Origin of the sequence: Desulfosporosinus sp. FKA, assembly GCF_002196785.1 — a bacterium.
Taxonomy (GTDB): domain Bacteria; phylum Bacillota; class Desulfitobacteriia; order Desulfitobacteriales; family Desulfitobacteriaceae; genus Desulfosporosinus; species Desulfosporosinus acididurans.
Map to the genome: position 1 here is coordinate 230687 of NZ_NAHZ01000034.1, position 57671 is coordinate 288357.

The 57671-nt window shown below is 42.2% G+C and carries 57 protein-coding genes, 1 tRNA gene and 1 pseudogene (1 of these 59 cut by a window edge); 8 read left to right on the forward strand and 51 right to left on the reverse strand.

Features of this window, described 5'->3' with window-relative positions:
* Positions 1-287 precede the first annotated feature (287 nt).
* Positions 288-745, forward strand: a pseudogene (locus B5771_RS22290) (spore coat protein).
* Positions 746-905: 160 nt separating this feature from the next.
* Here the strand turns inward: B5771_RS22290 and B5771_RS22295 are convergent.
* The 17 genes from B5771_RS22295 to B5771_RS22375 form a co-directional block, all read right to left on the reverse strand.
* A complete protein-coding gene (locus B5771_RS22295) occupies positions 906-1049 on the reverse strand; it encodes a LysM peptidoglycan-binding domain-containing protein (RefSeq protein ID WP_088189489.1) in 144 nt (47 codons plus the stop codon).
* A gap of 217 nt (positions 1050-1266) precedes the next feature.
* The gene (locus B5771_RS22300) at positions 1267-2682 is read right to left on the reverse strand and encodes an FMN-binding glutamate synthase family protein (protein ID WP_088189490.1); all 1416 of its coding nucleotides are present in this window, start codon (positions 2680-2682) and stop codon (positions 1267-1269) included.
* Positions 2683-2989: 307 nt separating this feature from the next.
* On the reverse strand, positions 2990-3322 hold the full coding sequence (locus B5771_RS22305) for a DUF190 domain-containing protein (RefSeq protein WP_047809333.1): 333 nt from the start codon (positions 3320-3322) through the stop codon (positions 2990-2992).
* Between the two features lie 28 nt (positions 3323-3350).
* Positions 3351-3722 carry a fluoride efflux transporter CrcB gene (crcB, locus tag B5771_RS22310; RefSeq protein ID WP_088189724.1) on the reverse strand — a complete coding sequence of 124 codons (372 nt, stop codon included), beginning with the start codon at positions 3720-3722 and terminating at the stop codon, positions 3351-3353.
* A 298-nt stretch (positions 3723-4020) separates the two neighbouring features.
* Positions 4021-4425, reverse strand: a complete 405-nt coding sequence (locus B5771_RS22315; protein WP_242966939.1) for a cobalamin-dependent protein — start codon at positions 4423-4425, stop codon at positions 4021-4023.
* A 20-nt stretch (positions 4426-4445) separates the two neighbouring features.
* Complete coding sequence (locus B5771_RS22320) at positions 4446-6206, reverse strand: acyl-CoA mutase large subunit family protein (RefSeq protein WP_088189491.1); 1761 nt, start codon at positions 6204-6206, stop codon at positions 4446-4448.
* Between the two features lie 15 nt (positions 6207-6221).
* A complete protein-coding gene (gene meaB / locus B5771_RS22325; protein WP_088189726.1) occupies positions 6222-7169 on the reverse strand; it encodes a methylmalonyl Co-A mutase-associated GTPase MeaB in 948 nt (315 codons plus the stop codon).
* A gap of 49 nt (positions 7170-7218) precedes the next feature.
* Entirely contained in the window at positions 7219-7965 is a 747-nt protein-coding gene (gene fabG, locus B5771_RS22330) for a 3-oxoacyl-ACP reductase FabG (protein ID WP_088189492.1), read from the reverse strand.
* Between the two features lie 53 nt (positions 7966-8018).
* On the reverse strand, positions 8019-9320 hold the full coding sequence (locus B5771_RS22335) for an MFS transporter (RefSeq protein ID WP_088189493.1): 1302 nt from the start codon (positions 9318-9320) through the stop codon (positions 8019-8021).
* 207 nt (positions 9321-9527) lie between these two features.
* On the reverse strand, positions 9528-11291 hold the full coding sequence (locus B5771_RS22340) for a sigma 54-interacting transcriptional regulator (protein WP_088189494.1): 1764 nt from the start codon (positions 11289-11291) through the stop codon (positions 9528-9530).
* Positions 11292-11747: 456 nt separating this feature from the next.
* On the reverse strand, positions 11748-12128 hold the full coding sequence (dsrJ, locus tag B5771_RS22345; RefSeq protein ID WP_088189495.1) for a sulfate reduction electron transfer complex DsrMKJOP subunit DsrJ: 381 nt from the start codon (positions 12126-12128) through the stop codon (positions 11748-11750).
* A gap of 60 nt (positions 12129-12188) precedes the next feature.
* Positions 12189-12995 carry a menaquinol oxidoreductase gene (locus B5771_RS22350; RefSeq protein WP_088189496.1) on the reverse strand — a complete coding sequence of 269 codons (807 nt, stop codon included), beginning with the start codon at positions 12993-12995 and terminating at the stop codon, positions 12189-12191.
* Positions 12996-13352: 357 nt separating this feature from the next.
* A complete protein-coding gene (locus B5771_RS22355; protein ID WP_172408347.1) occupies positions 13353-13982 on the reverse strand; it encodes a YetF domain-containing protein in 630 nt (209 codons plus the stop codon).
* A 774-nt stretch (positions 13983-14756) separates the two neighbouring features.
* Positions 14757-15074: a hypothetical protein gene (locus B5771_RS22360; RefSeq protein WP_088189498.1), complete on the reverse strand. Its 318-nt coding sequence runs from the start codon at positions 15072-15074 to the stop codon at positions 14757-14759.
* 650 nt (positions 15075-15724) lie between these two features.
* Positions 15725-15997: a type II toxin-antitoxin system Phd/YefM family antitoxin gene (locus tag B5771_RS22365; protein ID WP_088189499.1), complete on the reverse strand. Its 273-nt coding sequence runs from the start codon at positions 15995-15997 to the stop codon at positions 15725-15727.
* A 421-nt stretch (positions 15998-16418) separates the two neighbouring features.
* A complete protein-coding gene (locus B5771_RS22370; protein WP_088189500.1) occupies positions 16419-16967 on the reverse strand; it encodes a PIN domain-containing protein in 549 nt (182 codons plus the stop codon).
* Positions 16948-17136 carry a hypothetical protein gene (locus tag B5771_RS22375; RefSeq protein ID WP_088189501.1) on the reverse strand — a complete coding sequence of 63 codons (189 nt, stop codon included), beginning with the start codon at positions 17134-17136 and terminating at the stop codon, positions 16948-16950. The genes B5771_RS22370 and B5771_RS22375 overlap by 20 nt, the downstream gene beginning before the upstream one ends.
* Positions 17137-17935: 799 nt before the next feature.
* Here B5771_RS22375 and B5771_RS22385 point away from each other — a divergent pair.
* Both B5771_RS22385 and B5771_RS22390 read left to right on the forward strand, forming a co-directional pair.
* A complete protein-coding gene (locus tag B5771_RS22385; protein WP_088189503.1) occupies positions 17936-18067 on the forward strand; it encodes a tyrosine-type recombinase/integrase in 132 nt (43 codons plus the stop codon).
* A gap of 172 nt (positions 18068-18239) precedes the next feature.
* Entirely contained in the window at positions 18240-18719 is a 480-nt protein-coding gene (locus tag B5771_RS22390) for an NUDIX domain-containing protein (RefSeq protein WP_088189504.1), read from the forward strand.
* 230 nt (positions 18720-18949) lie between these two features.
* Here the strand turns inward: B5771_RS22390 and B5771_RS22395 are convergent.
* From B5771_RS22395 to B5771_RS22470, 16 genes are all read right to left on the reverse strand, one after another.
* Positions 18950-19026 (reverse strand) — tRNA-Pro (locus B5771_RS22395).
* A gap of 126 nt (positions 19027-19152) precedes the next feature.
* Positions 19153-19599: an ACT domain-containing protein gene (locus B5771_RS22400; protein WP_047809256.1), complete on the reverse strand. Its 447-nt coding sequence runs from the start codon at positions 19597-19599 to the stop codon at positions 19153-19155.
* A 282-nt stretch (positions 19600-19881) separates the two neighbouring features.
* Entirely contained in the window at positions 19882-21366 is a 1485-nt protein-coding gene (gene spoIVA, locus B5771_RS22405; protein WP_088189505.1) for a stage IV sporulation protein A, read from the reverse strand.
* A gap of 296 nt (positions 21367-21662) precedes the next feature.
* Positions 21663-22676 carry an NAD(P)H-dependent glycerol-3-phosphate dehydrogenase gene (locus tag B5771_RS22410; protein ID WP_047809254.1) on the reverse strand — a complete coding sequence of 338 codons (1014 nt, stop codon included), beginning with the start codon at positions 22674-22676 and terminating at the stop codon, positions 21663-21665.
* A gap of 80 nt (positions 22677-22756) precedes the next feature.
* Complete coding sequence (gene plsY / locus B5771_RS22415; protein ID WP_088189506.1) at positions 22757-23347, reverse strand: glycerol-3-phosphate 1-O-acyltransferase PlsY; 591 nt, start codon at positions 23345-23347, stop codon at positions 22757-22759.
* 3 nt (positions 23348-23350) lie between these two features.
* Positions 23351-24682 (reverse strand): ribosome biogenesis GTPase Der, encoded by a 1332-nt coding sequence (gene der / locus B5771_RS22420; protein WP_088189507.1) that lies wholly within the window; start codon positions 24680-24682, stop codon positions 23351-23353.
* Positions 24675-26006 carry a DUF512 domain-containing protein gene (locus tag B5771_RS22425; protein ID WP_172408348.1) on the reverse strand — a complete coding sequence of 444 codons (1332 nt, stop codon included), beginning with the start codon at positions 26004-26006 and terminating at the stop codon, positions 24675-24677. Before B5771_RS22425 ends, der begins: the two co-directional genes overlap by 8 nt.
* 87 nt (positions 26007-26093) lie before the next feature.
* Positions 26094-26732 (reverse strand): hypothetical protein, encoded by a 639-nt coding sequence (locus tag B5771_RS22430; RefSeq protein ID WP_088189509.1) that lies wholly within the window; start codon positions 26730-26732, stop codon positions 26094-26096.
* Between the two features lie 57 nt (positions 26733-26789).
* Complete coding sequence (gene ftsW / locus B5771_RS22435; protein WP_088189727.1) at positions 26790-27944, reverse strand: putative lipid II flippase FtsW; 1155 nt, start codon at positions 27942-27944, stop codon at positions 26790-26792.
* Between the two features lie 125 nt (positions 27945-28069).
* The gene (locus tag B5771_RS22440) at positions 28070-30061 is read right to left on the reverse strand and encodes a bifunctional 4-hydroxy-3-methylbut-2-enyl diphosphate reductase/30S ribosomal protein S1 (protein ID WP_088189510.1); all 1992 of its coding nucleotides are present in this window, start codon (positions 30059-30061) and stop codon (positions 28070-28072) included.
* A 233-nt stretch (positions 30062-30294) separates the two neighbouring features.
* The gene (locus B5771_RS22445) at positions 30295-30897 is read right to left on the reverse strand and encodes a lysophospholipid acyltransferase family protein (protein ID WP_088189511.1); all 603 of its coding nucleotides are present in this window, start codon (positions 30895-30897) and stop codon (positions 30295-30297) included.
* Positions 30898-30899: 2 nt separating this feature from the next.
* Positions 30900-31577: a (d)CMP kinase gene (cmk, locus tag B5771_RS22450; protein ID WP_083995948.1), complete on the reverse strand. Its 678-nt coding sequence runs from the start codon at positions 31575-31577 to the stop codon at positions 30900-30902.
* Between the two features lie 263 nt (positions 31578-31840).
* A complete protein-coding gene (gene cybH / locus B5771_RS22455) occupies positions 31841-32521 on the reverse strand; it encodes a Ni/Fe-hydrogenase, b-type cytochrome subunit (RefSeq protein WP_088189512.1) in 681 nt (226 codons plus the stop codon).
* Positions 32522-32535: 14 nt separating this feature from the next.
* Positions 32536-34248 carry a nickel-dependent hydrogenase large subunit gene (locus B5771_RS22460; RefSeq protein WP_088189513.1) on the reverse strand — a complete coding sequence of 571 codons (1713 nt, stop codon included), beginning with the start codon at positions 34246-34248 and terminating at the stop codon, positions 32536-32538.
* Entirely contained in the window at positions 34245-35333 is a 1089-nt protein-coding gene (locus tag B5771_RS22465) for a hydrogenase small subunit (protein WP_088189514.1), read from the reverse strand. The genes B5771_RS22460 and B5771_RS22465 overlap by 4 nt, the downstream gene beginning before the upstream one ends.
* 202 nt (positions 35334-35535) lie before the next feature.
* Positions 35536-36267 (reverse strand): type II CAAX endopeptidase family protein, encoded by a 732-nt coding sequence (locus B5771_RS22470; protein ID WP_088189515.1) that lies wholly within the window; start codon positions 36265-36267, stop codon positions 35536-35538.
* 78 nt (positions 36268-36345) lie between these two features.
* Here B5771_RS22470 and B5771_RS22475 point away from each other — a divergent pair, with 78 nt between their 5' ends.
* The gene (locus tag B5771_RS22475; RefSeq protein ID WP_088189516.1) at positions 36346-36612 is read left to right on the forward strand and encodes a hypothetical protein; all 267 of its coding nucleotides are present in this window, start codon (positions 36346-36348) and stop codon (positions 36610-36612) included.
* A 5-nt stretch (positions 36613-36617) separates the two neighbouring features.
* On the opposite strand, the gene B5771_RS22480 is transcribed toward B5771_RS22475, so the two are convergent.
* Positions 36618-37271 (reverse strand): HAD hydrolase-like protein, encoded by a 654-nt coding sequence (locus tag B5771_RS22480; protein WP_088189517.1) that lies wholly within the window; start codon positions 37269-37271, stop codon positions 36618-36620.
* Positions 37272-37358: 87 nt separating this feature from the next.
* On the opposite strand from B5771_RS22480, the gene B5771_RS22485 reads away from it, so the two are divergent.
* On the forward strand, positions 37359-37562 hold the full coding sequence (locus tag B5771_RS22485) for a hypothetical protein (RefSeq protein ID WP_047809241.1): 204 nt from the start codon (positions 37359-37361) through the stop codon (positions 37560-37562).
* A gap of 204 nt (positions 37563-37766) precedes the next feature.
* Here the strand turns inward: B5771_RS22485 and aroA are convergent, their stop codons facing one another.
* The 7 genes from aroA to B5771_RS22520 all read right to left on the reverse strand — a co-directional run bounded on the left by aroA (position 37767) and on the right by B5771_RS22520 (position 44217).
* Complete coding sequence (gene aroA, locus B5771_RS22490; RefSeq protein ID WP_088189518.1) at positions 37767-39053, reverse strand: 3-phosphoshikimate 1-carboxyvinyltransferase; 1287 nt, start codon at positions 39051-39053, stop codon at positions 37767-37769.
* A 119-nt stretch (positions 39054-39172) separates the two neighbouring features.
* On the reverse strand, positions 39173-40066 hold the full coding sequence (locus tag B5771_RS22495; RefSeq protein WP_348982969.1) for a prephenate dehydrogenase/arogenate dehydrogenase family protein: 894 nt from the start codon (positions 40064-40066) through the stop codon (positions 39173-39175).
* Positions 40060-41091 (reverse strand): 3-deoxy-7-phosphoheptulonate synthase, encoded by a 1032-nt coding sequence (aroF, locus tag B5771_RS22500; RefSeq protein WP_047809239.1) that lies wholly within the window; start codon positions 41089-41091, stop codon positions 40060-40062. Before aroF ends, B5771_RS22495 begins: the two co-directional genes overlap by 7 nt.
* A 433-nt stretch (positions 41092-41524) precedes the next feature.
* Positions 41525-41893, reverse strand: a complete 369-nt coding sequence (aroH, locus tag B5771_RS22505; protein ID WP_088189519.1) for a chorismate mutase — start codon at positions 41891-41893, stop codon at positions 41525-41527.
* Between the two features lie 13 nt (positions 41894-41906).
* A complete protein-coding gene (locus B5771_RS22510; protein ID WP_172408349.1) occupies positions 41907-42326 on the reverse strand; it encodes a HutP family protein in 420 nt (139 codons plus the stop codon).
* Positions 42327-42445: 119 nt separating this feature from the next.
* On the reverse strand, positions 42446-42916 hold the full coding sequence (locus B5771_RS22515; RefSeq protein ID WP_088189520.1) for a hypothetical protein: 471 nt from the start codon (positions 42914-42916) through the stop codon (positions 42446-42448).
* 41 nt (positions 42917-42957) lie between these two features.
* Positions 42958-44217 (reverse strand): NAD(P)/FAD-dependent oxidoreductase, encoded by a 1260-nt coding sequence (locus B5771_RS22520; protein ID WP_088189521.1) that lies wholly within the window; start codon positions 44215-44217, stop codon positions 42958-42960.
* A gap of 338 nt (positions 44218-44555) precedes the next feature.
* Here B5771_RS22520 and B5771_RS22525 point away from each other — a divergent pair, with 338 nt between their 5' ends.
* Positions 44556-44831: a hypothetical protein gene (locus B5771_RS22525; protein ID WP_088189522.1), complete on the forward strand. Its 276-nt coding sequence runs from the start codon at positions 44556-44558 to the stop codon at positions 44829-44831.
* A gap of 15 nt (positions 44832-44846) precedes the next feature.
* On the forward strand, positions 44847-45737 hold the full coding sequence (locus B5771_RS22530; protein ID WP_088189523.1) for a phosphatase PAP2 family protein: 891 nt from the start codon (positions 44847-44849) through the stop codon (positions 45735-45737).
* Here B5771_RS22530 and B5771_RS22535 read toward each other — a convergent pair.
* The 6 genes from B5771_RS22535 to B5771_RS22560 form a co-directional block, all read right to left on the reverse strand.
* Positions 45696-46760 carry a 4Fe-4S binding protein gene (locus B5771_RS22535; RefSeq protein WP_088189524.1) on the reverse strand — a complete coding sequence of 355 codons (1065 nt, stop codon included), beginning with the start codon at positions 46758-46760 and terminating at the stop codon, positions 45696-45698. The two genes, B5771_RS22530 and B5771_RS22535, sit on opposite strands and share 42 nt — an antisense overlap.
* A gap of 107 nt (positions 46761-46867) precedes the next feature.
* Positions 46868-47587, reverse strand: coding sequence for a FadR/GntR family transcriptional regulator (locus tag B5771_RS22540; protein ID WP_088189525.1), 720 nt, complete (start codon positions 47585-47587; stop codon positions 46868-46870).
* A gap of 231 nt (positions 47588-47818) precedes the next feature.
* The gene (locus B5771_RS22545) at positions 47819-49114 is read right to left on the reverse strand and encodes a (Fe-S)-binding protein (protein WP_088189526.1); all 1296 of its coding nucleotides are present in this window, start codon (positions 49112-49114) and stop codon (positions 47819-47821) included.
* Positions 49115-49116: 2 nt separating this feature from the next.
* Positions 49117-50505, reverse strand: a complete 1389-nt coding sequence (locus B5771_RS22550) for an FAD-linked oxidase C-terminal domain-containing protein (protein WP_088189527.1) — start codon at positions 50503-50505, stop codon at positions 49117-49119.
* Positions 50506-50753: 248 nt separating this feature from the next.
* Positions 50754-52403 carry a lactate permease LctP family transporter gene (locus B5771_RS22555; protein ID WP_088189528.1) on the reverse strand — a complete coding sequence of 550 codons (1650 nt, stop codon included), beginning with the start codon at positions 52401-52403 and terminating at the stop codon, positions 50754-50756.
* Positions 52404-52992: 589 nt separating this feature from the next.
* Positions 52993-53457, reverse strand: coding sequence for a hypothetical protein (locus B5771_RS22560; protein WP_088189529.1), 465 nt, complete (start codon positions 53455-53457; stop codon positions 52993-52995).
* Positions 53458-53622: 165 nt separating this feature from the next.
* Between B5771_RS22560 and B5771_RS22565 the strand changes: the two genes are divergently transcribed.
* The gene (locus B5771_RS22565; RefSeq protein WP_088189530.1) at positions 53623-54135 is read left to right on the forward strand and encodes a hypothetical protein; all 513 of its coding nucleotides are present in this window, start codon (positions 53623-53625) and stop codon (positions 54133-54135) included.
* Here B5771_RS22565 and B5771_RS22570 read toward each other — a convergent pair.
* The 4 genes from B5771_RS22570 to B5771_RS22585 all read right to left on the reverse strand — a co-directional run.
* Positions 54132-54926: a pseudouridine synthase gene (locus B5771_RS22570; RefSeq protein ID WP_088189531.1), complete on the reverse strand. Its 795-nt coding sequence runs from the start codon at positions 54924-54926 to the stop codon at positions 54132-54134. The two genes, B5771_RS22565 and B5771_RS22570, sit on opposite strands and share 4 nt — an antisense overlap.
* Before the next feature lie 72 nt (positions 54927-54998).
* Complete coding sequence (locus tag B5771_RS22575) at positions 54999-56411, reverse strand: glycosyltransferase family 39 protein (protein ID WP_088189532.1); 1413 nt, start codon at positions 56409-56411, stop codon at positions 54999-55001.
* The gene (locus B5771_RS22580) at positions 56396-57190 is read right to left on the reverse strand and encodes a glycosyltransferase (RefSeq protein WP_047809224.1); all 795 of its coding nucleotides are present in this window, start codon (positions 57188-57190) and stop codon (positions 56396-56398) included. The genes B5771_RS22575 and B5771_RS22580 overlap by 16 nt, the downstream gene beginning before the upstream one ends.
* A gap of 51 nt (positions 57191-57241) precedes the next feature.
* On the reverse strand, positions 57242-57671 hold the 3' portion of the coding sequence (locus B5771_RS22585) for a spore maturation protein (RefSeq protein WP_047809223.1). The gene runs 107 nt beyond the window's last position; the window shows 430 of its 537 coding nt (coding positions 108-537); its start codon lies beyond the right edge, outside the window; its stop codon occupies positions 57242-57244.

Sequence of the window (57671 nt, forward strand, 5' to 3'; positions counted from 1 at the left end):
ACAAGGCCTCCCCATATTGCCAGATCACAAAAAAGGAGTGGGGCTAATCCAGGAGAGCACCATAAAATACTCTTCTCCCTAAATGCTTGCCCGCTAGCTCATAATTATGCATCATCAATACATCAATAACGATCCAAATACTTTATATATTAAATTGCACCAAATTAATCCAGATTATGTTATAAAATTCAAACGTTGTAGGATGGGGAATTAGAATAAAAGTCTAATACTTTTGAAACACTTAATACCATGATGAAAATAAAACGATTGCGCGAGGGGGTTAACAAATGCAATTAGCAGCCCATGAGGCCCATGACCTACATGAATTAACACTCAGCTGTGTAAACTCAATTACGAATATGGCTTTTTTTCTTAGTCAACCCTCCAGGTTCCTCCCTTAAACAATACCCTGCCAAATTATACTCAATCCCAAGCAGACGACCAATCCGTTACTCCAAGGACTCAGGTGAGTTCGCTAAATGACAGGGAGATTGCGACGTCTTATATGTTAACGTTAAAAAGAGCTGGCCGTGAATATGCTTGGTCTGCAATGGAAGCAAGTAATCCGGGGGTACGTGCCTTTTTAGAGGATGCATTTAAAATGTCATCCCATCATGCCTATGACGTTTGGCAATGGATGGTCAAAAAAGGATATTATCCTTTGGAGGCTGCCGATCAAACCGTAATGCATACCCTTGGGCAAATGTATAATGTTGTCCAAGGTCCGGCTGCAACTTTACAGTGAACTCGTTCAGCTAAAGCTGAACATTTTGGATAAAACAAAAACATGAATAAGCACTCTCATTTGAGAGTGCTTAAAGTTTACTACCATCTTTTGGATCTTCGAACTATATCTCTTTTTGCTAGGCAATGCGCCTTGTCCTGATTCTTGTCCCTTTTGTTAATTAGCGAACTCTAATTTTTTCGCCAGGGTAGATCCGGTTAGGATTACAAATTTGAGGATTTAATACTATCAATCGATGAACGTGTGTTCCATAGTTCTTAGCAATTATATGAAGCGTTTCGCCTCTGCGTACATAATGATACATTTTAAATTCCCTCCTCATGATGATTACACTCCATAATATTCCATCAGCAACTTGTTCGGTGTTTGACCAATGAAGTATTTCTTACTTAGTAGTCGTATGCTCATGGCTATAAGAGCATATTAATGGACAAAAAAAAGCTGTGCATGGACACAGCTTGCAATTATTAACGTACCATCATAATATCAATTTTATCAACCGGCACTATTATAAATTTAGACTAGTACGCTTTCTTGATTCCTGTTAATTGACTGGAAAAGTCGTCAAGGGCGACTAAATCTTTAGGGCTCAGGTCATGAAGAGATGTTTTGCCCAAGCTGCGCAAAACTTGTTCCATTTCTACAACCATCGAACGCAAAACATTAGCAACCCTCTCTGCACTTACCCCTATATCCAACTTATGGTTATATTTTGACACATAACTTACAAGAGTTGTCGGGGGTTCCCAGGGTAAAACCTTCTTATGTTGTTTATTGACCATAGCGTATAAAGGAAGGGTCCCAAGATAAATAGCATCAGCGCCCAGTGCGATGGCTTTAAGACAACTTCCTGGATTGAAATATCCGCCTGCTACAATCAGGCTAACTTGATTTCTTACTCTTTGATCGTTCAAATATCTAACTGCCCGAACTAAGGCATGCAGGCTTGGAATTCCAAAGTCATCCTGAATCGTCGGATTTGAGGTTAATGCACCACCCTGCGCACCGTCAATTGCAATAACATCAACCCCGTATTCCAAAGCCATTGCCAACTCTTCTTCTATTTTTTCAGTTGCCATCATTTTAATTCCAATTGGGATACCCTGAGCTCTTTGACGAATCTTACTAAAAAATGTTGGCCAATCATTTTTACTCCGTATGCCAGGAGGTGCAGGCATTCGACTTATACCTTCATTCCGAGATAACCCCATGAGTCTTCGAGCCTTTCCTTTGATTTCCTCCGGAGCAACATAATAGGCTCCCATTTGTGCCCCTTGTCCAACTTGTATTTCTAACATGTCTGCAGCCAAAATTTCCTCGTCTTTTCGTAACCCCCATGGCCAATTGGAAATTTGCAGAATATATTTACCTGCTTCCCGCCGCTCTTCTTCTAAGTACGGACCTTCACCGGAACAGATTGCAGTACCGGCCGTTTTTGCTCCTCTGGCCAGGGCCCTTTTGGCTTTTTCACTTAAAGCTATACCGTATGCCATCCCAGAAATAATCAATGGAATTGGCAATATTAACGGTTTACTGGCCTTCTTACCAATCACAACCTCCATATCGATCTTTGTATTACCGGGCTTAGAAAGATCAGTAAGCTGTGGTGGTATGAACATTATATTATCATAACCATCAAACTTTTTAGGCGTTCCTATTGGTCTTGTAATAGCAGTCCCTTGAGTCGCTCTAAGGTTGATTTCCATGATGTTATGGATATCTGCACGCTTAATAGCTGTCCACAACTCCATAATATTTTGGTTATATTCATCTGTTGTTATTGTAGTAACCGCATCCGCAATATTTTTCTGAATCCGCTTACGTAAAAGAGGCTGCACAGATAAAGCCGCTAGTGGTAATGCAGCTAACATTATTCTCCGATTTCTAGTTTTTGTTTTTCTTGTTGAACCCAAAACCTTAAGTCTATTAGCTTTCATTTTTAGTACCTCCTTGAAAATAAAAATTCAGCGAGCCAAATATTAAAACACCAAAGCGGCTTTACTATTTCTTATGATCGCAGCACTCTCTTAGCCAGCAATAGTTTTATTTTGCATTTGACTAAACCAGCCATTAAATTGAACGATTACTGTTAGAGTTTGCCCCCAATCAGTTGTCCTATTCGTCTTAGTTTCTTTCCAGGCAACAGAAACGGCGATATGATTTTAATCATATCGCCGCTAACCTGGAACAGTTCCCTTCGTTGTTCGGGTTCTGTTTGATAATCGAAGGAGCATGCTAATCGCCTTATTCTTGTTTACTTCCATATTTATGAACCTGGATATCTAAAGAAAAAACTAAACCTTTCGGAACGATTGAACATATTTGAGGAATTAGAGGATCAATTTTCTCAGCTAAGTCAACAATTTCCAAGATAATGGGCAGATCAGAAGACAATTCCAAGAGGCGTGCAGTATGAAGTACCTTATCCTGTCCATAACCTTCGATTCCTCGACTGACCGTGACACCTCCAACCCCTTTTTCTTTGAGCCAAAGGACTAAATACTGATAGAGAGGTTTGTTCTTATATCGTTCACTTTCTCCCAAATATACTTTCAGCAATTTCGCTTTCCCCAACATATTTAGAGTCCCTCCTATTGTATGAAATTTATAGAATCCGAGCTAAGCCAACTCCTAAGGCGGCCGCAGCGAAGCCAACAGTTACAGTTAAAAGAGTATAAAGCCCTGCTGTGAGTAAACTACCTCCTTCCAGTAACATAATCGCTTCATAACTAAATGTTGAAAACGTCGTGTAGGCACCAAGAAAACCAACGCCAATACCAAGGCGCAATAATGGACTTAGGGTTAATCTTTCAATGAATAAAATATTCAAGAATCCCAATAAAAACGCACCAGTTACGTTGATAATAAACGTACCTAATGGAAAACCATGACTCCACTTAGTGGATACCCATAAGCCGAGACTGTAGCGCGACAATGCCCCTAGAGCGCCTCCTAAAGCTATGACAAAAATATTCAACAGTTTTGCTCCTTCCTTAAAAACCAAAAAGACTCCTACTGAAAAAGTTTCAGTAGGAGCCATCAGCGTAATGCAATAGCGAGCCCCATCGCAAGTAGGGTTAATCAAACCCAACTCATTGTCTATGATAACCGAAAATGCCCATTTAAGCAAGTGAAGATATTTCCGCCAAGCAAGCCAGAACAAAAGGCCGGCTAAATGCTGCCATATCCCTTTGACAAAACGTATCTCCTCGTTATTTGTCATCATACTATTGTAAGCTTGCTCCAACATGTTCTTATCTTAAAGTCAGTAAACCTTACCCGACAGTATTAGCGGCATTTTTCACGACGGTTACTAATTCGTCCCTTTTCGTGCCGCTAACGCAAACATCATAAAAGCCCATGTCCTTAAGAATTTTAACATCATTTGGCGGAATGACTCCCCCAATGACAAAGGCAATACTTTTATCAATGCCTTTTTGTTTCGCTAATTCCAAGAGGTGTTTTCCTGTACGCAAATGAGCGCCCGATAGTGAGCTGACACCAATAATTTGTACATCTTCTTCCATCGCTGCTTTGAGTGCATTTTCTGCAGTGGTGTTACCCATATAGACAACTTCCATACCTTCTTCTTTTAAAATGGTACTCACGACGATGATTCCGCGATTATGTGTCTCGGGTCCGAGGCAACACATTAAAACTTTAATTTTCCTATCTTCCACCGATTGTCCACCCCTTTCACTTAAAATACACTGGGTCGTTTCCAAAGGCCAAAAACTTCTTTAAATATCTTCCATTGTTCACCAACCGTACAACCTGCTCGAGCACAATTCACAGTATATTCCATGACGTTCTTACCCTCTCTGCAAGCGATCCTTAATTCATTAAGAGCCTTTTCAACCTCATCACTATTTCTATTCTTTCTGTGATCCTCAAGGCGTTGTAATTGTCTGGCCTCACATTCCTCAGGATAATGGAAGGCTTCAAAATCTTCTCCTTCACCACTTTTTTGGTAATTATGACCGACAATTTTAATTTCACCTTTTTCAATTCGCATTTGCTCTTTATACATATAATTGTATATTTTCCGGCTGAGATAGCCGTTGGCAATAGCTTCCACATAGCCCCCTTGGTTCTCAATCTCTGTGATCTCGGCTAAGATTTTCTCTTCCATCTGATTGGTCAAAGCCTCTACGTAATAAGAACCTCCCAATGGATCAACAACAGCGGTAACTCCTGTTTCATGTTCAATAATTTGTTGTGTCCGTAAAGAAAGCAGGGATGCTTCCTCAGAAGGAACCGAAATTGCCTCGTCATACGAATCGACATGCAAAGACTGGACTCCGCCAAGAACAGCAGCCAGCGCCTCAAAAGCCGATCGAATAGCATTGTTATAGGGTTCTTCCCTGACTAAGCTTATACCCGAAGTCTGAAGATGACACCTCATCCAGGTTGAGCGATCGTTCTTAGCATTATACTTATACTTAAGGATTCTGTACCATAGTCTCCTCATCGCCCGTAGTCTGGAAACCTCCTCGAAGATATCCATCCCTCCAGACCAGAAGAAGGCTAATCTCTCAGCTACCCAATCCACTTCGTAACCGCGGCGGATCATTTCATCCAAGATTGCCATCCCGTGAGTTACTGCAACAGCCATCTCTGTAACGCCGGATGTCCCAAATTCTCGGAAATTGTAACCATTAAGCGTAATAAAATTCCATTTTGGCACATTCTTACGGATGAATTCAATATTGTCACACTCAATCCGGAAACAATCTTTAGGTGGAATATATTCAGAAGAATTACGAACAAGTTCTTCCAGCGTCAGATCATTTTGTGAACTGCCTTTAAGTTGATCCCAAGGTACCCCTCTTATTTCGGCCATGACCAAATACATCGGAAAGAGGCAGGCAGTATTGGAAGGGTAGTGCGTAACGATGGAGGAGGTTTCTTTCGCAATATCAATCCCTTCATAAAGCAATTCCCAGTCCTGAACATGGTTGACACTGACTCCACAGGATCCAACGGAACCTTGTGCCATTGGGTCGTCACAATCATACATTTGAATCGTTGGCATATCAAAAAGAAGATTAATTCCTGTAGCTCCGTGATTCAGCAAATACCTTATTCGGGCGTTCGTGTCCTCCGGACCGCCGAAACCGACCAATTGACGTTGGGTAAAGGTGCGGCCGCGATACATATTACTGTGAATTCCCCGAGTAAACGGAGCTTCGCCTGGGTTTCCCAGTTGATCACCATAATCCGTATTGGCAATATTCAATGGAGTATAGATCATTTCCCGTGGAATTTCAGAACCCAGAACTGTAAGAGGAATATTACTCCAATTTTCAAGATCCTTAGGTTTAACCCTTTCCTTTTTCCATTGATTAAGACTTTCTTGAACTTTGGCGAGATAAGTTGGGTCATAGACTTGACAATTATCAGTTTCCTTCATAGTCTCTTTAAGTATCTCTAACGTTGTTTTCTGTTGCTTACTTTGCATAATTATTCACCCTCCTCAATGTGTATTGGCAAAAAGCAATTGCAGAATTTCATCCGCGGCATGATAAGGATTTAAATCCTCCTCTCGAACTCTTTTTAAAATAGTTTTAACTTCGTCAACTTCTAGAAAACTTTTACGCAAGTAGTTCTTCAAACCTTCTTCTATAGCACCATAGCAGGCATGTTCACGCTGCAAATGGGTCTGTTGTTTTTTTAATCCCGATTGGCATAAAAATGTTCTGTGTCTGTGAATGGCTTCATAGAGGTCTGAGATCCCCCGGTCATTGAGGGCTTCCGTCAAGACAATTTCCGGAGTCCAGTCACTTTCTTTCTTTAAATAGAGCATCATTTGCAGGTCATCGACAACATCTCGGGCACCTGGAAGATCGGCTTTATTGACGACTAACACATCGGCAATTTCTAAGATCCCTGCTTTTAAGGCCTGCATCTGATCGCCCAGTCCCGGGACAGAAACAACAATCTTTGTGTCAGCATAACGAATGATATCCGCTTCCATTTGACCCACTCCTACGGTTTCGACGATTATAATCTCTTTCCCATAGGCATCCATCAGTTTAATAATTTCACTTAACCTAGGGGCCAAACCGCCTAGAGCACCACGGGTGGCTAAACTCCGCAAGTATACACCGTCATCTTTATAAGCCCACTCCATTCGCACTCGATCCCCCAAAAAGGCTCCTCCGCTAAAAATACTGCTAGGGTCTACACAGAGCACACCAACACTATAATCTTCACTTCTAAAATTTCGGATCAATTTATCAACTAAGGTGCTTTTTCCAGCGCCGGGAGGACCAGTAACCCCGAGAACATAAGCTTTGCCGGTCAGGGGATAGATTGCTTTCATAATATCGAGCGATTTAGGGCTATCGTTCTCGACCATCGTGATTAGCTTACTAAGAGCTATGCGATCTTTTTGGATTAAGCGTTCAATAAGTTTTTCCATCTCTACATCTCCAATAACATAACTTCGCAAATAGGCGTTTGCATGATCTCTAAATAAAATACCCGCCATTGATATCGATAACTGCACCTGTCATGTAGGATGCAGAATCAGCCGCGACAAAGGCAACGACATCAGCAATTTCAGCTGGTTCCGCCAAACGGCCGGCAGGAATCTTGGCAATGAGTGCCTGAAGTTGTTCTTCAGGATATTTCATCATCATATCCGTTTTAATATAGCCAGGAGCCAGTGCATTACAGGTAATTCCTTGGGACATATTCTCAACAGCTGTAACTTTAGTTAAGCCGATTAAACCCGATTTTGTTGACGCATAATACCCTGTTCCAAAGATACCTAGTCTAGCCGTAAGAGATGAGATATTGACAATTCGGCCATAATTATTTTGTCTCATACTAGGCAATACAGCTTTAGTACAGATGAAAGGCCCGGTAAGATTTACATTCATTACTGCATTCCAATTCTGTATATTGCCTTTATGGATCAAACCATCTCGATTAATACCGGCATTGTTAACAAGGATATCGATCCGTCCGAAACGTGCTATGATTTCCCCAACCATCTCATTGACTTCACTTTCTTGAGTCACGTCCGCAAGAAAAACCTCAGCGTCTGTTCCCATTTTACGAAGTTCTAAGACAGTCTCATGGGCTTTTACCTCATTCAGGGAAATATCGTTAATTGCGAGTTTAGCCCCCTCCTTTGCTAAGGCGAAAGCAATTGCTTTTCCTAATCCCTGACCGCTGCCTGTTACTAGAGCAACTCTATCTTTAATTTTCATGGATTACCTTCCTTTCAACTATTTCAAATTACCTCGAATAATTCACGAGTCCCTTAATCCACAACTTGTTTTCCGGAAACAAAGAACGCACACACGAAGATTCCAATAATCGATAAGATGATCGCGACACTCAAGGCATAGACCCAAGATCCTGTTGCATTAACGATAAATCCTGTAACGATCGGCGCAATAATGCCGGCAATAGTCCCAAAGGTATTCATTATACCGGATATTAAGCCTGCATTTTTGGGCCCAAGATCAATAGGGAGCGCCCAGAAAGAGGAAAAGTTCATAGATAGGAAGGAGACTGCGAGGGTAATCCACAAAACAGCCATTCCGCCAGTTGCTGCCATTGCCCCAAGGTAAAGGAATAAAGCGCTCCCTCCAAAGGCTGCGTACATAATATACTTGCGAGCACGGGTTACACCGATTTTAGGTATCATGCGATCTGAAATATACCCAGCCAAGTTTGTTATTATGAAGGCTCCAAGATATGGCATCATTCCGTAAATACCCATTTTTAAGATGCTAAAATGACGGGCCATAACAAGATATCCTGGAAGCCAGGTTAAATAAAGATACCAAGAGTAGTTCTGGAAAAAGTAATTGATAGCTAAAGCCCAAACAGGGCCTGATCTCAGGACAGCACTCATGTTGTTAGAATGCTCTTTCTTAGCCCCATGTCCCGCCCCAATTAGCTCTAATTCCTCTTGATTGACTTTAGGGTGATCTGCCGGACGATCTTTGGCATACCATAACCAGAAAAAAGTCCAGATGAGGCCTAACAGACCTGCAAAATAAAAGACTGCCGGCCAGCCGAAAGTGTTAATTATCCAGGCACTAATTGGCACTGAAACGGCTAGGCTTAAAGCCATTCCTGATAAATTCCAAGCTTGCGAACGTGCTCTTTCTTTAACAGGCACCCAATTGGAAGCCATAGCCGTTTCCGCAGGAAATGTCACAGCTTCGCCAAACCCCATAAATGCTCTGACGATCCATAAGCTGTTTAGACCTCTAGCAAAGGGTGTAGCTGCAGTAAATATTGACCACCAGGCTACACCCGCTGCTAAAACTCGTTTGCCGCCAATTTTATCCGCTATCCATCCAGCAGGGATTTGCAAAACTAGATAACCTACAAAAAAAGCTGAAAGAATCGAGCCCCATTGGGCAGTATTCCAACCATGTTCCTTCATAATCGTTACAGAAGCTACGGAAAGGTTGGCTCTATCCATATAGGCAATGACAATACTTAAAAAGGTTAGGATTACAATGTTAGTACGAACTCTAGTGGGTTTTGTTCCCTTGGCTTTAGACGCAGCATCCTTCGTATATGGTTTTAATGGCAGTTCATTCAAGTAGTTTCACCCCCAAAAAATTTTCATCTTTAGAGCGCGCTCAGCTAACTCTATTGCAAAAAGCGCGCCAGTATATTCTTAATATTCAGATAATAAACAGTGCACTTATTGCTGCATTTTCCCGGCAATTGAAACTAACAAAAAAAATTAGCGATGCCTCATTGCATCGCTTTAGCTCTTTTTACAGGGAAATTCCTGATGCTCTGACTAATCAGTGATGCTTCTTGGCATCACTGAACTTTGGTTTTCATAAAATTTTAGCTTTCGAACAACGGTAGATTGATTAATACCTAACATCGAAGCAGCTTTCCTTGTACTCTTGGTCAAATGATAGGCTTGTAAGATCATTTTCTTCTCTGTTTCGGCTAAGGCATCTTTTAAAAGACTAAGCGGAGGCGAATCTAAAGCAGTTGTTTCTTTGGAACCATTAAATAAGGAAGGCTCGATCCATTCATCAGGGCTTAAAATCACCATTCGTTCAATGCTATTTTCTAGTTCCCGAATGTTTCCTGGCCAATCGTGCTCAGTAAAAGCTTGCATGAGTTCAGGAGGAATTTTACGATTAAGGTTATATTTCTTAGAAAATTTTCGAATGAAGTATTCCACTAACATAGGAATATCAGTTACACGTTCACGGAGAGGCGGAACATAAATATTTACAACATTTAAGCGATAGAAAAGATCCTGCCGAAACGTTCCCTCTTTAACCATTTGTTCTAAATTTCGGTTTGTCGCTGTGATCAGCCGTACATCAACAGGAATGCTCCGCGTCCCACCCAGGCGGGTAATCTCCTTCTCTTGGATCACTCTTAATAACTTAACTTGAAGGTCAAGAGGGAGTTCACCCACTTCATCGAGAAATAAGGTTCCATTTAAAGCAAGTTCAAAGATTCCAGGTTTCCCCTTCTTTGAGGCCCCTGTGAAGGCGCCTTCTTCATAGCCAAATAGTTCAGACTCTATCAGACTTGGTGAGAGAGCTCCACAATTGATTTTAATGAAAGGCCCAGTAGATCGTTTGCTTGCTTCACGAATCATCCGTGTTATAATTTCCTTGCCTACGCCCGATTCCCCAGTAATTAATACATTTGTATCCACTCGCGCCACGCGAATGGATAATTCCACTACTTTTCGGATTTCAGGGCTATTAAAGATAAAGCCGTCCTCAAGTGCTTTTATTTTTAAGCGGGATAGTTCAGAGCGATAGGTATCCATCTCTTGAGAAAATTTATGAAGATTTCGTCTTAAGGAATTTAGTTCAGTAAGGTCTCGTATATTGGCAATTACACGTACTACCTTGCCATTAGTATTTAAAACGGGGGTCCCTGTAAACAGAATTTCCCTACCATTAATTTCTTGAATCATAGTAGAGGAGTGAAGGGTTTGGAGTACTTTGGATGTGACAAGTTCCGATAAGTAACCATTTGTTACAAGTTCAGTTACAGATTGTCCTGTAAAATTCTCTTCAAGGGGAATGCCAAGCATTAATCGGTAGGCCTTGTTCATGCGGATTATGCAGCCTTTACCATCTGTAATTACTAAACCATCAGCCGAAGAATCGATCAAGGCGCTGAGTTCGCTATTCAGCTCTTGAACAGAATGTAATTGGTGAGAAACCAATTCTAGGTCAGTAATATCTATAAAAGAGCCTACTGCTCCGGTTATTTGTCGATTAATTATAATAGGAGTGCGATTGGTTAATACTGTTTTATCTCCAATCTGCATCTTAACTCCATATTGGGGCTTAGCACTATATAAAACATCTTTGATCTTAGACAAAGGAATAAGTTCATTAACATCACGCCCAATAATTTCGTCCCCGCATACCATAAATTTCTTGGCAGTTTCATTGATAAACGTTATTTTCCCATTTATATCAACAGCGATGATTCCACTATGGATTGAGTCAAGCATAGCTCGAAGTTCATTCATAAGAATTCTTAGATTCTTGCCCTCAGTACTTTCATAGCCCATTAAAGTTCCCCCAATCGTAACGTAAAGTATAGAATCATGTTAAGTTATATTTGTAAGCATCCAGGTTGATGATAAAGAAGCCATCTCCTTGTAACATTTACAAGGGATGGCTTTCTGTTTTTATCATCATTTTTCCTGCATTATCTCGTTATTTATTCCCGCTTTATTATCCTATAGAATTAGAATTCTTAAACCCTTATCTACCCGTTCCCAAGAATCCAAGAAAATTTATCTACATTAAGGCCCTCTCCAAGAATGGATAAGGTGAATTTGAATCTGATATCTACCTTTTCTATGTTCTAAGTGTAACTCGCTGATATGAGTATCCTATGAAAAAGTTACAAATTTAGAACTTCCCTTACCATTATATGTCTCGATCCTTGAATTTTTAATGATTCAACTTCATTTGTTCCTGACCAGATCATCCAAGTAATGCAGTATTTCTTAGTCATTGCTTCATTTCTGATGGCATTCCCAGCAGTAAAGCTTTACTCCAGCATATGTATGACATCTCTGACAAAACTGCTCTTCGTTGGAATGACACTTCAGACAGGTTTTTTCAAGGCTAATCGTATATTTCTGACCACGACTGTTAACATATATGGTGTTACCCTCTCGCACATACTCATCCCGCCATTTATACAATAATTGCATATGATAAGCTTTCATATACTCTGTCGGCTCAACGCACTGCTTAACCGCCATTGCATTAATGACTGGTGTATCCAGCGATGGGGCAGGTGGAACATTTGCCTTTCCCAAACTAGCGAGAAATGGTGAAATAAGCAAGATTATAAATATCAATATTCCTAGGTAGACTTTTTTACTATAAATCATACTCAGTACTCCCTTTCAAGAACTCGACATGTAATCTTACAGCCTATCTTTCTGGAGGTTTTAACCAATATTCGCTTCGTTTTCGGATGCACTCCACTGATAAATCGGTTTTACAGACGACATTGCTAGATAAACCAAGAGACTACTGACTAGGAATATATGAATAAATAAAATGTTGCCTAAGTTCGTTGGTATAAATGGTCTGAAAGTAACTAAGCCCATGCCTAATTCCTTCACACTCACTATATTCACTCGCCAATAATAGGCCATAATAATTCCCGACAAAACACTCCCGAGAAGCAGAAATAAAGGGACATAGCTGAAAGGCAAAGAAGTATTCTTCGCAAATGAAGTATAAATACTGCGTAATATGATAACCGTTAAAGCCACCATAAACACGATGTCCGTAATATAAATTGCATTGTGGGGGAAACCAATTGTAAGAAAACTATCAATATTCTCCAAACCTTGAATAAACAAGGGCACTGGATTTAGGAACAACCGCAAATGCCGTAATAGAATAATCAGAAAAGCCCCAAAAAAGATATAGACACCTGCCCAAAACCAGTTTGAAGGCCCTGACTCTTCTTTAGATCCTTGCTTTTTCATTTTTATGTTTCCGAAGAAAGAGCGGAAGAACAGTAATTCTAATAGTCTTCTAGCCATCAATTTTTTAGTCCCCGGCGAATTTACGGAATCATTTTGTTCAAATTTTAATAGACGATTTATAAAACCAATTGCGAATATGATTAAAGCCAAGTAGGGTATAGCGATTCCAAAGATTTCATAGAGTCTAAGAACTCCTACCCCAAACCAAGCAATAAACGTCAAAGCTAAAACAACCAATAATGAAGACAAAAATTTCATTTTAATTAACGCCTCACTTCTTTCAGAAAATTACTTAGCCCAAATTATAGACTTCCTTACCCTTTTCCTTTAAAAGAAGCAACCTTATTTTCATCTAAGAAATACATTTCAACTATCTAATTGAAAGATTACTATTAGAGTTTGCCCTCAATCAGTTGTCCTATTCGTCCTTGTTTCTAAGCCTGTAACTTTGATTTTGGAGAAGAAATCGCCACATCTGTCCATGCCTGATTCTTACTTGAGACAATGGGGTTAACTCCTTTCCTGATAGATTATAATTATCCTTTTCCAGGCAACAAAAACGGCAATATGATCTTAATCATATTGCCGCTTAACCTTAAACCATACAAAATAACATCATGGAGTTGAAATATTTCCCCTTCTATGTAAATCCGCAATGACTTCACCTTGCGAATTGACCGCTAAATATAATACATCCTCAAATGAGTTAGCGCCTATTTTTTCAATTTGTTCCTGTATCCATGCCTCATCATGCTTTGTGCTCTTTAATTTGTCATGATCTATTTCTCCATCGACGATAATTTCCACAAAGGGGCCTTGTCCTTCCGGCGAAAGATCAGGCCCCTCTACAAGATCGATTTTTGACACTGATTGATATTCCTGTTTTGGGAGAATGCTTAAATTTCCTGTTGGTTCCAAAATAGCATATTCAATATCCGAATAAGAAAAATAACCCTTTTCCCGCAATAGCATCATGAGGACATCTAGATTAACCTTTGTTTTTCTCAAGTTTTCTCGAAACATAATTCCTTTACGGATAAGCACAATCGGTTCACCATTAGCAATTCTGCGAAATAGCCGGTATTTAAGAGCAAGTATTGCTGCTAAGACAGAGACTATTGAAAAGAGAATAAGGGTATAACAAGAGAAAAACCAATCCTGAATAGTTCGGGCCGCAATCATATTAGCTGCAAGATTTCCCATAGCTGCTCCTGCTACCCAATTAAAAAAAGTCAACTGCGTCAATTGTGTGCTTCCAATAAAACGTACTAAAATTAACAACACCAAAAATGTGACTATAGTACTAATTGATAAAAGTCCCCATAATAGTATCATACTTTTTATAGGCGTCCTTCCCTGCGTAACATGTTTAACCTTATGCAGCTTTTTGCACTGAATACTCAACATTTACCGATTCCCACAGATTAGGATTGGTCAAGTAAACTTTATCTAATTTACTATGACTCTCATTAATCTAAACGTCATAGATGTGGGCAGTTTCTCCATTGACTCTAATATATTGCAATTCATTATTTCCTATTGGGTTGGACCAAGCGCGCCCATCAGGATTGTACTGGTACATTTAGTCTTAAGAAAATAGCAAGTCAGTACGTATAGAACTTAAATCTGTTAGCAAAACGCTTATACGCTTATATATTTATACATTTACATTTTTCCAATGTTAGCTTAAGATTACTATTCTCATAAGAAGAATTTATTATGCAACAAAGCTATGGCGTCCGAGTAATCCCTATTACTCTCACTTTATCTTTTTGCGAAGACTAATATAGCCGGGAAACTATGATATTTCCGGCTATATTATTTGTCCATCAACATCAGGAATATGCACAAAGGAGAAGACACAAAAAGAGAGACACGCCTAACTTCCGATTAGACGAGTCACTCTATTTTATTTCGCAATCGCAACTATTTGTTACTGAAGTAAGTGCTTAAAATGCTTGTTAATCTTTTGGTCGGCATTTGGTCGGCAGATTCCTTGGCAAGACGTTTCCCAAAGCCCTATTTTGAAGGATCGTCTTCCAGCCATTTCAAAACGCTATAGGAACCTTCTAATGAATCATGAATTCCCCAACACCCGCAGTTTTTTGTGTCTGCGATCGCTTTCAGGCGCTCTTTGTATAGATTATATAACTCAGGTGTCTTTTCTCTATTTATCCTCTGGATTATTTCCTTATAAGTGTCAGTGAAATAATCTCCCATATCCTCGAAGATATCACCATCTTCATGAATGGATTGAACGGCTGTTTCGGCAAAATTGACCATTAATTCTAGCGGCCATATTGTTCCTTTGGCAACCTTGTCAAGATCAGAAATCACTTCTCTTACTTTAGAAATAACATCCTGAAAACCCCAATAAAGCTCTTCTACCTTTTCTTCACACTGATCATGAAGTCTGTTTTCAAGCCAGCTCTTTTTTATTTCAGGATATTTCCTTGATCTGACGGATTAATATAAAAGCACCTGTTTTCTTTTGTAGCAAGTGCTAGCCATCCATAAAATCCGTGACATCTTCATCTTATTGTAACAAAAAAGAGAGAACGCATCCCTCCATAAATTCTTGCAATATCTTCTGCCTTATTAAGGCTTTGGAGCGAAGCAAATCCAATACTCTCTCCTCAGACCCCTTAGGTTCAAAAGCGTATCTCACGCCGACAGGTGTAGTAGCACAATTACAGCATATTTTGATAATTGACAGCACCGTAGAGTATTCGCATTATAACAACTTGTCTTTCAAGCTCATTTACAAGGAAAAAAACATATAATTATCAGCCACTAGCTTTCGATATCCTTTATTTCTTAGCGGTTCATCCAATGCAAAACTTCCGGAATACGGAAAATATCTTAGTTTCATTATAGTTCGTTCTATTTTCTCAAGTAAATTGTGTGCAGCACATCAGCAAATAGATTCCCGGAAATATAGCTATATTTGTTCAAGATCTTCGCTTGCTTTAGGCGTGAACTTTAAACTATAACTCTTTTCTTACATATCTTTCCTTCAATTTTGCAAAGACTTCTTCCCCATCTAACAGTGGAACACCTTGGGCAATTTGGTTCTCAGCCTCAGCAAGCTTCTTATAAACTTCAACCAGCGCAAGTTTACGTTCATAAGTTTCCATACTCATAATGACTAAATCCCCATATCCGTTTTTCGTAATAAAAATCGGCTCGTTCTGCTTGTGGCATAATTCAGAAATTTCGTTTGTATTTCGCAGATCAGTTATTGGTCTAATATGTGGCATATCCTCTCACCTCGTCATGTGTGTTGACATTATTATAGCATAATTATGTACATATATTATATGATTCTGGTTCATTAGTATCTGCAATATAATAGATGCATTAAACAGTGCTAATTTTGCCAAGATTGAAGTCAACTATCAAGCTATATAGGGCATATAAACAAGAGGTATTTACGCTAACTTGTTGGTATCCAAAAAGTAATTGGATATCTCTGATTCAGGGAATACTTATACATGCTTCGGTGCCCGCTCCCAATCATGCAAGGAGCGGGCATTAAAAAACGTCTATATGCAATATCATTTATTTGAGTAATTTGGTTCGAAAAACTATTTTACCAGTAGTGAAGAGAGCAGTCCTAAATCCTTACTCTCAAAACAATAAAAAAGAGGTTGAAAACCTCTCTTTTATTGTTTAATCAAATTAATAATCAGTATATGATGAATCCGTATAATAAATATTTCTAATATTGCTAAAAGCAGAGGATTCACTTTGAATTTTTCTAGCAAGTTTTTGATCGACAGTTAATAAACTTATTCCATATTCTTGAACAATTGAAGCAATCATAGAATCTATAGACCCAAATTTCCTTGAATATTTAATTTGTTGTAAGGTACTAGTCTTATTACTTTCTAATATCTCAAGGTAATCTTGCTCAATCATTTCGGCTAGACCTTCAATTGTTTTTTCAGCAGTTTTAATTATATCTTCTTCCGAAATACCACATTTAAAAGCTTCAATAAATTGCTTTAAAGGTTTTTCAGCAAGATGAGATATTTCATTTACCACTCCAGAATGTGTATAAAAAATAATTTCATTAGAATTGTTTAATATATGATTAGTGAACAGTTTATTCACAGTTGAATGCCATGCATCAAATTCATTTAAAAAACCCAATAATACTCCAGTATCTACAAAAATATCTTCTGAAGGTTCAAAACCATGAAACCGATTAAAATTGATTAGTCTCATTTTTACGCAAGTCTCTTATCGTACTTAAACTAGCCTTTCCTGAATATTTACCCATCATTTTCTTTAAACCTTCTTTTTTTGCTGTTGTCAGTCCCCTTTTTTTAATAGGTGCTAATGCTGGCATATTATCATCCCCCTCTTGAAGACCGTCACGTTTATCTTTATCCATATTGTACCATCCTCTGAACAATTTTTGTACCCATAATATGCCCATTTGAGGACATATATACCCAACGAAAGGGTATATGAGGAAATACGTGGGTATTTGCGGCAGGAATTTGACACCTTCAGTTTTTTAACAGCAGATTGATAATTTGGGCGTGAGAGCCAGCTATCAATTCATGCAAGGAGCGTGGCATTTTCATGTATCATACGGGTCCAGGTATTCGCGTAAATGTTTCGCCGCAATTCGCTTATTAACTCCTCATAGTCCGTGTAAGCACCAAATGCCTCCGGGTTTATTTCTCCGGTATAGCGATAACTGACGATACGGTTATCTGTCTCAATTTGCTCCGGCACACATACAACTGAAAGAGGTGTCTGGGCGTTGAGCAGCAAACGGCACACACAATACAAGCCGCACAGTTCTGCCGGATTACCGGCATAAACCCACATACGAGAGCTGCTTTTTTATTAGCTATCGGAACTGGGCTGAGGCAAGGTGAAATACTCGCCTTGAAATGAAAAAATGTTAGTTTTAGAAATTACACCATTACTGTAAAAGAAGCCATTTCAAGGACAAATGCTGAAGGATTAATTTTCAAATCTCCGAAGACAAAAAAATCCAAGCGTACTTTACCAATACCAAAGGAGGTTGCTATTGCCTTACGTTTATGGAGAATCTTGCAGCGGAAATTAAAATCAGTCCCTGGAATAGACTTTCAAGATCAAGGACTAGTTTTCACCACTTCTAACGGAACGGTTATCTATCCAAGAAACTTTACTAGACGATTTTACTCGATAAGACCATGGCAGGATTATCGACTGAAATTAATCCACATGCCCTTCGCCATACCTATGCAACAAGGTTATTAGAAACCGGGGAAAATCTTAAGACGGTTCAAGGACTTATGGGACACGCGGATATATCCACTACATGAAATACCTATGCTCATGTTATGCCGGAAATAAAAAGGAAAGCAGTTAATAATCTCAATGGGCTATTAAGAAGGAAAAACTCTATTAAAGCTATCCACTAAAACTCGTAGAATTAAAGTTTATGCTATTATTATTAAAACAAGATTCATAAAATAAAAAGAGAGGAGCCTAAAAATGTCTATCAGAAGCGCAGCAAAAGCAATTATTATCAATAAAGGCGAGGTATTATTAAATAAATGTTTCGATGAGGATAATGGAGAATATTACACATTACCTGGTGGTGGGCAACATATGTATGAAACACTGCATGAAGCAATAATTAGAGAATGTCTTGAAGAAACGGGATACAATGTTATTCCAAAGAGGTTTGCCGCATTATTTGAAGAAATATATGAAAATCCTAAAACTAGAGAGTTATATCCAGAATATAGTCATAAAATCTATCACATTTTTATTTGTGAATTAGTTGATAACATTACAAAAGGACCTACAGAAATTGATGATATGCAGGTTAGTAGCGAATGGATTAACATACAAAATTTAGATAGCATTCAACTCTTGCCCGATATACTAAATGAAAATATTAGCACAATAATTGAGAGGCAAATTCCAATTTTTCTAGGTTCTGAACATATTCAACATAATCATGGTTAAATCATGAGTGTCATTATGATTTATACGCATTTTACTTGCACTGAAGAAAAACAACCTAGCAGGAATAAATCATGCTGTGGAGGAAAAACAAATACTTTTATTAGTAATAGAAAAAAGCCCCTCAATGCCTGAAGGACTTTTCTAATTACACAACCTTTTGAAATTGCACTACCAATTGCACTACCAGATGATTTCCACTTTATCCGAAAGGCCAAAAGCCTTGATTTTACTGGTCGGAGCGACACGATTTGAACGTGCGACCTCTACCACCCCAAGGTAGCGCTCTACCAAGCTGAGCCACGCCCCGATTGTTTCTCCAAAAGAAGACTTATACAGATTAACATACTAAAGAAAAAAATGCAACCCCAAACTAAACTCATTTTATTCTTTTTTCTATTAAACGAACAATTATCAAGTAATCCGCTCTCTGCCCCTAGGTTTGACCAATTATCTCAATTTTTCGAACCCCAGTGATTTTACCAAGTCCGTTCAAGAGATCTTCAGGGATGTCATCCATTCCTGCTGTTTCCAAGGAAATTGAAACATTGGCAATGCCCTGAAGGGGAATTCCCTGATTGATGGTTAAGACATTTCCTTTTAAGGAAGCAATAAAATTCAAGACATGAGAAAGCACTCCGGCTTTGTTTTCCAAAATCAGAGAAATGGTTAAGATTTTTTCGCGGCTGGCTTCATAAAACGGAAACACGCCGTCTTTATACTTATAGTAGGCGCTTCTGCTTAAACCTACTCGTTCAACTGCTTCATTAATCGTATAGACATCTCCTTTTACCAGGAGTTCCTTTGCCTTTGCAGTCTTCAAAATGGCTTCAGGCAGTATGTCTTTACTAACTATTAAAAAATCGTTCGTCTTGCCAACCACGAAATCTCACCTATCTCTCGATCATCCTAAATACTCAGAATTATTATAAGCTAATTAGTACAAGTTTTGCAAGAACTCAAACTTATTAACGCACCGTCTAAACCTCTTGTCCCGATAGGACAAGAGGTCAATTCTCACAAAAGTCAGCCAGCCATAGAAAACAGGAACGTCAGACACAGCCTTCAGGCGCTCTAACGTTCCTGTTTTGCACTTCAGCATCAACAAATGATAACCGATAAATACCTAATGAATATCCACGTTTTTGGGGTTAGATTCTCGTGGTTAAATAATGATGCAGATCAGCCCGCCGTTGCCATCATTAACTATCCGCTGTAATGTGTCTTGCAGTTTGTGCTGGGCATTTTCCGGCATCTTGTAGAGTTTATTTTGGATTCCTTCCCTGACTAAATCATGCAGTGATTTGCCGAAGATATTAGAACCCCAAACCTTTTTAGGATCGCTTTCAAATTCATCGAGAATGTATTTTACCAGTTCCTCTGCTTGTTTTTCAGTACCAATTAAAGGGGTGATTTCGGTCGTGACATCTGCCCTGATGATATGGAGGGAAGGAGCACTCGCTTTGAGCTTGATGCCATAATGCCCTCCTTGTTTAACAAGTTCAGGTTCTTCCAAGAACATTTCTTCCAATTGGGGAGTTACAACACCATAGCCATTGACCCGAACTTCTTCGATGGCGACGGACATTTTATCCCATTCTCTCTTAGCTTTGCTGTAATCCTGAACAATACGCAGCAAGGAGTGATCTCCTTCGATTTCCAGCCCTGTAAGCTCCTGTAAGACTGATTTGAAGAGGCCCTCGACAGCAGTCATTTCGATATTGGCTACGCCTGTACCCAGATTCATTTCCTTTAAAAGAACATCTTGAGCATACTCGCATTCTGCCAAAGCATCCAAAGCTTGATCAATATCCCGCAAGCGGCGAACACCTTCGATAGCTTTGCGGACGGTATCTTCAAAAGCCGCCCGTACCGGATGGGAACTTTCAAGTTCTTCAACCCATTTCGGCAGATCAATATTAACCTCAGCCACCGGGAACTCATAAAGTACTTCTTCGAGAATCTGAGTGATATCCTCTTGGGTCATATCCAAGCAATTCACTGCGAGAACCGGAATACTGTATTTTTCTTCCAAATCGCGACATAATTCCATGGTATTGTCCGCATAGGGCCGAGTCGTATTCAAAAGTACAACAAAGGGTTTTCCAAGCTGACGAAGCTCGTAGATGACTCTCTCCTCGGCATCTAAGTAAGCTTCCCGGGGAAGATCGGTGATCGAACCATCGGTTGTAATGACAACCCCAATGGTCGCATGGTCGGTAATAACTTTGCGAGTGCCTAATTCCGCTGCCTCCTGGAAAGACATGGGTTCATCGCTCCAAGAGGTCTTCATCATACGTGGTTCTTCTCCATCTTCGGCCTCATAACCTATAGCGCCCTCAACGCCGTAGCCCACACAATCCACTAAACGTACATTCATATGGATGGAGTCTTTGACGACGATTTCCACGGATTCCGAGGGGATAAACTTCGGTTCTGTCGTCGTAATCATTCGACCTGTCCCGCTTTGAGGAAGCTCATCTTTAGCCCGTTCCCGCTCAAAGGCATCTTGAATGTTGGGTAGGACCAGGAGGTCCATGAAACGTTTGATGAAGGTGGACTTACCTGTGCGGACTGGCCCGACGACACCGAGGTAAATATCGCCCCCCGTACGTTCTGCGATATCCCTAAAAATGTCTAGTTTTTCCATTAGAAATTTCCCTCCCTTTTGAGTGCTGTCCCAAAAATTGGGGAAGGGCCTCCACCTTATCTCCCCTTCCACCTCCCTGTAACTCGTGGATACCCGATGACTGGACTAGCACATTAAGCAATATAATTATATTGGGGTTTTTCCGAAAATATGACAGTAGAAAAAAGGGGTTGCGTAAAAACTTAACTCTAAAAATCTAAATTGGGTGCAAATAACCAAAGGCGTTCTCGCTTCACTAGTATATAGTGGAGTGAGAACGCCTTTATCCAATGATCAGACAAACTAAATTGTTTCGCTTACTTAAACCAACTCATTTCTACGACTTCCTCAAGTTCATGCTTCTTCCCGCGCATCATCAAATCTGTAACAGCAATTTTTGGATCAGCGCCTTCGAACAAGACCTTGTAGGCTTGTTGGGTAATCGGCATGGAAATATTCTTTTCCAGACTAAGTTGATAGGCTACTCGAGTATTTCTAACCCCCTCAACAACCATACCTACGTCATGAAGAACAGTATCCAGAGGTTTCCCCTGTCCAAGAGCAACGCCCGCTCGCCGGTTGCGGCTATGTTGGCTCGTACACGTCACAATCAGGTCACCAACACCGGACAGCCCGGCAAAGGTAAGAGGATGCCCGCCCATGGCTACTCCCAAACGAGCAATTTCTGCCAGCCCTCGGGTCATTAAAGCAGCCTTTGTGTTATCCCCAAAACCTAACCCTTCGGCAATGCCTGTACATAAGGCAATGACGTTTTTTAAGGCTCCCCCAAGTTCCACGCCGATGACATCGGGATTGGTATATACTCTGAATTTTGGGGTCATCATTAAATCCTGAACTTTTTCAGCAATCTCAACATCGGAAGCCACCACTACGGTTGTCGGAATATCTCTGCCGACTTCCTCCGCATGACTAGGCCCTGATAAAACGGCAATAGCCTGCTCGGTCAGTTCTTGTTTCAATACTTCCGAAAGACGATTATGTGTTTCTTCTTCCAATCCTTTAGCCGTATTAACCACAATTCCGCCCGGTCTTAAGTTAGGTTTTATAAACTGAGCAGCCTCGCGAATATTGTGGGAGGGGACACTCAAAATCACGAGATCAGCGTTCAGTTCTGTGACATCTGTGGTGGGTGTGAGTCCTGAAGGCAAGACAACTCCCGGTAGATAGCGCACATTTTCACGGAGCTTGCTCATTTGTGCCATTTCATCAGCCTTCCGGCCAATCAATGAGACTTGATGACCCGCTTTGCTCAAGAGAACAGCCAAGGCACTTCCCCAGCTCCCAGCTCCATAAACCGCAACTTTCGACATTAACCTACCTCCTAATTCGATGTTAAATACTCGATATTCGAGGTTCGATTAGGTGGGTCCTGAACGAGTTCACTTCCTAATCAACTCTTCTTATTCCCAAATTTATTTTCAGTCCCGTGTAGAAGCCGTTTGATATTCGAGCGATGAAGAGCTATCACAATTGAAGCCCCAACTAAACCAAAAATCCGATAAGCCAGGGGCTCTCGAAAGAGGAACACTGATATGGCCACTGTAAGGGCCGCAACAATCGATCCCAAGGAAACGTAGCGTGTTGCCCAAACAACGAGAATAAACAACCCGACAGCCAGCAGCATAACCTTGGGCATCAAGACTGTGATAATTCCAAATCCTGCAGCTACTCCTTTACCGCTTGGCCGAAAAGCAAAAAAAGGATTCCAACTATGACCGGCCATAGCCAATAATCCTCCTGCAATGCCGCCCCAGGCACCAAAAGCCCAATAACCCAAAGCCGCCGCTGAAGCTCCTTTCATAAAATCGCCGAACAGCACAGCAATTCCCAATTTTACGCCTAAGAGGCGAAAGGCATTGGTGGTACCAACATTTCCGCTGCCATGCCGCCGGACGTCAATTCCTTTAAGGAGACCTGCGAAATAAGCAAAAGGTATTGCTCCAAGAAAATACGCTAAGATAAATATCAAGTAGCGTAACATCACTTACTCCTTCTCTTCATCTTTTTGACGAATTATAATTCGGATCGGTGTTCCTTCAAATCCGAAATGTTTCCGCATTTGATTCTCTAAATAACGTTTATAAGAAAAATGCATCAATTCCGGATCATTGACAAAGAAAACAAACGTAGGTGGTTTTACACTTGCCTGGGTAAGATAAAGCACCTTTAATCTCCGCCCTTTATCTGTTGGAGGGGGATTGAGATGAAGCCATTCGCGCACCAAAGTGTTTAAGGTCGCAGTTGTTACTCGCGTAGAATTCTGCTCGGTTACAAAATCAACGAGCTCTAATATTTTATGCACACGCTGCCCGGTTTTTGCAGAAATGAACATAGTAGGCGCATATTGCAAAAAACCCAATTCTTCGCGAATCGTCTTTTCAAATTTGTTAATCGTCTTATCGTCTTTTTCCACGAGGTCCCATTTATTGACCACGATAACGATGGCTTTACCGGCATCATGGGCATAGCCTGCTATTTTTTTATCTTGTTCTGTGACACCTTCTGTGGCATCAAGGAGCATAAGAATCACATCGGAACGATCAACGGCATGTAAGGAACGCACGACGCTGTATTGTTCAGTTAGTTCCTCGATACGGCCTTTGCGGCGCATACCGGCAGTATCAATGAGAATATAATGTTTTCCTTCATACTCAAAGGGAGTATCGATAGCATCTCGTGTCGTTCCAGGGATGTTGCTGACGATAACCCGTTCTCTCCCCAGCATATTATTGACTAAGGATGATTTTCCCACATTAGGACGTCCGATAACTGAAATCCGAATAACGTCGGGATCATAATCCTCCCCAGCATTTTCTGGCAAATTGGAAACAACCATATCCAACAGATCACCCATATTCATGCCATGAACCGCTGAAATAGGAATCGCTTCCCCAAGCCCCAAGGCCAGAAAGTCGTAGAGTTGTCCCTCAGCCTTTTCAAAGTCCTCAACTTTATTTGCCGCCAACAACACTGGTTTACCTGAACGCCGCAGAGTACGCGCAATCAAATCGTCATCAGGCGTGGGTGCCAATTGGGCATCTACAACAAAAATTACCACATCAGCCTCTTCCACAGCAATCTCTGCCTGTTTGCGCATCTGTGAAGCGATAGGCGTCCCTTCAGCTTTAAACTCGATCCCTCCGGTATCAATCAAGGCAAACTTACGCCCCAACCACTCAGCATCCCGATAGAGACGATCCCTCGTTACTCCAGGTTTATTTTCGACAATGGCTACAAGCCCTCCGGCTATACGATTAAAAAGAGTTGATTTGCCAACATTAGGACGTCCGACAATTGCTACCACTGGCTTACTCAAACTGTGCCACCCCCAAGCTATATCCAATGACCTGTTCTAAAAACGCTGTTCCATGATTTTCAACAATTTTAGCTCGGCCGTTAACCTTTTCTTCTAACCATTGAACACTGTAATCATCGAGAAAGATCGGCTCATCCGCTTTCAGCATAACCTGGGGAATAAGAAAGTCATCCCCCCCCAAATCACCCAGTTGAAGGGCAATATCTTGAGCAGTCAGTAAACCAGCTACTGTCACCGAGGTTCCGAAAAAGTCATTGCGAATAACATGAACGGTTATCGTCAAACCCCTCACGTGGTCCATTAATTTCCGGGACCATTTCTCAAAAAGCCCCTGGGCCGAAGTTCCGGTGACAAGATGCACATGTCTTTGCGAAATTGAATTTGGCAAATAGGGCCACCCTATTTCCAGTTCTGAAATAAACGTTCGAGCCATACCTACTCCGTTTTCTAATTGGGGAAAATCGTCATAAACTGAAGTTTCAGGAAACTCCCGTCCCGCTAAAACATAAAACTCATCGGCAAAATAAACCAAATGCTGTCCTGTTCGTTTATAAAAATCCTGCTGCCACAGTTCAGCCTGATCCAATATATGAGCTGCTTCTGCGGGAGTAAATCCACGCAGGGGCGTCAAACGTTCCCGATAGCGGGTCAATCCCACGGGAACTACGGCGATCGACTGTATGGACGGATAATGTTCTCCCAGCTTCATAATTGTCTCCGTCAGCACCTCTCCATCGTTGTGCTCAGGAACTAAGACTATTTGGGCATGAATAGCAATGCCCGCCTCCGTTAGACGTTGAATCTGCTGAGGAAGTTTCCCGGCCTGTGGATTCTTCATTAGCTTGACACGTACTTCCGGATTCCAAGCATGAATCGAAATATAGAGCGGGCTAAGATGAAAGTCAATAATCCTCTTGATTTCTTCGTCACTCAAATTCGAAAGAGTAATGAAACTCCCCTGAGTCATGGAAAGCCGATAATCATCATCTTTATCATAAAGTGTAGCCCGCATCCCCTTTGGCATTTGAGCTACAAAGCAAAAGGTACAATTATTACAACAGAGTTTTGTTCCTTCTGAGCTAATAGTTTCCACGTCTATACCTAAAAATTCCCCTGGAGCCTTCTCGATTTCCAATTCCCATTCTTCGCCATTACCTTTTTCGATAAGTAACGTGAATTCCTCATCAGAAATGCCATACTGGAAATCAATAACATCTCTCAATTCCTCACCATTTACAGCCAGAACTCGATCCCCGACCTGAATTTCCATTTCTTCTGCGATACTGCCTGGGCTAACCCCCGCAATCACCAGACCTTTAACCAAACGTTCCATCCTCCTAAGCAATCAGAGCAGGGAATATTATCCCAGTTCTTTACTGCCTTACAGTATACTATATTTAGATTGCACATGCTACCTGAGATCCTGCTCCTTTGAAAGGTCAAAAGTTCCTTCATCACGGGCAGATATTAGACTATCAGAAGCTGGAATTGCCCTTACTTCACGTGAATCAGCCTTCCATTTTAAACCTAAGAGCAAACCCGCCCAAACAGTCAAGAAAAGCGTACCGAAGTTCCAAATAAAAGGGTCCGGTAAATCTACGTGCCTTAGAATCCCCTCATAGACAAATCGTTCTAAGCCTTGATCCCATAGAACGCTCCCAACCAAGGCTAAAACTGTTCCCCAGTACGTTTTCGCGGTTAACCAGGCAACTGACACGAGAGCAAGGGCGAAAAGCCAAGAACTGAAAGGAAGAACTCCAGGATCATTGACAAGGAATAAGGTTTCTATACTTATGACAAAACTTGTTGCAACCAAAGGCCAAACTCTGCGCCGAGCACGTTTCCAAGCATATCCGCCCAAGAAGAGGATAACAGCCAGCCGAGCATAATGGTAATGCCAAACACTTGATGAACTGAGGATTAGCTCAAAAACCTTTCCTCCAAGCCAGATCGCCAATAATTTCAGAAAAAACCAACGTGATCGTTGCTTTTCCACAAAGGTTACAAGGGTTATACCTAAGAGAATCCATTCTCCATAAGGAAAATTCACTGGGAACTCCTCCTCTAATGGGAAAACCTATACTTATTATTCCCACTTAGAAAGAGATTACACCGGGACGTTGGATATACCTGGGTTGTTGCTTTTATTGTTGTTTTGGGATTTTTGGCAATAACGAGTGACGTTTAAAATCATGCCTAGTTCTGTCAAAGTGATAACCAAGGAGCTCCCGCCGTAAGAAATTAAGGGCAAGGTTATTCCGGTAACGGGTAAAACACCTGTTACAACAGAGAGGTTAATTGCTGTCTGAATGGCCAAAGAAGAGATAAGTCCAAAACCTAAAAGACGGCCAAAACGATCCGGACATTTCCGTATAACATAGAAGGCGCGGGCGAAGAGAGATGCAAAAAGAGCAATTAAGAAAAATGTTCCAATAAGCCCCAATTCTTCTCCAACCATAGCAAAAATCATGTCCGTATGGTTTTCAGGAAGAAAACCATATTTCTGCAGACTCCTTCCCAAGCCTACTCCAAACACGCCTCCTGAACCGAAGGATATCTCGGCATTCGTAATTTGATAACCAATGTCGCTGGCATATTTCCACGGATCAAGCCAAACTAAAATTCGCTGCCATTGGTAACCATGAATAAAATACATCAAGGGAATTCCGAGAACAGGAACTGCAGATACAAACCACAGAGTCGGGATCTCTGTCTGCAGCAGCATAACGGCGCTTGTCAAACCCAAGACCATAACCGTTCCAAGGTCCGGCTGTTTGTATACGAGAGCCAAAACCACACCGGTAAGGGGCAAAAGTATTCCTAAAGGCACACGCCAGTCTTTCCCCTTTTTAATTGGATAACGATCCAGAATATGAGCGTAAAAAACTACAAGCGTCAATTTTGTGATTTCTGAAGGCTGAATTCGCAAACCGGCAAATGAGATCCAGCGGGCTGAACCTTTAGCTGCGATCCCTGCTCCTGTAAAGAGAACAGCAACAAGCAGCAATACGCTCACGATAATTCCCAGCCCTGCAAAGCGGCGCCAGAACGTGTAAGGCAATTTGATGGCAATCGCCGCAAAGACGGCGCCAATACAAACCCATTTAAGCTGCTGCAAAACGTAATAATAGGAATTTTGATTGGTATTAAAACCAAGAACCGCTCCGGCACTCAAAACCATAATCAAGCCAAAAGCGAGAAGCACCAGGGTTAAAAATAAAATGGGAAAATCAATAGGTGAAATCGGTTGCCGTTTAACCAGTTTAATCACCTTCCTGTCCTCTTTCTGCCCATATTAGCTGCATGGGGGTTTAGAAGGAAATGACTCCCTGCATTAATGAGCAAGAAGTCATTTCGAAACTAAGATTTTTATACCAACGAACACTATTAGTCGTTATTATTTTCTGAGGAAAGCTTTTCGCCTACTGCGTCTCCAATGGTCATGGCTTTAACCTCCGGTTGTTCAGCCATAGCCTGTTGATCTTGGGCTTTGTCAGCATCTGCAGCTGCTTCACGAATACTAAGGCTGATTCGTTTTGCTTCAGGGTTAGATTCAATAACCTTAGCATTGACCATATCTCCCGCTTTAAGTACCTCTTCAACTTTATTGATATGTTTGTTGGAAATTTGGGAGATATGAATCAATCCGTCCACACCATCCTCAAGCTGTACAAAGGCACCAAAGGTCACAATACGAACAACTTTTCCCGTTACCGTCGATCCCACGGGATATTTTTGTGCAGCTTGGGCCCAAGGGCTTTCTTTAAGTTGTTTCAATCCTAACGAAATCTTACCGGATGCCTGATCAAGCTTTAACACCTGAACTTCGACCTTATCCCCAACATTCAATATCTCTGATGGATGCTTTATCCTCGAATAAGCCATATCTGAGATGTGAAGGAGTCCATCAAGCCCGCCGATATCAATAAAGACGCCAAAATCGGCCATTCTGCGAACTTCTCCCGTAACAACGTCACCTTCTTGGAGAGTCTCCAACAGGTGTTTTCGTTTTTCTGCTTTTTCTTCTTCCAAAATACTCTTTTGGGAAAGAACAACTTTTCGTTTAGCAGGTTCAAACTCCAACATTCGCAAACGCAAGGTTTGCCCTAAGAATTGATTTAAGTCTTCAACATAGCCTAATTGTATCTGGGATGCCGGAACAAAACCGCGCATTCCCACATCAACAACCAAACCACCTTTAACCACTTCAATAACTTTAGCCTGGATTTCTTCCTTACTTTCTGCTAATTTCTTGAGGTGTTCCTGAGCATTTGCTTCATCAGCTTTACGTTTTGACAGGACGGTATGCCCTTCTGAGTTCTCCACACGGATAACAACCGCCGTTATTTCATCGCCAATGGAAACCACATCTTCGGGGTTTGTTTGGCGGGTTACCTTTAGCTCTGACAAAGGGATTACACCCTCGGACTTCCAGCCAATATCCACGAAGACCTCATCATTCGTAATTTTTACAACCTTCCCCGTGACATGAGCTCCAAGATGAAGTTCCTGAAAACCCTCGTCCCAACTGGCCATGTCCATTCCGTCATCATTCATTTCCGACATTTTCTTAAAAACCTCCTCAATTATCCAATCTGGAGTCGAAGCTCCGGCGGTTAAGCCCGCACTCTTGGCTTCGGCAAACCAGTCAGGTTCTAATTCATCCGCTGTTTCGATAAGATAGGTTTTTGTGCTTTCGGCACAGATGCTTGCCAATTTTCGTGTATTGGCACTGTTACGCCCACCGACAACAACCATAATGTCTACAAGCCCCGCCAACTCACGGGCGGCCTTCTGACGTTCTGCAGTAGCATTGCAAATTGTATCATGAACGGTTAAATGCTCCGAATGGTGTTTTAATTCCTCGACAATCTTGCTAAAACTTTCCGCCAGCTGTGTCGTTTGAGCCAAAACTGCTAACCGAGAGTAAACAGGAAGCTCACGAGCCTCCTCCACTGTCTGGATTGGGATGGCTTGTTCACCTGCCCAGCCCAGAATTCCCTGTACCTCCGGATGGAGTTTGTCTCCAATGACAATGACCTGCTGTCCCTTTTGAGCCGATTCAGCCGCTAAGCGCTGAGCTTTTTGCACAAAAGGACAGGTAGCATCGACGATCTTGACACCTTTTTTCTCCGCCTCCAGATAGACACAAGGAGCTACGCCATGGGACCGAATAATTAAAGCCTGGGCGGCTTTTGTTTCTTCCAGCCCATTAATAACTCGGATTCCTCGCTCTTCTAATCGTTTCACAACCTGTTGGTTGTGAATCAATGGTCCAAGTGATACTGCCGATGATATTTCAACGGTTCGTTCTGCCATATCTAAAGCACGTTTTACGCCAAAACAAAACCCGGCTTTATCTGCCCGTTTGACTTTCAAAACAAGACCCTCCCACAAAATTATAAGAACTTGTCCCTTACTCTTTCTCTACTCTTGCTCAAAAATCCTGCTATATGAACGAGTTTTATGTAAATGACACTTTTCGATTCTGTCTAAGGTTCTTTCGAAATTAGCCTGCCCTATCTGCTAAAAAAAGATGCGACAGAATAAGCGGCGTTCCTATTCATAGCCGCTTATTCTGTTCGCATCCCCTATTAGAAGCAAATGTTTGTTTACTGGGCTTTGGGCAGCTGCAGGTCCAAGACAGCCTGCATAATGCGGTCGGCAATCCATTCTCGCCGATTGTCAATCCCTGCCGGGGCCTTAAGCAATTCAGAGGTTAAAGGCTTGCCAATAACAACAGAAATCTTTCCCCAGCCTTTTGTGAACATATGTTTCGTTCCATTGACCTTTATAGGAACGATGGAAGCCTTACTTTTTTCCATTAAAAGGACCATCCCGGGCATCCCTTTTTGTATCGTCCCGGTTTTGGAACGTTTTCCTTCGGGGAACAAGCCCAACACTTGCCCTTCCTTCAGAATTGCCAAGGATTGTCTGATGGCATTCATATCACCCTGCCCTCTTTTCACCGGGAAAGCCCCCAGAGTACGAAACAGCTTTCCTAATATAGGAAAAGAAAACAACTCCTCCTTAGCCATAAAACGAACAGGACGCGGCAGACTGGAGGCCGCCACAACAGGATCCCACATACTAACATGATTAATCGCCAAAATCACCGGGCCTTCAAGAGGCAGATTCTCAACCCCCTGAATTTTCCACCCCATTAGTTTGAATTGCAGGCGAAACATTCCTTTAGCAACGTTGTATAACGTCATTACTATCCCTCCTGTGCTAAACGAAGGATTTTTGTGACAATATCCTCCACCTTTAAGCCAGTGGTATCCAGAATTTTCGCGTCTCGGGCAGGCTTTAAGGGAGACACTTCCCGCTCCATGTCCTGACGATCACGTCGCTGCATATCTTGGAACACTTCTTCAAAGGAGACATTTCGGCCGGAATTCTGGAGCTCAATCCACCGGCGCCTAGCTCGTTCGTCAGCTGAAGCCGTTAAAAAAATTTTGAGATCCGCCTCGGGCAGTACATGAGTACCGATATCCCGACCATCCATAACTACTCCGCCTCGAGCCGCCTCCATACGTTGAAGCTCTACTAACCGTTCTCTCACCTTTGCATATGCAGCTACAGTAGCAACAGCTCGGGAAACTTCCGGATTTCTAATGGCTTGGGTTACATTTTGACCATCACACCATACGAGACGTTCATCGGAATGGTCTAACATCACCTCAGTTCTTTGAGCAATTTGACTGACTTTTTCTTCATCGTTAATAGAAATTCCGCTTGACAAGGCTTTATAAGCTATGGCCCGGTACATGGCACCAGTATCAACATAAAATAAATCCAACCCTTTGGCCACGAGTTTGGCAACCGTACTTTTCCCTGCTCCGGCAGGGCCATCAATAGCAATTTGCAGGTCACTTTGTTTTCTATGTACCACAATTATACTCCTGTCTGTTCAAAGAATATTCATAGTCTAATAAAATCAGGACGATCTTGATGTATCCTATTAAAGACCTATTTTTTAAAATACTATTAAACAGATTATAACATACGACTTTGAGGCCAAACAATCCTTCGTTTTTAATGAAGAAATGGAGTCTTTCGATTGGATAAAACGAGAAAACAGAACTGAGACCACTTTCTTTCGCGGCCTCAGTTCTGTATGCATTTTTGGGGTCTGCCCTAGATTCTCCTAAACTATCAGGGCCTGGCTTTCTTATTATTTTGGGAAGATAGTTCAAATTTATAGCCATTAATCATTGAAGAAATCGTTCCGTCGTCATCTAAAATGTCTTGACGGAAAACCATATACAAGTGTCCGATTAAGAAAACAGCGAATCCCCAGGCCAAAAAATGGTGTAAATTACGCACCTGATACTCATTACGCAAAAGAGGAACTACCCAGCCAAAAAGGGTCTGAATTGTTCCGTTCGGATCACTTCCCCCACGCATCGCCAAACCCGTCAACATTATGAGCAAACCGCCGAGCCATACAAAAAAGAAATACATTAACTGAGCAAGGGCATTATGGCCCACGTGCTCCACGTGTTCTCGAGTCATGAATGTATAATATTTAAACGTTGTAACAGCATCCCGCCAAAACTCTTTCTTCCAAAGTCTCATTTTAGAATACTCATTGCCTGCCCAAAACCAATACAAGCGAAAAAGCATATTGGCCATGAAAATAAAGGCAAATATGCCATGCCAATATCGGACTCTTCCCATAAAGAAATGTCCAACAGCTTCGCCCGGAGTATCTAATATAGGATGTCCGATGTACATTCCCGTTAAAAAAAGAATCGTGATGGCCAGAGCATTAACCCAATGAAAAAAGCGCACAGGAAATTCCCAAACATAAACCTGACTGCGAAGAATACTCATCTTAAGAATCCTCCTTAAATCACTCGAACTTTGAGAACTTCATTCCCTTGAGGATTTAACAAATGAGTGGCACAAGCTAAACATGGGTCAAAGGAGTGAATCGTTCGCAACAGTTCTAAAGGCTGATCTTGTCGGGCAAGGGGGGTATCCAATAATGAAGCTTCATAAGGCCCCTTTTGACCGGATGCATCTCGAGGAGAGGCATTCCAGGTTGTCGGTACAACCGCTTGATAACTACTAACCTTACCTTGGTTGATCTTGACCCAATGCCCTAAGGCCCCGCGAGGAGCCTCAGCAAAGCCGACGCCTTGGGCTTGAGAAGGCCACTTTTCCGGCTCCCATTTTTCACCGTTGAAGGTTTGACTATCACCGGCTTTAATATTAGCTACTAGATCGCTGTAAAAACCGGCAAGATGATTTACCAGAAATTTAGACTCTAAAGCCCTGGCCAAAGTCCTTCCCAAGGTCGAATAAAGAGCCGTAACCGGCAAATTCAAGCGATGAAGGGCATCATCAACCAAACCCTTGATTTCTTGATTACCTTTGGCATACGCTACAACAAAGCGGGCCAAGGGGCCCACTTCTACCGGGCGCCCCTTCCAGCGAGGTGTTTTTATCCAGCTATACCCTTTACTCTCGTCTAAATTGCTATATGGCGGAAGCGGCCCATTATAAGCGACTTCAGTTTTTCCTTGCCAGGGATGCAGTCCGGCTTTAGGATCATCATAACGATACCAGGAATGGGGAACAAATTCTTGAATTTGTAGAGGATCTTTGAGATTAACCTCCTCTACTTTACTTAAATTACGATCGAGAACAACTCCCCCGGGAAATAGAAAACTATCCGGTTCGCGAATATCAACCGTTGGAATACCACCATAAGCCAGATAATTTCCCACGCCTCCGCCATAAAGATCCTGTTTATAAAAGTTTGCGATGGCAAAAATGTCCGGTATAAGTACCTGGTCAACAAAAACCTGAGCTTCATCAATTTTAGTTTTTACTAAATCCAAACGTTCCATATTAATAACGTCATTATCATTCATATTAAGAGTACTGGCCATCCCTCCAACCAAGTAGTTGGGATGGGGGTTTTTTCCGCCGAAAATGGTATGAATCTTCGCTATTTCTTTTTGCCAGGACAAAGCGTCGAGATAATGGGCAACGCCAACTAAATTAGCCTCCGGAGGAAGCCGATAAGCCGGGTGCCCCCAGTAGGCATTGGCAAATATGCCGAGCTGCCCGCTTTCCACAAACGTTTTAACCTTATTCTGTACATCTCGGAAATAGCCATCTGAGGACCTTGGCCAATCAGAAATAGAACGAGCTAAAGCACTTGCTTGAGCAGGATCAGCCTTGAGAGCACTTAGGACGTCGATCCAGTCGAAACCATGCAAATGGTAAAAATGGATCACGTGATCTTGGACAAACTGGGTTGTTGTCATAATATTCCTGATTAAGTTGGCATTTTTGGGAATACGTATATCCAATGCATCTTCAACCGCCCGAATTGAAGCTAAAGCATGAATATGAGTACATACTCCGCAAATTCTTTGCACAAAGGCCCATACATCACGCGGGTCTCTGTTTTCAACAATTTTTTCGATTCCTCGAAAGACTGTACCGGCACTGATTGCATCGGTAATCCGATTACCATCAACTACTGCCTCAATTCGTAAATGTCCTTCAATTCGGGTAATTGGGTCAACGACGATTCTTGTGGTCATGGTTTGCTTCCTTCCTTAGCCTTTTTTTCGCCATGTTTCACAACTGCTGTCATTCCAGCATGAGCTACCACTGCAAGACCGGCGACACCGACCACATCCATCCCAACCTGATCGACATCCTTGCCAAGGGCATTGTTCGGTATTTTCGCCAAATGCGTATAGAAGGGAGTATTATCAAAAAAGTTGTTTTCCGAACATCCTATACAAGGATGCCCCGATTTTATGGGATAGCTTACACCATCATTCCATTCAGTGATGGCACAAGCATTATAAGTCGTGGGACCTTTGCAGCCCATTTTATAGAGACACCACCCTTGTTTTGCTCCGGCATCATCAAAGGACTCAACAAACTGACCCGCGTCAAAAAATGCTCTCCGCACACAATTGTCGTGGACGCGATGTTCGTAGAATGCCTTAGGCCGTCCTTGATTAGTCAGCTCCGGGATTTCTCCGTAAGTAAGATAGTGTACGATGGTTCCCGTGATTACTTCAGCAATGGGAGGGCAGCCGGGAACGTCAATAACCGGCTTGTTTTTTATAACTCGCCGTATCGGCACAGCTTCTGTAGGGTTAGGATGAGCCCCTTGAACGCAAGCGTTTGTAGCACAAGACCCATAGGCGATAACGGCAGCCGCTCCCTCAGCGGTTTGCTTAAGTATATCCGTTGTAGATACACCACCAATAGTGCAAAAGACTCCTCCGTTCCCTAAAGTTACGCTGCCTTCAACAACCAAAATATAACCGCCAGGATGATCCTTCATCGTTTTTAAACGTACTTCTTCAGCTTGCTTACCTGCGGCGGCCTGGAGAACTTCCATATAGTCAAGTGAAATCATATTAAAGATCAGATCAGAGACTAGTGGATGCGATGAGCGCAAAAACGATTCTCCACAACAAGTACATTCCTGCAAGTTTAGATAAATAACCGGCAAGCGAGGTTTCGACTGTAACGCCGAAACGATTTTTGGAAACTCTGTGGCCTCTAAACCCAGCATCGCTCCCATAAGAGTGCAGAATTTAAAGAAGTCTCTCCTAGATACTCCTTTGCGGCGAGCCCATTGATAATAGGTTTCAGATTTCGACAAATGTCTCCCTCCCTCAGTCTAGGCATAGTGGTCCTGGATTTATGTTCTTTAGTGTTTGCCATGAAAAGAAAATTATTCCAAAGAACTAGGAACTAGGCAATAAAATAACAAAGGCGTTCTCACACCACTAGTATGACAGTGGAGTGAGAACGCCTTTATTTAACGGATAAACTCTTATAACGGATAAACTCTTACAACCTGGTTAAACAAATTTAGCAGCAATTAAGGTTGCAATAATATTGTTTAAGGAGTGTAGTGCAACATTAGGATAAAGAGATTTGTATTTATCGTATAGATAAACTAAAGCGATCCCAAGAATAAAGCGCGGGATGAAACCGTAAGCCTGAAAATGGAGTCCCGAAAAGATTGCTGCGCTAATAACGGCAGCTGTCCATTTACCGCAATAAGTTCTAAGACTTCCAAAAATAAGTCCCCGGAACATGGTTTCTTCCACCAAAGGAGCTAAAACGCCTGCCAAAATTAGATTTAAAAACAAGGTAACTCCCGAAGATTGTCCCAGAAGTTTAGTATAGACATCTGTCGTGGGCGGAGACATTCCTTGTTTATATAAGAAAATAGCATAGGCAATATTAAAAAGCCAGCTAATCCCATAAATCCCCAAAATATTCGGCAGGGCCTTCCGCAGAAAAACCGGCCGCCGCCAGCCAAAGTCGGACCATTCCCAATGTCGTAGTTTTTTAAGCAGCCAAATCAAAAGAAAAAAGGAAAACTGAGTTAGAAAAGCATTTAAGTACATCAATACCCGTTCATTAGGCCACCACTTCATCAACCAAACCGTTCCCAAAGCCAGGATAACATAAATCACGGCAATTCCAATCATAACTGTCAGTAAGTCGACCCAGTTTAAGGTGCGTTTTCGCTCAGGAGGTTCAAAGCACTCAGAGTGTTCGTGATATTCAAGTCCTTCGTCCATATACACTCTCCCTTTTATGGTTTTGACACATAGTTTATTGGCAAATATCTCAGACTAACTCTCAAGGGAGGAATAGATATGCATTCCAATGAAACAACACTACAAGTTTACCATCGTTATTTTAAAATTCCCGTAGAACACTATTTAAATACCGTTACTGATTTTTTAGATCCCTGGGACGAACGCGCATACCAGCACTTTGTTCAGCAATACCTTAAAACAACCGATGATCACGGCATCGTAGGCATGGTTCGTCAAGATAGGGATGAAAACTATATTTATCTTGATGCAGCAGTACGGTACCCTATAATCCAGCAGGCAACCATCGAAAAGATATCGAATTAAATGCTCTAACTTAAAAGAAGCTGCTTCAAGTCTTGGACACTGGAAACAAAATAATCCGGAGCTGCAGCTTCCAACTCTTCAAGAGTCCCGTAGCCATAGCCGACAGATATAACCTTAATATTGTTTGCTCTGGCACCTTTAACATCATAGAGACGGTCACCGATCATTACCGTTTTCGACTGTGCTTGGGGAGAAACACTTTTTAAAACTTCACAGATTAAATCTTCCTTTTCCACAAAGTTTCCACTCAATTCGCTGCCCATGATTACAGAAAAACTATTGTTCAAAGAGAAATGCTGCAGAATTTTTTCGGCAAAGACCTTCGGTTTTGAAGTAGCCAAAAAGTGTTGACAACCTTTTTCCTTTAACAAGTCCAATAATTCAGGAATACCGGGGTAAACCATATTTTCATACATTCCAAGCTCTTGGAAACGCTCTCGGTAGAAGGTGACAGCCTTTGTTATTAAGTCCTCATTCTCTGACTGAAGGAGAACTTGAAAACTCGCTTTTAAAGGCGGCCCAATAACCCACTCTAACTCGTCTTCATGGGGATAGGCAAAACCGAGTTTTTGAAGCGCATACTGTACAGAGCGAGTTATTCCTGGTTTAGGGTCAGTTAACGTCCCATCAAGATCCCAGAGCAAATAATCAAAACGCACAATTGGACCTCCTCGTTTTTTCCTTATATTACCCGGATGAAATTCTTCAAAATGGCTAATCTAAAATGTAAGAAAGGAGGATAAACTATGTTCTGGCAAAGACAACACTACCATTCGCATGGATTACTCTTTATCCTTAGCCTCATTGCAGCCTTTATGTTAGGCCGCAAATCCGAACAATATGGATACACCATCGTTTCACGAGGAAGTAATTACTCAGATTCGGATGACAACGATAATGAGATGGGGATGATGAATGATTCCCAAGCAGAGACTAACTATCAAAGTTAGTTAGCAAGGGAACTAAACCTTAAGCCCGCCACATAACCTTACTATACTTAAACTATCAAGCAAGCGAATATAACCCATGACTTTTACTATACCTAACTTAACACTAATTTACCAGCCAAAATCAAAAACTCCGAGTCATTCTCGGAGTTTTCATCTTTTTTAGCAGCAGCAATGTGCCAAAGTGTCAATTCTTTCGGCACAGTATCATAGAACAACCTTCTTAATAATTTCTAAAAAATTCGGAAATGAGACATCTGCCGCAGTCATGTTTTCCACACTGACTCCTTCCTGAGAAAGCATACCGGCTACAGCCCAAGCCATGGCTAAGCGATGATCACCAAAACTGCTCACTTCTCCGCCTCGCAGCGTTCTTTGGCCGTGGATTCTCATTCCGTCGGGCAATTCCTCTATCTTGGCACCTAAAGCATTCAAGCCTTCTGCAACTCGTGCGATACGATCGGTTTCCTTGACCCTTAATTCCGATGCATCCCGTATGACTGTCTCTCCTTCCGCTAAACTTGCGGCTAAGGCTAAAATCGGAATTTCATCAATCAGACGTGGAATCAGATCTCCCCCAAGCTCAATTCCTTTTAAATGTGCCGGCCTAACTCGTAAAGTTGCTCTTGGTTCACCACATATTTCCGAACTCTTCAGAAATTCAATGTCTGCTCCCATGGCTTTTAGAACATCGATAATTCCAGTGCGTGTCGGGTTTATTCCAACTTCCGGAAGAAGAAGCTCACCTTTTTCAACCAAACTTCCTAAAACAAGAAAAAAAGCTGCAGAGGATATATCTCCCGGGACAGAAACCTCCTGACCCGTTAATCTTCCGCCGCCCTGAAGTTTCACTAAGTTACCGCTGCTGTGAACTTCCACACCAAAACCTCTGAGCATCCGTTCTGTATGATCTCGTGAACGAGAGGGCTCCTGTACACTCGTCTCACCCTTTGCTCTTAAGCCAGCTAAAAGCAGAGCGGATTTGACTTGGGCCGAAGCAACCTCGGTCTGAAATGATTGCCCCTGCAGATGACCGCCTTGCATCGTGATTGGTGCCAAATTTCCTTCTCTTCGTCCCAAAATACGGGCGCCCATTTGCTTTAGAGGCTCTGTAACACGCCGCATGGGGCGTGAACGCAGAGAATCGTCTCCTGTCAAGGTAACAGAAAAGGGACTCCCTGCCAACACGCCCAACATGAGCCTGAACGTCGTCCCAGAATTACCCGCATCTAAAATATTGGTCGGTTCTCGCCACTCGTCCATACCTTGACCATGAAGCCAAACTTCAGTTCCATGTCTTTCCCAAGCTACGCCTAGTTCTCTTAAACATTTCAGGGTGCTTAAACAATCTTGACCCAGTAAGAAATCCGTAACATGGGTTTCCCCAAAGGCCATTCCGCCTAAAAGCGCTGCCCGATGAGAGATGGATTTATCTCCGGGGACTCGTATTTCACCCTTAACGCCGGTGATCGGCTTAACAAAAACGCCTCCCATTGGAATTCCCCTTTCCACTGCAGCATATCGCAGAACTATTATTACATTAACGTTAAGAATTATAATTATATCTATCCAATCGTAAGACTTCCACTTCTACAAGGAGAGTGGTTCCCATATCAAAGAGCCGCTCGAATCGTGTGGGCAATCCGAAAGACGTCAGCTATTTTCTCCCCATCTCCTTGCTCAAGGTATTCCCGGAATTCTTGAAGCCTCTTTTCCCAAAGGGTCAGACCCTCGAGAATCGTCTCGGAATTTCTAACCATGATTTCCTTCCACATCTCAGGGGAGCTGTCTGCAACACGTGTCATATCCCGAAAACTTCGTCCTGCTAAAGATAACAACGATTCCCCGTCAGAGGAAGCATCTTTAGCCGCTAGAGACAAAGTAACTGCTAAGATATGGGGAATATGACTCACCATAGCAACTTCACGGTCATGATCCAAAGGCTCTCTGAATTCTACCCTGGCCCCAAATCCCTGAACAAGGTGAACAATTTTATCCACAACGATTTCCGGGCAATCCGCTGAGGGAGTTAAAACGTAAGGATAACCGCGGAAAAGATCTTGATTGGCCGCTTCAAAACCAGACTGTTCAGAACCCGTCATGGGGTGACCGCCAACATAATAAACCTCAGACCCGCTTAAACCTTCTTGATATTTTTGACAAACCTCAGACTTTATACTCCCGACATCTGTGACAATGGCTCCTTGAGGAAGTTTTAAGGCAAAATGATTAAAGCCTCCAACTAATTCTTTAAGCGGAAGGGCTAAAACAACAAGATCAACATCCAGATGCTCCGGTAGTTCTGCCCATCCTTCTTGGATCCAGCCTCGACGAATCGCTTCAATAATACTTGATTTTTCAGGATCAACGGCAACAACCTGCCAGCCGAGCTGGTGTAACGCACCGGCCCAGGAACCGCCGATTAGTCCTAAGCCAAAGATGCAGGCCTTCGGAATCCGAAGGCCTGACCATCCTGGTGTCAACATGACCGCTGCAGGTTTCAGCACAAACTCACATCCCCTAGGGAACGACCAAGGGCTTTACTTAATCCGATTAGATCATCCATCATCAGTTTAAACGTTTCCGGAGTTAACGACTGCTTCCCATCAGATACTGCCTTCTCCGGCTGAGGGTGAACTTCAACGATCAGGCCATCAGCACCGGCTGCCAAGGCTGCTTTAGCCATCGGATGAACTAATTGCCAGCGGCCTGTTCCATGGCTGGGGTCAACAATAACCGGTAAGTGAGACAGAGAATGCAGTGCCGGGACCATCGTCAAATCAAGAGTATTGCGAGTATACGTTTCAAAGGTGCGAATTCCGCGTTCACAGAACATGACTTGGTAATTGCCGCCATCCATAATATACTCTGCCGCCATCATCCACTCTTCTAAAGTTGCTGAAGGACCTCGTTTCAAAAGAACAGCTTTACCGCATTTAGCAACTTCTTTAAGCAGATTGAAATTTTGCATATTCCGGGCACCAATTTGCAGAATATCGGAGTAATGGGCGACCAGAGAAACGTCTCGGGCATCGATAACCTCCGTCACGACCAGAAGTCCTGTTTCTTCCCGAGCATCTGCTAAATAGCGCAGTCCTTCTTCTTCCAACCCCTGGAAGGAGTAAGGAGATGTTCGCGGCTTGAACGCTCCGCCGCGCAAAAAGGTTGCCCCTGCTGCGCGGACAGCATGAGCCGTTTCGATGATCTGCTCTCTGCTTTCCACGGCACAGGGTCCAGCCATCATGTGAACGTGATGGCCACCAATTTCATGGTCACCAATGCGGATAATACTGTCTGCGGGATGAAACTCGCGGCTGACTAATTTATAAGGCGCTAAAATGGGCACAACCTTCTCGACCCAAGGCAACGCTTCTAAGTCAAGAGCCTTAAGTCGAGTGCGATCTCCAACCGCACCCATAATTGTCTTCTCGACTCCTTCAGAAAGATGAATTTTAAAGCCCTCTTCCGTCAATCTTGTGGAGACTTCTTCGACCTGCTCAGGTGTAGCACCCTTTTTTAAAACAATAATCATTTGCGACCTACCCCTTTCAACCATACTACTTTTTTACTCGTTTATTCACTTACTACCATCCTGCTTAACTATTGTTTTCAACCTAAAATGTTCGCAAACTCTCGGAAAAGTTCTTATCCTACCTCCTTTGACACAGGCAACTGCCAAGCTGCTGCACTTATGCTTAAAAAATATATCGCATAGCATCATGGGAGGCTGATGATAGTTACAAAAAAACACCCCAAATGAAGAGGGTGCTTTTACTCCGTTTATAACTGCGCCCATCCTACTATCCTACGATCCTTTATTTATCCTTTAAGGATTCCCCATTTAATAAATACCATCCTACCTAAGCTTTGCCTAACAAAGCCAATTCATTCATCACTAGAGTAATAAATTGAAATTATCTTACCACATAAGAGGCTGTCCCTACAACCCCTTGAGAAAAATTAGATTATTCAATCGTTTCTAAAAGATCCTTGCGTAAGCTTGCAGCTTCTCTGAGAAAAATATGCCGAATTTCCTTTTGCGTACAGGATGTATTAACATGAAGCAAGACACGAATGCAGCGAGGCAGAGAACCGGGCACCGGTATTTCGGTGGCACAAAGCAAAGGAACTAACTGCCAGCCGATCTCCCTGGCGCTGGACGCGGGAAAATCCGCATTTAAGTCTGACGTCACGGTAAAAATCGCACTAACCAGATCTTCAGTGCTCAGTTTATTTTCTTTAAGGATCAACTGCAAGAGTTCCTTCGTTGCCTCTCGAATCTCTCCTGAATCGTTGTTTATAACGGTGGTTGCACCGCGTATTCCACGTACCATTTCTGTTCCTCCTTTAATCCTTGGGAGCAACGCGGTGCCCCAGCCCTACAGCTACTTCGTCCAAATGAAGAAGCCCAATACCAAAGAAGACAGCGACACTCAAATGGTCGTCTTGACGTGCAATTCCGATTTTACCACCAATATTTAAACCCATAGCTTTATTCATAATTTGGCTTAAGGCCTCACGTGTGGCACCTGCCACAGCACCTTCGTCTCCATGGGTTTCGTGAATAGCCCCTTCGCGTTTAGCCGCTACGATAGCTCGTTCTACAATCTTGCGTACTGAATTAATATACTCGCCGCCATAATCAACAGCAGCAGTTTTAACACCCTGTTTGTGATAGAGCTCCTTAAGGTGAGTTTCCTCGTCTCTGCTCTCTGTCATGGCCATTTTTAAAGCGGCAAGGGCGATTTTCTTACTTTGTGCCATCATTCCGTCCTTCCTTTCTTATCATGCTTTAATAACTCCTACCATCCTGCCCTCCTTCATCTTCAAGGCAAATTCATCGCCTAATGATTGCATTATAGTCCACCGATTGCGGATTTGCAATATTACGGGCTAACCTGGAAGGTCTGAACAGATCCTGGTAAGACAATCACTTGCGTCTGATGCGGCTCTTTTAATCCGCCATCGTCCTTAATAATCTGAACCCGTATTATCTGGGATAAGCCCGTGCCATCCAGCTGAATTTGGCCCCTTTGAGCAAGTACCTTCTGTTCTCCCTTCGTCAGAGTCCCTATTTCCTTGCCATTTTGCAAGACGCGAATGGGCGCTGCAGGAATTGACTTTAAAGTTAATTGCCATAATTTTGTCGACTTACCGGCAGCTAGAGAAGGCAAATCCAAAGGGGGAGACTCTACTTTGGAGGCGACAGATATGTAGAATTGCAGGGGATCACGAGCAACACTTAACTGCATAACAACAAGTATTACGGAGGCCAGGACTATGACCCGGATAATTCGCCGTTCTCCATTTTGAACATTGCTCCAAAGCTGTTCCATCATTGAAACTTTTCTACGCACAAACACCACCTCAGAAAAAGTTTATGCGTCAAGTATCCTTATCAGACCAGAGAACAGCCTTCTGCACCAGCTGCGCGTCCGGCGCGAAAACCCATGGCGAAAGCAGCCTGTAAATTATAACCGCCGGTTATTCCATCAACATCAACCACTTCCCCTGCCCAGTACAGCCCCTCGATTCGTTTGGAGGCCATGGTTTTAGGATTAATTTCTTTAACATCGATCCCGCCGGCCGTGACAATTGCGGTCTCAAGAGAGAGGGTATCGGTTATAGTGAGAGTTAACCCTTGCAGTAAAGCAAGCAACGTTTTTCGTTCTTCTCGATTGATTTGATGGACAACTCGTTCAGAATCAATTCCGCTTAACCGAATCATCACCGGGATCAAACTTTGGGGCAGAAGGTCTTCAAGAGCATTTTTAAATTGTTTATTACTGTACTTTTGAAAGTCCCTTTGCAGGCGCAGATCGAGTTGTTCCCTGCTCAAAGCCGGTTTTAAATTAATCCGCAGCTGAACAGTCTCCCCCTTACGTATTTCCTCGCCCGCTTGCCGGCTTAAGGTTAAGATAATGGGGCCGGATACTCCGAAATGTGTAAAGAGCATTTCCCCAAACTCAGTAATTTTTTTCTTTCCTCCGATCCACAAAGAAGCTTCAACATTCCTTAGTGACAAACCTTGCAATTCCTTGACCCAGGTCTCGGCCGTTTTGAGGGGGACTAAAGCCGGTCGCGGGGAAATCACGTGGTGTCCCAGCTTACGGGCAAAGCGAAAGCCATCACCTGTTGATCCCGTTGCCGGATAGGAAGCTCCTCCTGTACAGATAATCACACTCCGGGCTAAAAACCGCTTTTGACCCGTTCCTTGGACACCGATAACACGGTCATTCTCAACCAGAATATCCTCGATAGTAATGCCGGTAAGAATCGTAACTCCCATTTCAGTCAAATACGCTGTCAAAGCCTTGTTGACACTTTCTGCATCATCAGAAACAGGAAAAACACGCCCTCCGCGTTCAACTTTAGTCTCTACTCCATAGCGAGCAAGAAAATGTCGTAAGGCTACATTATCGAAATCCCGGAGGATTCCATGCAAAAACCGCCCGTTGCCTGGATAGTTACGAATAAAATCCGAGACATTCTCTTCATTAGTGACATTACAGCGGCCTTTACCTGAAATAGCAATTTTTCTGCCCAAGCGTTCTTTTTTCTCAAGTAAAAGAACCTTTGCACCGTTTTTCGCGGCTTGACCAGCCGCCATCATGCCGGCAGCACCTCCGCCGACAACAATTACCTGATAGTCCTTCATCCTAATTTCCTTTCATCTAGTCATGAGACTCCCACTTCAAGTGGGAGTGGCCCCGATGTTCAGCTTTAGCTGAACGAGTTCACTTATCTTTAGATTATCTGTATCTCTTGAGCCGTTTATTTAGTTTAACATATACTCTAATAAGTACGTTTTTCTTCCCTGACTTGATAAAAGGCCCAAGTTTTGCCCTTAAAACCTGACTGTGCTAAAATTATCCCTACTTAAACTATTTACATAAAAGGTCTTCTTTAATAAACAATTCGTGAAAACCTTATGCGCTTCACTAAGTAGACCATAAAAATTAAACAGAAGTAGATAAATTTTAGGAGGAATGTTTCATGAGTCTTGACAACCGCACCGCTATTTTAGCCCGAATTTCCGCGTCAGTTGCCTGTAATGCCCTTGCTTCTCTTCGTGTAGCGATTATGGAAGCTTTAGAAATGGGTATCAATAAGGCAGACATTACCGAGGCCATAAACTTAGCCTTAGAAATTCAGCAGCAACCCATAAGCCATGCAACACATCTTACAGAACAGCTTTTGCGCGAACCCATGAAAAAGCCTCACGAACACGATGCTCATTGCACTTGCGGATGCGGCGGTCACCATGTGTAAGCAGGGGCACAAGGTATGGTAAGCTTTTATCAAGCAATTCAATCCATTCATACTCCGCTGATTGATTATTTCTTTATTCTGCTCAGCTTTTTAGGCAGCGAGCCAAGTTATATTTTTCTAATTACCGTCATCTATTGGAATATTGATAAGCGTTTTGGTTTTAGACTGGCTATTTTATTTCTGACGTCTATGGGTTTAAACGGATTTTTTAAGGGTATATTTAATGCCCCTCGTCCCATTGGGCAACCTGGTATTCGCTCTCTCTATCTTTCTTCGGCAACAGGCAGTTCTTTCCCAAGCGGACACAGCCAAGGAGCAGCTACCTTTTACCCCTATGTTTGGAACCGTTGGCGGTCCCGTAAAATCTATCTGGGTATTGGTACCTTCATGATCCTTGGAATTGGCTTTTCCCGCCTTTATCTTGGCGTACACTGGCCTCAAGATGTCTTAGGGGCCTATTTGCTGGGGGCTGTGGTGGTTTTCGGGTTTCAAAAGCTTGATGAACGATTGTTAAAACTTCAAATGTCCCTAGGTTTAAAACTCTTCATATCTTTCTTAGTCCCGCTGTTGTTTCTCTTGCTGTATCATACCCATCAGGGACTGCAAATGGTCGGTTTTGTTATCGGTTTCACCTGCGGACATTTTTTAGAAAATGTTTATCTTGACTACCGTGAGCGTACCCCTCTAGTCCCCTCGATCTTCAAAACTTTCCTTGGCCTTTGCATTTTAGGACTCTGGGTCTGGATCTGGCATCCGCTTACCCGCATGTATCCTTGGATCTATCTTCCCGTCCTTTCCGTCGGCGGACTATGGACGTCCTTCGGGGCTCCCTCTCTCTTCCGGCACTTCAAATGGGAAAACCCGTTAAAGGAAGAAAGAACTTCGTCCCTTGGGATCACTCGTTGAACAAACCAGACATAACTCCGAATTGTCAAAAATACGTTTTCCACATTGTTTACAATACAATGGGCTGCCTTCATGAATCAGTACCTTACCTGTTAAAAACCGATAATTTAACATTTTAGTGGAATAGGACAAAGCTTCAATGCGGCAGACCTCGAGACAACGATTACAATGGACGCATTTCTGAGGTTCAAGGATAAGCCGCTGGGATACTATTTTATCTTCCAGCGGCGACTCCTTGGCCGCCGGATCAGGATCCCATTCCTCTGTTTTTTGCAGAGCACCCTGGGGACAAATCGAAGCGCAAACTCCGCAATTCGTACACATCTTGGAAACGGATAAAACTCTAAATGGTATCTTGTCATCTTCGCCTTTTTCCAGAACCTGCAGCAAACCTTGTCGACTCTTAGGAATTGGATAGGTCTGATCGGCCGTTAAATTCGGTAACCAATGTTCAACCTGTTTCATGCTTTTTTGGCGCCAATTATCCAAGGAAAAATTTCGTTCAAACGATTTAGAAGCTTCAATTCTCTGAGGGTCTCTGCCATCGTCCGGCCGTACTTGGATATGAACCGGAGGATGATCCGGCCAGAACGAATGCACTTGCTTAAAGGCCTGGACGCTGACAGTACAGGCAGAACGATCCTCGCAAGCCGAACATACTCCTGTTACTAGGGTTACAGGTTTTTTCTTCGCCCAGAGAATTAAGGTCACCCAGCCATCCATATCAAACATACCTAAACAAGGAATCTCAAAACCTCCGGGAAGAGCCTTGGGGCAATTCAAACGGATTTCATTGGCCTCTTCAAGATATTCGTAGAGCTTATCAATCTGAGTATCAACAAAACCATCACTTGGACAAACGGCCATACAGGCCCCACATTCGGAACATTTCTCGGTATTGAGCTGCCGGTATTCAGAAATAGCCTGGTAGGGACAAACTTCAATACATAACCGGCAGGTATTCGTATAGGCTTTTTTAGTATTAAGACAATTTCCGTTGTGATAAACAACTTGGCAAGTCATATTTAGACCTCACTGTTCTATACTTTTTCATTCCAAATAACAGTCTGTTCTAAAACGCTCTGAAGTAAAAGAGGCGGGAAACACACCCTCTAGTGTTTCCGCCTCTACTATTTGTGCTTACGAAGCAAATCTTTTGCCAGTTCATTCTCCACACCAACTAAGTGATCCAGCATTAATTTCTGAGCTTGTTCAATATCGTGCAATCGTATCGCTTCGTAGATGGCAAAATGTTCATCATACAATCTCCGCGGCTTGTTTCTATCAGATGCAAGTATATTACGGCTGGTTTTTAAAGTTATGCGCATGGTATCTGAAATCGTGTTCATAAGACGTATCAAGATCTTATTGTGGGTAGCTTTAGCGATGCAATAATGAAAATTGTGATCGGCTTCTTCTCCGGTTCGTTCTAATTGAAGATCAGTTCGCATAAGTTCCAGATGTTTGTGCATCTCGGCGATCTCATCCTCTTCTGCTCTCTCCGCCGCCAATCCGGCAGCTTGCACCTCAAGAACCTTTCGAGCTTCATAGAGTTCTAAATCCGAATCTTTTTCAATAAACAGCATCCATGCTAAAGGAGCTACTACGGAATCAACGTTAACCTGTCTGATATACATCCCTTCTCCGGAACGAACCTCGATAAGTCCCATTAATTCCAGGGCACTTACAGCTTCACGGATTGAGGATCGACTAACTTTAAACCGGTCAACTAACTCACGTTCCGATGGCAAACGATCGCCGGGTTTTAGATGACCATCGATGACAAGTTGACTAATTTGATCAACAATTTGCTCATAAATTTTTTGGGTTTTTATGGGTTTTAAAATCACCCTATTCACTCCTTGTTAACACTTTCTCCGCCAATAGCTGACAACTCACAATTTTATAATCATATTCTATCATACTTTTTAGTTTAGCATGAGTATCGGCGAAAATCCAATATCTTCTATAATAAAAGAGGAAACACTAAGTCAATTAGTGTTTCCATTTAGTTTACCGTCCTCTAAATAATATCAAACCATAATAGTTTTAGACTATAATTGTTTAGTTAGAGGTTAAAATTACTTAGATCCTTTTTTACCGGCACGATACGATTCGGCCAGAATTTGAACCGTGTGCATAACTTGTTCCTGAATACCTGCATTTTCAACACCGCTCTGCAGTTGTAAGCGACAAGCAGGGCAGCCGGTAGCTACAGTATTCGTTTGAGTTTGAGAAATATCGGCAATTTTACGATCCGAAATCTTAACCGAAAGATCCGGGTGAACCAGACTAAACGATCCAGCCATACCGCAGCAACGTCCAGGCTCTTTCATTTCAATCAATTCTACTCCGGGAATACTTTTAAGAATCTCTCGTGGTTCTTTATTAATACCTTGTCCACGATTTAAATGGCAGGGATCATGATAAGTCACTTTACGGTCAACGCGGCCTAAGCCTTCTTTCTTAAAGGGTACTTTATGGATCAGAAACTCCGAAATGTCATAGGATTTTTCCGACCACTTCTTAGCCAAAGCGCTGAATTCCGGATCATTCTCCAAAAGCTCCATAAATACATGTTTCCAAGCTGTTCCTCCTGAAGAACAAGCAACAACTAAGGCATCTGCACCCAATCGTTCAAAAGCTCGTAAGTTTCGTCGTGCAAGCGCTCGGGCTGACACAGTGTCTCCATTTACTGATGCTGGTATCCCACAACAACCTTGTCCTCGAGGAATAACAACTTCAATATTGTTTTCTGTCAAAACTTCAACGACTGCTTTACCGATATCCGTGTAAAAATAGTTAATCATACATCCTGTAAAGAAAGCGACCCTCATTTTAGGATTTTTAGCCTTGACAACTTCGGGCAGCTCAGAGCGCAAAGGACGTTTAGCGAGCATAGGGAATACTTTTTCTGTTCCTATGCCAATGTCAAAACGCATCCGGGCAAGGCGGTCACTTTTGTGAGGTAAATGTTTCAAAGCGACCCCTTGAAAAACGCTGCCTGTTTTCATGCCAAAATCAAAAAGGCGTTGCATTTTCAAGGCTGTAAAGGCGATCTTTTTCACAGGATGCAGTCCCTTTTTACGAACCGCTTCTGCTCTAGCCGCTAAAATAATTTTGTCAAAACGAACTCCACATGGACAATTTTGATTACAAGCCATGCATGTGGTACAAAGAGAAAAACGCTCAGCCATGCCTTCAGTCATTTCTGCCTCGCCTGAAAGAATAAATTCTGCCAGGCTTATTTTCCCTCGTGCAACCCCAACTTCTTGGCGCGTCTCCTTATAAATTGGACAAACGGCCTGACAGTTACCACATTTCATGCATTTATGGAGTTCCTCGTTAATCGAATCCAAAGAATCATATACGGACACGATTAATCCCTCCTTACAATTTTGCCAGGGTTCAACATATAGTTAGGATCCAAGGCTTCTTTGAGCGCCTTCAAGGCTTCTACTCCCGCTTCACCAAATTCCAAACTTAAGAAGTCCATTTTGGCAACTCCGATTCCATGCTCTCCCGAAAGGGTACCACCCAAAGCAATAGCCCCATGGAAAATTTCGTCGACGGCGAGATGAACCCGCTTCATTTCGTCCTCATCACGTACATCCGTTAAAATCGTTGGGTGCAGGTTTCCATCTCCTGCGTGCCCAAAGGTTGCTATTTGAAGATTATACTTATCAGCAATTTTACGGACTATTTTAAGCATTTCAGGAATCTTACTCCGCGGAACAGTAGCGTCCTCGAGAACAGTCGTCGGGCGTTTTTGTGCTAAAGCAGGAAGGGCACTGCGGCGTGCAAGCCAGAGAAGGTCACGTTCCTGATCGTTTTTAGCCACTTTAACTTCGACGGCGCCTTCTTCTTTTAATATTCGTTCCACTAATACGGACTCACGTTCCACAACTTCTTTGTAACCATCCACCTCACATAAGAGTACGGCTTCAGCAGTCAGAGGAAGTCCGGCATGAACGAAATGCTCTACAGTTTGAATGGTCACGTTATCCATGATTTCCAGGGTCGCTGGAATGATCTTATTGCGAATAATTGCTGCTATGGCATTGCCTGCCTTATCAAGGTTATCAAAAACACCTAAAACGCTTTTTCTTGTCTCGGGAGCAGGAATCAATTTGACGATCATTTCAGTAATAATCCCCAAAGTTCCCTCTGCACCTGTGAAAAGAGCCACTAAATCATAGCCCGTAACATTCTTGACAGTTTTTCCGCCCCAGCGAATGACCTTTCCATTGGCCAGAACAATGGTCAACCCCATGATATAATGCTTGGTAACTCCATATTTAAGGCCTCGTAATCCTCCGGAACATTCGGACACTGACCCGCCCATGGTGGCTGTAGTAACGGTTCCCGGATCAGGGGGATAAATCAGGCCATGTTTGGCTGCTTCGTCATTTAAGGTCTGTATAATAACACCCGGTTGTACGGTAGCTGTTAAATTATCCTGATCAAATTCGAGAATCTTATTCAAGTTGAGCATTGAAAGAACAATGCCCCCCTGAATGGGAACAGTTCCCCCGCTAAGGTTAGTTCCTGATCCCCGGGGGTAAATTGGAACTTGATGACGCTGAGCAATTTTCACGACCTCTGCAACTTGTTCTGTAGATATGGGCGAAACTACAACATCCGGCTTTTGATGTTTCAAAGCCGCAGTTGCATCGTAGGCATAGGTCAGTAAATCTTCCTGTTCCGTAAGAACATTTTCTCGGCCGAGCGCTTGCACAAGTTCTTCGACAACTTCACGAGCTAACATTTTTTTGTTTCCCCCTTTTTAATGTCTGATTGTCAGACCACACAAAAGCTAAAATATTAAAAAATCTTCATATCTTTGATATATATAATAATAATCTAACTGTATTGAAATTTCAATATGAGAATTTTAGATAAATAAGTTGACAAATTCATATAGTTACATGATTAGGAAACTTGCTTATTGCCGGCATTAAAAAGTGGGAAAGGGTTAGCTTTACCCCTTCCCACGTTCTGTTAAATTAATAACACTTAGTGTATGACAGGCATCATACCAGGCAAGAAGTAAGCCTGAATATAAGTCATACACATAATAATTACCAACATGAACACCGAGTGTTTAATTGTAAAGCGGAAGAGATCTGATTCTCGTCCAACCAAATCGGTAGCTGCGGCAGCAACGGCGATGGATTGCGGAGAGATCATTTTTCCTACGACACCACCAGAGCTGTTGGCAGCAACGGTAAGGATAGGATTGATTCCCACTTGAGTAGCAGTAACACGCTGCAATTGTCCGAAAAGAGCATTGGCTGATGTATCGGATCCAGTTAAGAAAACGCCGAGCCATCCTAAGATTGGAGCGAAGAACGGGAAAGCATGTCCAGTAAGAGAGAAGAATAAGCCAAGAGTGTAAGAAAGTCCGGAATAGTTAGCAATATAAGCGAAACCAAGTACCGAACCAATGGTGATAATTGGATAGATAAGGCTCTTAATAGTAGTTCCGGCAACCTTACTAGCTCGGGCAGGACTGATTTTGAGAATGATCATGGTGATGATAGAAGCGAATAAAATGACTGTTCCAGTTGCCAGGAAGAAATCCCATTTATAATTGGCACCATAAATAGTCGGCTTATTGACAATCGGTGCAGCTTTATAAACTAAGCCATCGAGACCAGGCCAATGAGGAATCATGATAAACCATTTCAGCTGCTTCGTAACAAAATCTTTGAAAGGATTAGAACCCCAGATTCCAACCATAACTGTAAGAACAATGAATGGAGACCAAGCCTTTAAAACCTGACCACCGGTGTACTTTTTGTGTTGCTCGATTTTGGCGTTCTTTTCGTTCGGGAAGCGCCAAATATTCTTAGGTTTCCAGAATTTCAGCAGGGTAGCGGTACAGATTAGCGAGAAGATTGAGGCAATAATATCAGGAAGCATAGCTCCGAGATAGTTAGAGGACCACCATTGCGCAACGGCAAAGGTAATACCGGAAACAGCAATTCCAGGGAGTACTTCTTTAGCGCCTTTCCAACCAGCCATGAGAATGATCAAATACAGAGGAACAAACACGGAGAGAAATGGTAATTGTCGCCCAATTGCGGCTGCGATGATATTTTGATCAAATCCTGAAGCAGCTTGAGCTGCAATGATAGGAGAACCGATTCCTCCGAAAGCAACCGGGGCAGTATTAGCAACTAAGCAAATGCCTGCAGCATAAACTGGTTCAAAACCCAATCCCACCAAGATGGAAGCGGTAATAGCTACTGGAGTACCAAATCCTGCAGCCCCTTCGAGGAAGGCACCAAAGGAAAATGCAATCAAAAGAGCTTGAAGACGACGGTCATCAGATAAAGAGGCGATTGAACTTTTAATAATATCGAACTGACCTGCTTCAACTGTCAAGTTATATAGAAAAACTGCGGCTACAATAATCCAGGCGATCGGGAACCATCCATTGATTACACCGAGTATACTTGCTGAAATAGCAAGGCCAACTGGCATTTTGTAAACGAGAATAACATCAATAATCGTAAATAAGAGCGTAGTAGTACCTGCAATATGCCCTTTCATTCGCTTAATAGCAAGAGCCCAAAATAAATAAAAAATAGGCAGAGAAACAGCAAGCGCAGTTAATGGAATGCTATTTCCAAGGGCAGCGTAATTCTGTGTCCATGGCATTTGTTTAATTCCACCTTTCATTTAGTTATGTCTAGAGCGTTTCCAATTAAGAATTAACTTATACTACGTCACCATCCCTTCTTTGCTAAGATTATAGCAAATGGCTGACTGTTTGACTGTCAGACCATTAACCCGCTTAATATACTACCTCTAAAAAATGAAAATTTCAATATGCTAATAAATTCTTTGTTTAACATATTGTCTAATTTTAATAGTTTTGGACCTCTATTTCGAATTTTTAGAATACATAATACAAAATATACAAGAGTTAGATTCAATAAAACTCCCTTTCATATATCTTGTATCCTTGTTTTATTATTCAAATTTACAGAGCTGAAAATTAATATTAAAAGACTGTAGTTAATACTAACCTTTTCGAAACTGTTTAATATTTAATACTCTGTTTCAATATGTACATTAAAAAAATGGTATTTCTGTGGTATTTCCCTCTCCCTTTTAGGATAATATAATATTAAAAAAATTACAATATGTTAGGATCTTTGTGAATAAATTATTTAGTTAGTTGTCTAATTATTTTTAATTTTAAATATTATTAAAATTGTGAGACAACATTTAAATTTATTGAGCTCTAGCGCAAGTATTTTTGTTCTATAGCTTTAAGTTCCTGTTGAAAAGATTGACTTAAGCGAAATAACAAGCGCTCCATGTCCAAGCGATGCAAAGAAATACTTTCGGGACTTAAAAATTCAATCTTACGAAATTCCGGTTTGATTAATAATGGCAATAAATCATCGAGATCTTCTACCCTAAGCGTAAGAATAATAGGGGCAAATGCTGTCTCTTGGGTTCTTCGTCCCGAACCTTCAGTAACTGTGTAGACATCCAGACTCAAATCAACATCCTCTATCATAATTCCCTGTAATGGGACATTTCGTAAAACGGCAACTTGCTGTTCCCTCGTTGCTTCAGCTACTTGTTCTTTACTTTTGCTACCGAAAAAGAAGCGTCCGCTTTGTGCCTCACCACGAAAATCTAAACGAATCCTCACACGGACATGTTCCGTTAGAAGTTCCTCTCCGATCCGAATTTTCATCTCTGATCTCTCCGTTCTATCTAAAGCTACATTTTTTTAATCTTTTAAGCAAAATATTCTCCATAGGGATTATTTTCTCCTGCCTAATTTGCTATATGCTCACACTTTGTGGACATACTAAACTTATTATTAGGAAAAGGAAATGCTGTCAAAGGAGATTAGGATATGCGAAAAACTGTAGTTGCAATATTTAAAGGCCCTCAACAAACAAAAGAAGCAATTGAAGAGATCCAAGGAGAATCCTTAGCCAATAGTAAAATCTCTGTTGTTGTTCTAAGCGATTATCTGCATCAAGGAGAATTTAAAGAAGAAATTGCTAATGAACTTGCCTACTATCCGAGCGAAATTAATCTTGACAAATTTAACGCTTGGCTTGTTCAAGCTCCCCCTTTTAACGTTCCCAATCTTGGCGAGGTGGCAGCAGCCGGACCTATAGCCAACCTGTTGATGCATCAACCCCAGGGACGTGGATTGACAGAAGCCCTCTTAGTCTATGGTATCTCTGCAGAACGGGCTCGTCATTATGAGCACGAGGTTAGAACCGGACACTGGCTTGTTCTTATCACAACCAATCATGAAAAGCAGAATTCAGTCGCCAATGCTTTAGGAGCTTTTGGAGGGAAAGACATTGAAAAATGGAATACCTCCATAGATCATCCTCTATATCCTATTGGTTAAGACAGCCCAACTAATAAGCGGAGACTTTTAACTTCCTCATTGGTTAAAGATCGATAGTTTCCTGCTGAAAAACGCTGCCTATCCAGGGTTAAGGGTCCATAAGCTATACGCTCTAATTGAACAACAGGATAGCCGACAGATTCAAACATTCTCCGTACCTGCCTATTTTTCCCTTCATGAATCGTGACTTCGAGAATTTCAGGAAAATGTTGTTTATGATCCATCGGCTTGCCTTGTCTGAAACCGCTCCTGCTGATAACTTTAGCCGGAGCGGTTTTGCCGTCTTCAAGCTCAACCCCTTTTCTTAACTGTTCCAGAGCTTCCCGTTCCATCGGACCCTTAACCCAAACTCTATAGGTTTTATTTACTCCGTAGGAGGGATGCATTAAGCGATGAGCTAGTTCTCCATCGTTTGTCATAATCAGCAAACCTGAAGTATCATAATCTAACCGACCCACCGGATAAACTCTAACTGGAACGTTTTTCATTAAATCAACAACAGTTGCTCTTCCCCGAGGATCCCGAGCGCTCGAAATTACTCCTGCCGGTTTATTAAGCAAATAATAATGCAGTTCCTCAGCCTTTTTAACGGGAACTCCATCCACAATAATCTCATCTTCGGCACAGACTTTAGTACCTAAAACAGCTACCGTAAAACCATTGACTTTCACTCGACCTTCTTGAATTAATTTTTCAACTTGGCGGCGCGAGGCAACTCCAGCTTGAGCCAACACTTTTTGCAGCCGTTCACCTGATTCTGGGTTTTTTTCATGTTTGGATTTAACCTCCATGAAGCATCTCATTCCTTTTCACTATTATCCTCTTTAAAGGCTTTTATCCAGTTTTAAAACCCTCAAGTTCACTTAGCCTTTCTTGAATTTTGGTTGTTTGAGCGCAAAAACCCCAGGTCCGATTTCAGGGTAAGCTTCTTCAACCATTTTCCAGAAAAGTTCATGTTGTCGGGTTTTGGGAAGTCGAATAAAAAAATCCCCCGGAAATTGCGAGAGCACTCTGACCGGAGATTTCTCATCTCTTATATCTAACACTTCGGAAAGGCGAAAACCCACACGATGGGCATAATAAAATGTCATGGGTTCCGGGTCGCTTAACACCAAAACACTAGAAGAAGTTGTGTGATCCTTTATCCACTCTGCCTGGGTCAAGTATTCCGGATCCCATTGATATTTGGGCTTTAAATATGAATATGATCCTCGGTTGAGTACAATTAAGAGCAGAAGAACAAGAAGCAGTTGGAACCTTTTACATCCTTCTAAGGCGTAAGCACCTAATAAAGCAGCCAGAGGCATAATAGGAACAAGATAATAATCCAAGGGAATACGAACACAGACTATGCCAAGATAAAGCAAGGCTATGATTACCCATGCCAAAAGGGCTATACGTCCATAAAATCGCTGAAAAAATAACCTTAACAAACCCATTCCCGAAAGAAAAAGAACGCTGTCTGTTAAACCAAGATGTAAATTTTTCAGAAGTGGTTTCCAATTCAAATGTTTAGAACCTGCAACTTGATTGGTTATTATTCCGGATACAAATTGGCTTGAGGAGCTGACATTCATGTGTACCCATAAATAATATACCATAGGGAAACCAAGTGCAATCAAGCTATAGCTGATAAATTTCCTCCGATCCGCTTGCCTCCAAGGATAAAAGCCAAACAGCAGAGCAACAGGAAACAACATTAACTGAGGCAGCTTGGCTAATATCGCCCCTGCCATCATAACTCCAATCATCCAGACTCCTTGTTTCTCAAGCGATTTCCTCCAACGAATAATAAGAGCCAAAGCCCAAATACTTAAAGCTTGAGCCATTGGCTCGGGCATTACCACCCTTCCGTAATAAATTGACAGAGGCAATAAAGTATAAATCGCTGCCGCTAAAAAACCTGCTCTCTCGGAAATCAAATGTTTCCCCAAATCATATAATCCATAAATTGCCACCAAGGATAAAGCTACAGCCCAAAGCCGACCCCAGATATCCGCCCAGCCAAATAATTTCCATGTCCACGCTAATAAATAGGGGAATAAGGGGAATTCTAATTCAACATTTTGAGGTACTACACCGTCGTAATTCAGCTGAGGGATCAGGACTTTAGGAAAATCTGCCAGATGGCTGAGCATATGAACCGCGATACTGGCCGTATCAGCCTGCCGCCATCCTTGATTATCCAGTAAGGGATTTGAAATCCCCTTGAGGCGAAGGAATAAAGCAACCCCTAGGATAGATCCCAACAAACACCACCTTACTCTTCGACCCATTCGACAAGACTCCACCTTTGCCGTTTAATCTGGTAGATTAACTGAACATAGCCCCAAATCGTAGCCCAAATTTTCATTTTGCTTGCACCTTGTTTTAATTCGTAATGAAGTTTTAGCGGAACTTCTGTCACACGATCTGCAAAGGGGGCTATTTTCAAGAGCAGTTCCACCATTCCGGAAAAATTACGGCTCTGAATTATGTTCGGCCCGTATTGCCTTGTTCCTTCGGCCAATAAGGAAAGCCGATAAGCACGGTAACCACAGGAATAATCATGGACACCTCTGATTGGCAGGAAAAAATTCATAACTTTTCCTGCTCCCCAAGAAAGTAATTTTCTCAGCCAGGAAAGGCCATATTGCTCTCCACCCTTAGTAAATCTTGAAGCGATGGCTAAGTCTGCACCGGAGCGAATCGCCTCCAATAGCAAGGGAATGCGGTCAGCTGGTTGTGTGTTATCAGCATCCATCGTTATAACCAAGTCAGGAAAATCATCCGGAGCATTTATCAAGGAAAGCTGATGAGTTGTATTGTAGTTTAAAACGTATTGAAATCCACTGTTTAAAGCTGCTCCTAAGCCTTGATTTTGAACATGGTTAACTTGGTGCACCGTTGAATAAATCCGAGTATACCTCGCAATTACCTCCGGTGTCGTGTCAGTACTTCCATCATTAACTACGATAATTAAATGAGGAAGATCAGCACAGGTCTCTTCAATATTATCAAGCAGCACCGGAAGAGAACCGGCTTCGTTATAGGCTGGTAAAAGAATATAAAGCATACTAACAAATTCCTCCTTTCGGATATTGTTAGTATGCGCAAAAATTACTCATTAAAACGTTTTTGTAACAATCCAGATCGAAGCAATTAAGCCTATAAAATCGGCCAATAATCCCAATTTAAGAGCATAGCGATACTTTCGTATGCCTACCGATCCAAAATAGATCGTTAACACAAAAAATGTTGTGTCTGTGCTTCCTTGAAGGGTAGACGCTAAACGTCCTATATAAGAGTCAGGACCATATTGGTTTATCAGTTGAGTCGCTACTCCAAGGGCACCCGATCCGCTTAAAGGACGCATTATTGCTAAAGGAATAATTGCCGCGACGTTGGAATCCAATCCGAAATAAGCAAATATCGGCTGCAGCCAATGGGCCAGGATGTTCAAAGCTCCCGAATCAACAAAGATTCGAATTGATACCAACATGCCAATTAAAAACGGAAGTATGCGAACACCGGTATTAAACCCTTCCTCGGCTCCT

Coding starts and splice junctions, on each gene's coding strand:
- B5771_RS22295 (WP_088189489.1), bottom strand. CDS start 1,049: ATGTATCATTATGTACGCAGAGGCGAAACGCTTCATATAATTGCTAAG.
- B5771_RS22300 (WP_088189490.1), bottom strand. CDS start 2,682: ATGAAAGCTAATAGACTTAAGGTTTTGGGTTCAACAAGAAAAACAAAA.
- B5771_RS22305 (WP_047809333.1), bottom strand. CDS start 3,322: ATGTTGGGGAAAGCGAAATTGCTGAAAGTATATTTGGGAGAAAGTGAA.
- B5771_RS22320 (WP_088189491.1), bottom strand. CDS start 6,206: ATGCAAAGTAAGCAACAGAAAACAACGTTAGAGATACTTAAAGAGACT.
- meaB (WP_088189726.1), bottom strand. CDS start 7,169: ATGGAAAAACTTATTGAACGCTTAATCCAAAAAGATCGCATAGCTCTT.
- fabG (WP_088189492.1), bottom strand. CDS start 7,965: ATGAAAATTAAAGATAGAGTTGCTCTAGTAACAGGCAGCGGTCAGGGA.
- B5771_RS22340 (WP_088189494.1), bottom strand. CDS start 11,291: ATGGGCTATGAAAGTACTGAGGGCAAGAATCTAAGAATTCTTATGAAT.
- dsrJ (WP_088189495.1), bottom strand. CDS start 12,128: ATGATTTATAGTAAAAAAGTCTACCTAGGAATATTGATATTTATAATC.
- B5771_RS22350 (WP_088189496.1), bottom strand. CDS start 12,995: ATGAAATTTTTGTCTTCATTATTGGTTGTTTTAGCTTTGACGTTTATT.
- B5771_RS22365 (WP_088189499.1), bottom strand. CDS start 15,997: ATGCCACATATTAGACCAATAACTGATCTGCGAAATACAAACGAAATT.
- B5771_RS22370 (WP_088189500.1), bottom strand. CDS start 16,967: ATGAGACTAATCAATTTTAATCGGTTTCATGGTTTTGAACCTTCAGAA.
- B5771_RS22375 (WP_088189501.1), bottom strand. CDS start 17,136: ATGGATAAAGATAAACGTGACGGTCTTCAAGAGGGGGATGATAATATG.
- B5771_RS22385 (WP_088189503.1), top strand. CDS start 17,936: ATGGCAGGATTATCGACTGAAATTAATCCACATGCCCTTCGCCATACC.
- B5771_RS22390 (WP_088189504.1), top strand. CDS start 18,240: ATGTCTATCAGAAGCGCAGCAAAAGCAATTATTATCAATAAAGGCGAG.
- spoIVA (WP_088189505.1), bottom strand. CDS start 21,366: ATGGAAAAACTAGACATTTTTAGGGATATCGCAGAACGTACGGGGGGC.
- B5771_RS22410 (WP_047809254.1), bottom strand. CDS start 22,676: ATGTCGAAAGTTGCGGTTTATGGAGCTGGGAGCTGGGGAAGTGCCTTG.
- plsY (WP_088189506.1), bottom strand. CDS start 23,347: ATGTTACGCTACTTGATATTTATCTTAGCGTATTTTCTTGGAGCAATA.
- B5771_RS22445 (WP_088189511.1), bottom strand. CDS start 30,897: ATGACGTTATACAACGTTGCTAAAGGAATGTTTCGCCTGCAATTCAAA.
- cybH (WP_088189512.1), bottom strand. CDS start 32,521: ATGAGTATTCTTCGCAGTCAGGTTTATGTTTGGGAATTTCCTGTGCGC.
- B5771_RS22460 (WP_088189513.1), bottom strand. CDS start 34,248: ATGACCACAAGAATCGTCGTTGACCCAATTACCCGAATTGAAGGACAT.
- B5771_RS22470 (WP_088189515.1), bottom strand. CDS start 36,267: ATGGACGAAGGACTTGAATATCACGAACACTCTGAGTGCTTTGAACCT.
- B5771_RS22475 (WP_088189516.1), top strand. CDS start 36,346: ATGCATTCCAATGAAACAACACTACAAGTTTACCATCGTTATTTTAAA.
- B5771_RS22485 (WP_047809241.1), top strand. CDS start 37,359: ATGTTCTGGCAAAGACAACACTACCATTCGCATGGATTACTCTTTATC.
- aroA (WP_088189518.1), bottom strand. CDS start 39,053: ATGGGAGGCGTTTTTGTTAAGCCGATCACCGGCGTTAAGGGTGAAATA.
- aroF (WP_047809239.1), bottom strand. CDS start 41,091: ATGATTATTGTTTTAAAAAAGGGTGCTACACCTGAGCAGGTCGAAGAA.
- aroH (WP_088189519.1), bottom strand. CDS start 41,893: ATGGTACGTGGAATACGCGGTGCAACCACCGTTATAAACAACGATTCA.
- B5771_RS22510 (WP_172408349.1), bottom strand. CDS start 42,326: ATGATGGCACAAAGTAAGAAAATCGCCCTTGCCGCTTTAAAAATGGCC.
- B5771_RS22520 (WP_088189521.1), bottom strand. CDS start 44,217: ATGAAGGACTATCAGGTAATTGTTGTCGGCGGAGGTGCTGCCGGCATG.
- B5771_RS22525 (WP_088189522.1), top strand. CDS start 44,556: ATGAGTCTTGACAACCGCACCGCTATTTTAGCCCGAATTTCCGCGTCA.
- B5771_RS22530 (WP_088189523.1), top strand. CDS start 44,847: ATGGTAAGCTTTTATCAAGCAATTCAATCCATTCATACTCCGCTGATT.
- B5771_RS22535 (WP_088189524.1), bottom strand. CDS start 46,760: ATGACTTGCCAAGTTGTTTATCACAACGGAAATTGTCTTAATACTAAA.
- B5771_RS22550 (WP_088189527.1), bottom strand. CDS start 50,505: ATGTTAGCTCGTGAAGTTGTCGAAGAACTTGTGCAAGCGCTCGGCCGA.
- B5771_RS22555 (WP_088189528.1), bottom strand. CDS start 52,403: ATGCCATGGACACAGAATTACGCTGCCCTTGGAAATAGCATTCCATTA.
- B5771_RS22560 (WP_088189529.1), bottom strand. CDS start 53,457: ATGAAAATTCGGATCGGAGAGGAACTTCTAACGGAACATGTCCGTGTG.
- B5771_RS22565 (WP_088189530.1), top strand. CDS start 53,623: ATGCGAAAAACTGTAGTTGCAATATTTAAAGGCCCTCAACAAACAAAA.
- B5771_RS22570 (WP_088189531.1), bottom strand. CDS start 54,926: ATGGAGGTTAAATCCAAACATGAAAAAAACCCAGAATCAGGTGAACGG.
- B5771_RS22575 (WP_088189532.1), bottom strand. CDS start 56,411: ATGGGTCGAAGAGTAAGGTGGTGTTTGTTGGGATCTATCCTAGGGGTT.
- B5771_RS22580 (WP_047809224.1), bottom strand. CDS start 57,190: ATGCTTTATATTCTTTTACCAGCCTATAACGAAGCCGGTTCTCTTCCG.